The 56,452-nt window shown below is 72.0% G+C and carries 54 protein-coding genes, 6 tRNA genes and 1 riboswitch (2 of these 61 cut by a window edge); of the genes, 35 read left to right on the forward strand and 25 right to left on the reverse strand.

Translation table 11 applies throughout. The features are described from left to right. Positions 1-524, forward strand: partial view of a hypothetical protein gene (locus ACIPJY_RS08525; protein ID WP_400462915.1) — the final stretch only. Its footprint begins 655 nt before the window's first position; 524 of the gene's 1,179 nt are visible here — the last part of the coding sequence; its start codon lies beyond the left edge, outside the window; it ends in the stop codon at positions 522-524. A 62-nt stretch (positions 525-586) separates the two neighbouring features. Here the strand turns inward: ACIPJY_RS08525 and ACIPJY_RS08530 are convergent. The 3 genes from ACIPJY_RS08530 to ACIPJY_RS08540 all read right to left on the reverse strand — a co-directional run bounded on the left by ACIPJY_RS08530 (position 587) and on the right by ACIPJY_RS08540 (position 3,675). Further along, positions 587-659, reverse strand: a tRNA-Arg gene (locus ACIPJY_RS08530). Positions 660-673: 14 nt separating this feature from the next. Further along, complete coding sequence (locus tag ACIPJY_RS08535) at positions 674-1,186, reverse strand: AAA family ATPase (protein WP_400462917.1); 513 nt, start codon at positions 1,184-1,186, stop codon at positions 674-676. A 71-nt stretch (positions 1,187-1,257) separates the two neighbouring features. Then, positions 1,258-3,675: an ArnT family glycosyltransferase gene (locus ACIPJY_RS08540; RefSeq protein ID WP_400462919.1), complete on the reverse strand. Its 2,418-nt coding sequence runs from the start codon at positions 3,673-3,675 to the stop codon at positions 1,258-1,260. Positions 3,676-3,880: 205 nt separating this feature from the next. Here ACIPJY_RS08540 and ACIPJY_RS08545 point away from each other — a divergent pair, with 205 nt between their 5' ends. The 3 genes from ACIPJY_RS08545 to ACIPJY_RS08555 all read left to right on the forward strand — a co-directional run bounded on the left by ACIPJY_RS08545 (position 3,881) and on the right by ACIPJY_RS08555 (position 6,950). Next, positions 3,881-4,642 (forward strand): cytidylyltransferase domain-containing protein, encoded by a 762-nt coding sequence (locus ACIPJY_RS08545; RefSeq protein ID WP_400462922.1) that lies wholly within the window; start codon positions 3,881-3,883, stop codon positions 4,640-4,642. Continuing rightward, complete coding sequence (locus tag ACIPJY_RS08550) at positions 4,639-5,511, forward strand: N-acetylneuraminate synthase family protein (protein WP_400462924.1); 873 nt, start codon at positions 4,639-4,641, stop codon at positions 5,509-5,511. The genes ACIPJY_RS08545 and ACIPJY_RS08550 overlap by 4 nt, the downstream gene beginning before the upstream one ends. A gap of 77 nt (positions 5,512-5,588) precedes the next feature. After that, on the forward strand, positions 5,589-6,950 hold the full coding sequence (locus tag ACIPJY_RS08555) for a DUF6716 putative glycosyltransferase (RefSeq protein ID WP_400463834.1): 1,362 nt from the start codon (positions 5,589-5,591) through the stop codon (positions 6,948-6,950). On the opposite strand, the gene ACIPJY_RS08560 is transcribed toward ACIPJY_RS08555, so the two are convergent. Then, positions 6,906-7,169, reverse strand: a complete 264-nt coding sequence (locus ACIPJY_RS08560; RefSeq protein WP_400462926.1) for a thioredoxin — start codon at positions 7,167-7,169, stop codon at positions 6,906-6,908. The genes ACIPJY_RS08555 and ACIPJY_RS08560 overlap by 45 nt on opposite strands. 29 nt (positions 7,170-7,198) lie before the next feature. Then, positions 7,199-7,489 (reverse strand): oligoribonuclease, encoded by a 291-nt coding sequence (locus tag ACIPJY_RS08565; RefSeq protein ID WP_123702913.1) that lies wholly within the window; start codon positions 7,487-7,489, stop codon positions 7,199-7,201. 62 nt (positions 7,490-7,551) lie between these two features. Here ACIPJY_RS08565 and ACIPJY_RS08570 point away from each other — a divergent pair, with 62 nt between their 5' ends. From ACIPJY_RS08570 to ACIPJY_RS08590, 5 genes are all read left to right on the forward strand, one after another. Beyond that, positions 7,552-7,986: a MarR family winged helix-turn-helix transcriptional regulator gene (locus tag ACIPJY_RS08570; RefSeq protein ID WP_400462929.1), complete on the forward strand. Its 435-nt coding sequence runs from the start codon at positions 7,552-7,554 to the stop codon at positions 7,984-7,986. Continuing rightward, on the forward strand, positions 7,983-9,221 hold the full coding sequence (locus tag ACIPJY_RS08575; protein WP_400462932.1) for an MFS transporter: 1,239 nt from the start codon (positions 7,983-7,985) through the stop codon (positions 9,219-9,221). Before ACIPJY_RS08570 ends, ACIPJY_RS08575 begins: the two co-directional genes overlap by 4 nt. A 762-nt stretch (positions 9,222-9,983) precedes the next feature. After that, positions 9,984-10,676, forward strand: coding sequence for an oligoribonuclease (gene orn / locus ACIPJY_RS08580; RefSeq protein ID WP_400462935.1), 693 nt, complete (start codon positions 9,984-9,986; stop codon positions 10,674-10,676). A 64-nt stretch (positions 10,677-10,740) separates the two neighbouring features. Then, positions 10,741-10,816: transfer RNA gene (locus ACIPJY_RS08585), tRNA-His, on the forward strand. A gap of 80 nt (positions 10,817-10,896) precedes the next feature. Further along, the gene (locus ACIPJY_RS08590; RefSeq protein ID WP_400463837.1) at positions 10,897-11,241 is read left to right on the forward strand and encodes a metallopeptidase family protein; all 345 of its coding nucleotides are present in this window, start codon (positions 10,897-10,899) and stop codon (positions 11,239-11,241) included. 15 nt (positions 11,242-11,256) lie between these two features. On the opposite strand, the gene ACIPJY_RS08595 is transcribed toward ACIPJY_RS08590, so the two are convergent. The 5 genes from ACIPJY_RS08595 to ACIPJY_RS08615 all read right to left on the reverse strand — a co-directional run bounded on the left by ACIPJY_RS08595 (position 11,257) and on the right by ACIPJY_RS08615 (position 15,689). Then, entirely contained in the window at positions 11,257-11,910 is a 654-nt protein-coding gene (locus ACIPJY_RS08595) for an ATP-binding protein (protein WP_400462938.1), read from the reverse strand. A 73-nt stretch (positions 11,911-11,983) separates the two neighbouring features. Further along, complete coding sequence (locus ACIPJY_RS08600; protein WP_400462941.1) at positions 11,984-12,721, reverse strand: energy-coupling factor transporter transmembrane component T family protein; 738 nt, start codon at positions 12,719-12,721, stop codon at positions 11,984-11,986. A gap of 110 nt (positions 12,722-12,831) precedes the next feature. Further along, a complete protein-coding gene (locus tag ACIPJY_RS08605) occupies positions 12,832-14,574 on the reverse strand; it encodes an ABC transporter ATP-binding protein (RefSeq protein ID WP_400462944.1) in 1,743 nt (580 codons plus the stop codon). Next, entirely contained in the window at positions 14,571-15,224 is a 654-nt protein-coding gene (locus ACIPJY_RS08610) for an ECF transporter S component (protein ID WP_400462946.1), read from the reverse strand. The genes ACIPJY_RS08605 and ACIPJY_RS08610 overlap by 4 nt, the downstream gene beginning before the upstream one ends. Further along, positions 15,221-15,330: riboswitch (TPP riboswitch) on the reverse strand. (Overlaps the previous gene by 4 nt.) Before the next feature lie 35 nt (positions 15,331-15,365). After that, complete coding sequence (locus tag ACIPJY_RS08615; RefSeq protein WP_400462949.1) at positions 15,366-15,689, reverse strand: hypothetical protein; 324 nt, start codon at positions 15,687-15,689, stop codon at positions 15,366-15,368. 115 nt (positions 15,690-15,804) lie between these two features. Here ACIPJY_RS08615 and glgX point away from each other — a divergent pair, with 115 nt between their 5' ends. From glgX to treZ, 3 genes are read left to right on the forward strand one after another with little or no spacing between them, the layout of a single operon-like run. Next, positions 15,805-18,051 (forward strand): glycogen debranching protein GlgX, encoded by a 2,247-nt coding sequence (glgX, locus tag ACIPJY_RS08620; RefSeq protein WP_400462951.1) that lies wholly within the window; start codon positions 15,805-15,807, stop codon positions 18,049-18,051. Beyond that, positions 18,048-20,558, forward strand: a complete 2,511-nt coding sequence (gene treY, locus ACIPJY_RS08625) for a malto-oligosyltrehalose synthase (protein ID WP_400462954.1) — start codon at positions 18,048-18,050, stop codon at positions 20,556-20,558. Before glgX ends, treY begins: the two co-directional genes overlap by 4 nt. After that, entirely contained in the window at positions 20,555-22,309 is a 1,755-nt protein-coding gene (gene treZ, locus ACIPJY_RS08630; RefSeq protein ID WP_400462957.1) for a malto-oligosyltrehalose trehalohydrolase, read from the forward strand. Before treY ends, treZ begins: the two co-directional genes overlap by 4 nt. 228 nt (positions 22,310-22,537) lie before the next feature. On the opposite strand, the gene ACIPJY_RS08635 is transcribed toward treZ, so the two are convergent. From ACIPJY_RS08635 to ACIPJY_RS08675, 9 genes are all read right to left on the reverse strand, one after another. Further along, on the reverse strand, positions 22,538-23,332 hold the full coding sequence (locus ACIPJY_RS08635; protein WP_400462959.1) for a polyprenol monophosphomannose synthase: 795 nt from the start codon (positions 23,330-23,332) through the stop codon (positions 22,538-22,540). Between the two features lie 46 nt (positions 23,333-23,378). Beyond that, positions 23,379-24,128 carry a class F sortase gene (locus ACIPJY_RS08640; protein ID WP_400462962.1) on the reverse strand — a complete coding sequence of 250 codons (750 nt, stop codon included), beginning with the start codon at positions 24,126-24,128 and terminating at the stop codon, positions 23,379-23,381. Further along, positions 24,125-25,282: a glycosyl hydrolase family 8 gene (locus ACIPJY_RS08645; protein ID WP_400462965.1), complete on the reverse strand. Its 1,158-nt coding sequence runs from the start codon at positions 25,280-25,282 to the stop codon at positions 24,125-24,127. Before ACIPJY_RS08645 ends, ACIPJY_RS08640 begins: the two co-directional genes overlap by 4 nt. A gap of 133 nt (positions 25,283-25,415) precedes the next feature. Beyond that, complete coding sequence (locus ACIPJY_RS08650; protein WP_400462968.1) at positions 25,416-26,240, reverse strand: DUF4397 domain-containing protein; 825 nt, start codon at positions 26,238-26,240, stop codon at positions 25,416-25,418. Between the two features lie 214 nt (positions 26,241-26,454). Continuing rightward, positions 26,455-28,443: an ArnT family glycosyltransferase gene (locus ACIPJY_RS08655; RefSeq protein WP_400462970.1), complete on the reverse strand. Its 1,989-nt coding sequence runs from the start codon at positions 28,441-28,443 to the stop codon at positions 26,455-26,457. After that, a complete protein-coding gene (locus ACIPJY_RS08660; RefSeq protein ID WP_400462972.1) occupies positions 28,440-29,924 on the reverse strand; it encodes a glycosyltransferase in 1,485 nt (494 codons plus the stop codon). Before ACIPJY_RS08660 ends, ACIPJY_RS08655 begins: the two co-directional genes overlap by 4 nt. After that, positions 29,921-30,409, reverse strand: a complete 489-nt coding sequence (locus ACIPJY_RS08665; RefSeq protein WP_400462975.1) for a GtrA family protein — start codon at positions 30,407-30,409, stop codon at positions 29,921-29,923. Before ACIPJY_RS08665 ends, ACIPJY_RS08660 begins: the two co-directional genes overlap by 4 nt. Before the next feature lie 230 nt (positions 30,410-30,639). Continuing rightward, positions 30,640-31,644 carry an aldo/keto reductase family protein gene (locus ACIPJY_RS08670; RefSeq protein WP_400462978.1) on the reverse strand — a complete coding sequence of 335 codons (1,005 nt, stop codon included), beginning with the start codon at positions 31,642-31,644 and terminating at the stop codon, positions 30,640-30,642. 329 nt (positions 31,645-31,973) lie between these two features. Continuing rightward, a complete protein-coding gene (locus ACIPJY_RS08675; protein WP_400462042.1) occupies positions 31,974-32,966 on the reverse strand; it encodes an o-succinylbenzoate synthase in 993 nt (330 codons plus the stop codon). 332 nt (positions 32,967-33,298) lie between these two features. On the opposite strand from ACIPJY_RS08675, the gene ACIPJY_RS08680 reads away from it, so the two are divergent. The 4 genes from ACIPJY_RS08680 to ACIPJY_RS08695 are packed head-to-tail and all read left to right on the forward strand — an operon-like array spanning position 33,299 to position 36,792. After that, a complete protein-coding gene (locus ACIPJY_RS08680) occupies positions 33,299-33,646 on the forward strand; it encodes a hypothetical protein (protein ID WP_400462045.1) in 348 nt (115 codons plus the stop codon). Between the two features lie 32 nt (positions 33,647-33,678). Next, a complete protein-coding gene (locus ACIPJY_RS08685) occupies positions 33,679-34,608 on the forward strand; it encodes a 1,4-dihydroxy-2-naphthoyl-CoA synthase (RefSeq protein WP_400462048.1) in 930 nt (309 codons plus the stop codon). Further along, positions 34,608-35,750 carry an AMP-binding protein gene (locus ACIPJY_RS08690; RefSeq protein ID WP_400462051.1) on the forward strand — a complete coding sequence of 381 codons (1,143 nt, stop codon included), beginning with the start codon at positions 34,608-34,610 and terminating at the stop codon, positions 35,748-35,750. Before ACIPJY_RS08685 ends, ACIPJY_RS08690 begins: the two co-directional genes overlap by 1 nt. A 46-nt stretch (positions 35,751-35,796) precedes the next feature. Further along, a complete protein-coding gene (locus tag ACIPJY_RS08695; protein ID WP_400462054.1) occupies positions 35,797-36,792 on the forward strand; it encodes a 1,4-dihydroxy-2-naphthoate polyprenyltransferase in 996 nt (331 codons plus the stop codon). 25 nt (positions 36,793-36,817) lie between these two features. On the opposite strand, the gene ACIPJY_RS08700 is transcribed toward ACIPJY_RS08695, so the two are convergent. After that, complete coding sequence (locus ACIPJY_RS08700) at positions 36,818-37,144, reverse strand: DUF4229 domain-containing protein (RefSeq protein ID WP_400462057.1); 327 nt, start codon at positions 37,142-37,144, stop codon at positions 36,818-36,820. A gap of 64 nt (positions 37,145-37,208) precedes the next feature. On the opposite strand from ACIPJY_RS08700, the gene ACIPJY_RS08705 reads away from it, so the two are divergent. Both ACIPJY_RS08705 and menD read left to right on the forward strand, forming a co-directional pair. After that, a complete protein-coding gene (locus ACIPJY_RS08705) occupies positions 37,209-37,562 on the forward strand; it encodes a PLD nuclease N-terminal domain-containing protein (RefSeq protein WP_400462060.1) in 354 nt (117 codons plus the stop codon). A 55-nt stretch (positions 37,563-37,617) separates the two neighbouring features. Continuing rightward, positions 37,618-39,303, forward strand: coding sequence for a 2-succinyl-5-enolpyruvyl-6-hydroxy-3-cyclohexene-1-carboxylic-acid synthase (gene menD, locus ACIPJY_RS08710; RefSeq protein ID WP_400462350.1), 1,686 nt, complete (start codon positions 37,618-37,620; stop codon positions 39,301-39,303). 29 nt (positions 39,304-39,332) lie between these two features. On the opposite strand, the gene ACIPJY_RS08715 is transcribed toward menD, so the two are convergent. Beyond that, a complete protein-coding gene (locus ACIPJY_RS08715; RefSeq protein ID WP_400462063.1) occupies positions 39,333-40,592 on the reverse strand; it encodes an isochorismate synthase MenF in 1,260 nt (419 codons plus the stop codon). A gap of 68 nt (positions 40,593-40,660) precedes the next feature. On the opposite strand from ACIPJY_RS08715, the gene ACIPJY_RS08720 reads away from it, so the two are divergent. The 4 genes from ACIPJY_RS08720 (at position 40,661) to ACIPJY_RS08735 (ending at position 45,107) form a co-directional block, all read left to right on the forward strand. Beyond that, entirely contained in the window at positions 40,661-41,452 is a 792-nt protein-coding gene (locus tag ACIPJY_RS08720; RefSeq protein WP_400462066.1) for a demethylmenaquinone methyltransferase, read from the forward strand. Positions 41,453-41,498: 46 nt separating this feature from the next. Further along, positions 41,499-42,575, forward strand: coding sequence for a polyprenyl synthetase family protein (locus tag ACIPJY_RS08725; protein WP_400462069.1), 1,077 nt, complete (start codon positions 41,499-41,501; stop codon positions 42,573-42,575). 65 nt (positions 42,576-42,640) lie between these two features. Further along, positions 42,641-44,008, forward strand: a complete 1,368-nt coding sequence (locus tag ACIPJY_RS08730; protein ID WP_400462072.1) for an FAD-dependent oxidoreductase — start codon at positions 42,641-42,643, stop codon at positions 44,006-44,008. A gap of 4 nt (positions 44,009-44,012) precedes the next feature. Continuing rightward, positions 44,013-45,107: a heparan-alpha-glucosaminide N-acetyltransferase domain-containing protein gene (locus ACIPJY_RS08735; protein WP_400462075.1), complete on the forward strand. Its 1,095-nt coding sequence runs from the start codon at positions 44,013-44,015 to the stop codon at positions 45,105-45,107. A gap of 82 nt (positions 45,108-45,189) precedes the next feature. Here ACIPJY_RS08735 and cls read toward each other — a convergent pair whose 3' ends face one another. After that, positions 45,190-46,650: a cardiolipin synthase gene (gene cls / locus ACIPJY_RS08740; RefSeq protein ID WP_400462077.1), complete on the reverse strand. Its 1,461-nt coding sequence runs from the start codon at positions 46,648-46,650 to the stop codon at positions 45,190-45,192. 30 nt (positions 46,651-46,680) lie between these two features. Further along, positions 46,681-47,169: a YajQ family cyclic di-GMP-binding protein gene (locus tag ACIPJY_RS08745; RefSeq protein WP_400462080.1), complete on the reverse strand. Its 489-nt coding sequence runs from the start codon at positions 47,167-47,169 to the stop codon at positions 46,681-46,683. Between the two features lie 113 nt (positions 47,170-47,282). Here ACIPJY_RS08745 and ACIPJY_RS08750 point away from each other — a divergent pair. From ACIPJY_RS08750 to ACIPJY_RS08770, 5 genes are all read left to right on the forward strand, one after another. Then, positions 47,283-47,364: transfer RNA gene (locus ACIPJY_RS08750), tRNA-Tyr, on the forward strand. 202 nt (positions 47,365-47,566) lie between these two features. After that, entirely contained in the window at positions 47,567-48,388 is an 822-nt protein-coding gene (locus tag ACIPJY_RS08755) for an inositol monophosphatase family protein (protein WP_400462083.1), read from the forward strand. A gap of 143 nt (positions 48,389-48,531) precedes the next feature. Continuing rightward, positions 48,532-49,716 carry a M23 family metallopeptidase gene (locus tag ACIPJY_RS08760; RefSeq protein WP_400462085.1) on the forward strand — a complete coding sequence of 395 codons (1,185 nt, stop codon included), beginning with the start codon at positions 48,532-48,534 and terminating at the stop codon, positions 49,714-49,716. A 90-nt stretch (positions 49,717-49,806) separates the two neighbouring features. Beyond that, a tRNA-Thr gene (locus tag ACIPJY_RS08765) sits at positions 49,807-49,878 on the forward strand. Between the two features lie 32 nt (positions 49,879-49,910). Continuing rightward, positions 49,911-49,984 (forward strand) — tRNA-Met (locus ACIPJY_RS08770). A gap of 257 nt (positions 49,985-50,241) precedes the next feature. On the opposite strand, the gene ACIPJY_RS08775 is transcribed toward ACIPJY_RS08770, so the two are convergent. Then, positions 50,242-50,619 carry a hypothetical protein gene (locus ACIPJY_RS08775; RefSeq protein ID WP_400462088.1) on the reverse strand — a complete coding sequence of 126 codons (378 nt, stop codon included), beginning with the start codon at positions 50,617-50,619 and terminating at the stop codon, positions 50,242-50,244. A gap of 105 nt (positions 50,620-50,724) precedes the next feature. Between ACIPJY_RS08775 and ACIPJY_RS08780 the strand changes: the two genes are divergently transcribed. The 3 genes from ACIPJY_RS08780 to ACIPJY_RS08790 are packed head-to-tail and all read left to right on the forward strand — an operon-like array spanning position 50,725 to position 52,627. After that, entirely contained in the window at positions 50,725-51,174 is a 450-nt protein-coding gene (locus ACIPJY_RS08780) for a MaoC family dehydratase N-terminal domain-containing protein (RefSeq protein WP_400462091.1), read from the forward strand. Next, complete coding sequence (locus ACIPJY_RS08785) at positions 51,171-51,596, forward strand: MaoC/PaaZ C-terminal domain-containing protein (protein ID WP_400462094.1); 426 nt, start codon at positions 51,171-51,173, stop codon at positions 51,594-51,596. Before ACIPJY_RS08780 ends, ACIPJY_RS08785 begins: the two co-directional genes overlap by 4 nt. Continuing rightward, entirely contained in the window at positions 51,593-52,627 is a 1,035-nt protein-coding gene (locus tag ACIPJY_RS08790) for a UDP-N-acetylmuramate dehydrogenase (protein WP_400462353.1), read from the forward strand. The genes ACIPJY_RS08785 and ACIPJY_RS08790 overlap by 4 nt, the downstream gene beginning before the upstream one ends. A 36-nt stretch (positions 52,628-52,663) precedes the next feature. Here the strand turns inward: ACIPJY_RS08790 and ACIPJY_RS08795 are convergent, their stop codons facing one another. Beyond that, positions 52,664-53,845: a pyridoxal phosphate-dependent aminotransferase gene (locus ACIPJY_RS08795; RefSeq protein WP_400462356.1), complete on the reverse strand. Its 1,182-nt coding sequence runs from the start codon at positions 53,843-53,845 to the stop codon at positions 52,664-52,666. A 187-nt stretch (positions 53,846-54,032) separates the two neighbouring features. Between ACIPJY_RS08795 and ACIPJY_RS08800 the strand changes: the two genes are divergently transcribed. The 5 genes from ACIPJY_RS08800 to rplA all read left to right on the forward strand — a co-directional run. Beyond that, positions 54,033-54,105: transfer RNA gene (locus tag ACIPJY_RS08800), tRNA-Trp, on the forward strand. Positions 54,106-54,140: 35 nt separating this feature from the next. Beyond that, positions 54,141-54,404 (forward strand): preprotein translocase subunit SecE, encoded by a 264-nt coding sequence (secE, locus tag ACIPJY_RS08805; protein WP_400462359.1) that lies wholly within the window; start codon positions 54,141-54,143, stop codon positions 54,402-54,404. A 144-nt stretch (positions 54,405-54,548) separates the two neighbouring features. Continuing rightward, positions 54,549-55,601: a transcription termination/antitermination protein NusG gene (gene nusG, locus ACIPJY_RS08810; protein ID WP_400462097.1), complete on the forward strand. Its 1,053-nt coding sequence runs from the start codon at positions 54,549-54,551 to the stop codon at positions 55,599-55,601. A gap of 141 nt (positions 55,602-55,742) precedes the next feature. Next, entirely contained in the window at positions 55,743-56,174 is a 432-nt protein-coding gene (gene rplK / locus ACIPJY_RS08815; RefSeq protein WP_144763451.1) for a 50S ribosomal protein L11, read from the forward strand. Positions 56,175-56,262: 88 nt separating this feature from the next. Next, a protein-coding gene (gene rplA / locus ACIPJY_RS08820) for a 50S ribosomal protein L1 (RefSeq protein ID WP_400462101.1) crosses the window boundary here: on the forward strand, positions 56,263-56,452 show its start. It continues 500 nt past the right edge of the window; only the first 190 of its 690 coding nucleotides appear in the window; its start codon is at positions 56,263-56,265; its stop codon lies beyond the right edge, outside the window.

A 56,452-nucleotide genomic window follows, 5' to 3' on the forward strand; every position in this document is an offset into this window, starting at 1 on the left:
CCCCGCAGGGAACCCCCGCCGCGGCGTCGGCCAGCACCGCGGTCGCGCCCGCAGGGGCCGCTGCGTTCAGTGCGACCCGGAACGCCGGCACCCCGGTCGGCTCCGCGGACCCGAACGCCACGACCCCGATCTCGGACGGCCAGACGCGGTCGTACGCCGAGGGTGTGACCCGCCCGTACGCCGAAGGCGTCACCCGTCCGTACGGGGACGACCAGGTCAGCCCGGTCCGCCCCGCGCTCGGGTCCCCGCGGTCCCCGGCTCCGACCTCGAGCCAGTCCGACGAGGACAACGCCGACGTGGTGGACGACGCGCGACCGACCATCGACTCGCGGTCGGACGTACCGGGCAAGCTCACGGCCGGCCAGGTCGACGCCGCTGCCGGCACGACGAACACCACCTCGGTCCCCACGCGGATCGCGGACGCCCCCCTCGAGCCCGCCGATGCCGACGAGACGTCCGAGGCGACGCACACGCAGCCGATCAGCGCGAACGAGCTGCGTCGCCGCGCGGAGGACGACGAGTAGTCGATCCGCTCCAGCACGACACGAGGGCCGCCATCCGATCGGATGGCGGCCCTCGTCGTCGGTGCCCCCGGCAGGAATCGAACCCGCGGCACGGTGGGTAGAAACCACCTGCTCTATCCACTGAGCTACGGAGGCGGACGTCATCGATTCTATTCCGACGGGCGCGGCAGCCGATCGACCCACGCGTCGACGTCCGACTGGGACCGCAGTCGAACGACGCGGAGGTGCGGGGCGGCCTGTTCGGCGGCTGGCACCATCCGCCGCGACCCGCGCCGCCCACGGATGCCCCAGCGGATGATGTGGTCCCGGTTCGTGAAGAACGTCCAGAGCGGCGGCTCGACGTTGCCGTTCCAGAGCTCCGTCCGACGTAGCCGTCGTCGGACAGTGCGTCGGACCAGTCGCCAGAACACGATCGGGATCGGGAGGTCGAGCCAGACCAGGGTGTCGGCTCGTTCCGTGAGCATCGTGCGGACCTGCTGGTACTGCCACTCGGTGACCCACTCAGGCTCCGCCGTGTACGCCTCGACGTCGGCCTCGAAGGTCGGTCGTGGTTCCCAGTCCGGCCCGTGGAAGAGGCTGTCGATCTCGGTGTGCGGGATCCCGAGCGCACGGCCGATCCGACCGGCCGTCGTGGTCTTGCCGGCGCCGGTCGTGCCTGCCACGAGCACACGTCGGGGCGGCGGATCGAGGACGTCATCCCTTCCGAGCACCCGTCGACCCTACCGACCGGACGTCACCCGGTCGCGGTGAGGTCGTAGACGGTCACCCCACCGATCGTCTCCGCCGTGAAGTGGGACTCCACCCACGCGGTGATCTCCGTCGCGGCGTCGCTCCCGCCGTTCGACCGGCCGATGCCGTCGCCCGCGATGAAGTAGTGCACGTCGCCGTCTGCGACGTACTGTTCGAACTCGGCGAGGGTCGGTGACGGGTCGGAGCCGTTGAACCCACCGATCGGCATCACCGATTCGCCCGAGGCGAGCTGGTACGTGGCCGCGTTGTTCGAGCCGACCGTCGCAGCGGCCCACCGGTGATCAGCGGCGTCGGACTGCAGGGCCGTCACGAGCGCGGCGGCGACGTCCGTCGAACCACCGAGCAGGCCGCCGGCACCGCCTCCGTTCCGAGCAGTCGACCGCCCGCCGGGCTGCCCGGCTCCGTTCTGCCCGCCGGGGTTCTGCGCGCCCGTCTGGCCTCCCGGTCCGCCGGCTCCGGGCTGGCCACCGCCGAACCCTCCTCGTCCACCGAACCCTCCTCGCCCGCCGAACCCGGCGCCCGCGACGCTCGGACCCGCCGACGGCAGCGATCCCGTGTGCGCCGTCGTCACCGTCTGGACGGAGTACGCCGCGGGTCCGAGGAGCCCGGCCACCACCGCCCCGGTGACCACGAGCGCGCCGAGCGGCTTCGACCACCGCGCAGCGATCCCCGTCGAGGACCCGCCCGGGTGGTGGTCCCCCGCGACGCTCGGCACGTGCTCCCACCCTGCCGCCTGGTCGAGCGGGCGGAATACCGCAGTCCCCGCAGCGTCCGACCCGGGCATTTCGCCCGCTCGACCGGGCGGGCGGAGCCCCTCCCCAACGAGACCCGGCGGGCGGAGCCCTTCGTCCGCGCGGGCAGCCAGCGCGTCCCGCCCGTCCCGCTCGTCGAGCGGGCGGAATACCGTGGTCCCCCCGGCGTCCGACCCGGGCATTTCGCCCGTTCGACCCGCCGGGCGGAGCCCGTCGTCCACGAGACCGAGCGGGCGGAATACCGTGGTCCCCCCGGCGTCCGACCCGGGCATTTCGCCCGTTCGACCCGCCGGGCGGAGCCCCTCCCCCGCTCGACCCGCCGGGCGGAGCCCCTCGCCCGCGCGGCCCGGCACCAGGGCCGCCGCGGCAGCCAGGACGCCGGCCACCAGCACGACCCACTTGATCCACGGCTGCCACGTGCCGGCAGCCGTGAGCAGGTGCCACTGCCACACGACGGTGACGACGAGCACGAGCGCAGCGGCCCCGCGCCAGCACCAGCCACGGACGCCCGGCTCGGCACGGCGCGCCCACAGCACCCCGGCGCCGATGCCCACCAGGCCGCCGATGTACGGCGCGAGAGCGACCGTGTAGTACGGGTGGAAGATGCCGCCCATGAAGCTGAACACCAGTGCGGTGATCAGCAGCGACCCGCCGAGGACCAGCACGGTCGCCAGCTGCGGCGAGGTGCGCTCCCGGAAGCCGACCGCGACCAGCGCCACCACGAGCAGCAGCAGCGCCGCGGGGAGCAACCACGTGATCTGGCCGGCGAACTCGGACCCGAACAGCCGGGTGATGCCGGTCGAGCCCCACGAGCCCGCGCCGGCCGTCCCGCCACCGCCGGTCACGCTGCCGGTCTCGTCCCCGGTGACCCGGCCGAGACCGTTGTACCCGAACGTCAGCTCCAGGAACGAGTTCGTCTGGGACCCGCCGATGTACGGCCGCGCCGTGGCCGGCACGAGTGTCACGATCGCGACCCACCACCCCGCCGACACCACGATCGCGAGCGCGGCCCAGAGCAGGTGCACGACGCGCTTCCAGAACGGCAACGAGGAGCAGTACAGCACCACGCCGACGAGCACCGGCAGGATCAGGAACGCCTGCAGCTGCTTCGTGAGGAACGCGAAGCCGATGGCCACGCCTGCCAGCACCAGGAAGCGCACCCGACCGGTGTCGACCGCGCGCAGGACGAGCCAGATCGACGCGAGCATCAGCAGCGTCAGGAGTGCGTCCGGGTTGTTGAACCGGAACATCAGCGTCGCCACCGGGGTCGATGCGAGGACCGCGCCGGCGACGAGTGCGGACCCGGCCGAGAACCGCCGCCGGACGATGGCGTAGAGGAGCGCGACGGAGAGCACGCCCATGATCGCCTCGGGGACCAGGATCGCCCACGAGTTCATCCCGAACACCCGCACGGACAGCTCCATCACCCAGAGGAACGCGGGCGGCTTGTCGACCGTGATCGAGTTGCCCGCGTCCGAGGAGCCGTAGAAGAAGGCCTCCCACGAGGTGCTCCCGGCCTGCACGGCGGCGGAGTAGAACGCGTTCGCCCAGCCGTTCACCCCGAGGTTGACGACGTACACCACGGCGGTCGCCAGGAGCAGACCGAGGTGGGCGGGTCGTTCCCAGCGCGGGCGGGTGGTGCGACGCATGGCGGCGGTCACTTTCTCGAGGCGACCGCCGTCGGGCGGTCAGCGCGTGCAGGTGGTGACCCGAGCCTCCCGTCCGCCCCTTTCGGAACGCGATGGCGCCCATGTGAAGCAGCCGCGAGAACCGCACACCACGGCAACCCCCTGGACAGCAACGGGCCGGGCGGTGGCAACCTGCCGGTCACCCGGCGTCCCTAGCGTGCCCCGCATGAGCACTCTGCGCGTCGTGGCGGTCATCCCGGCGCGCGCCGGTTCGAAGGGCATCCCGGGGAAGAACCTGCGGCAGGTCGGCGGACGCTCGCTCGTGCGGCGCGCGGTCGAGTCCGCGCGCGCCGCCCGGCTCGTCGACGCCGTCGTCGTGTCGACCGACGAGGAACCGCGCGGCGACGCGATCGCGGCCGAGGCCACCGCTGCAGGCGCACGCGTGGTCCGCCGGCCGGCCGAGCTCGCGGGCGACGAGGCCAGCTCCGAGTCGGCGCTCCTGCACGCCCTCGACGCCCTCCGGGCGGCGGACGAGGAACCCGAGGTCCTGGTGTTCCTGCAGGCCACGTCGCCGTTCATCGACCCGGCGGACCTCGACGACGCCGTCGCGCGGGTCCGGGCCGGCGCCGACTCGGTGTTCGCCGCGACGCCCTCGCACGCGTTCCTCTGGCGGACCGACGGGTCGGGGCGAGCCGTCGCGGTCAACCACGACGCCGCGACCCGGCCGCGCCGGCAGGACCGCGAACCGGAGTACCGCGAGACGGGCGCGTTCACCGTCCTCCGCGTGGCGGGGTTCCGCGCGCACCGGCACCGGTTCTTCGGCCGGGTGGAGATCGCACTCGTCGACCAGCGGTTCGCGATCGACATCGACGAGCCCGCCGACCTGGCACTCGCGGACGCACTGGTCCCGGACGGCGACGCTCCGTCCCCGGCTCGACCGCACGACCCCCAACGCTGGCCCCTGGCCACGACGAACGGAGCACCATGACCGTCACCATCGGCACGTCCACCATCGGCGCGGGCCACCCCGCGTACCTGATCGGCGAGATCGGCCTGAACCACAACGGCGACGTGGACATCGCGAAGCGGCTGATCGACGTCGCCGCCGACGCGGGGCTGCAGGCGGTCAAGTTCCAGAAGCGCACGCCGGCGATCGCGACGCCGGAGCACATGAAGAACACCCCGCGGAGCACGCCGTGGGGCGACATGACGTACCTCGAGTACCGCTACCGGGTGGAGTTCGACCGTGAGCAGTACATCGAGATCGGTGACCACGCGACCTTGCGCGGCCTGGACTGGTTCGCGTCGCCGTGGGACGAGCCGTCGGTCGCCTTCCTCGAGTCGCTGAACGTCGTCGCGTACAAGATCGCCTCGGCCTCGGTCACGGACCTCGGACTGCTCGCCGAGGTCGCTGCGACCGGGAAGCCCGTCATCCTCTCCACCGGCATGTCGACGCTCGAGCAGATCGACCGGGCCGTCGAGGCGCTCGGCACCGAGCGCCTCGTCCTCATGCACGCGACGTCGACGTACCCGCTGCCGCCCGAGGAGGCCAACCTGCGCATGATCGACACCCTCGCCCGCCGGTACACGGGGGTCCCGGTCGGGTACTCCGGTCACGAGCCCGGGCTGCAGATCTCCATCGCAGCGGTCGCGCTCGGAGCCACGGCACTCGAGCGGCACATCACACTCGACCGGACGATGTGGGGGTCGGACCACGCCGCGTCGCTCGAGCCGCACGGGCTCGCGACGCTCGCCCGCGACGTCCGGATCATCGAGACGGCGCTCGGCGACGGGGTGAAGCGGGTCATGCCGGGCGAGGCGGCCCCGCTCGCGAAGCTCCGCCGCGTCGACGCGTGAGCGGTGACGACCGCACAGCGGCCGTCGGCCCGGTGGGCGGTGCTGCAGAACCGGCCTGGAGGCACGTGGTCGGGATCGTGGACACCGACTCGTTCGCGAAATGGGGAGCCCACCTCTTGTCAGCGGGACCCGAGACGTGGTCGCTCGAGCTCCTCGTGGTGGACACCCCGCGGACGGCGAGCCCCGCGCAGCTCCGGTCTGCCTTCCGCGGCGTCGACGCACGGCTCGCGCCCCTGACGAGCGCTCCTCCGGCCCCGCTCGACGTCGACGAGATCGTGGAGCGGATCCGGCGGGGCCCGCCGGACGCGGTCCTGGTGTCGACGATCGGGCCGGTCGCCGAGCTGATCGTGGACGAGGTGCACCGCACCGTGCCGGACCGCCCGGTCCTGGTGACGGGCCTGCCCGGCATCTCGTTCCCCGCCAAGTGGAAGGGCGTGTTCTCCCGCGCCCGCGCCGACCTGTTCGTGCTGCACAGCCACCGTGAGATCCGCGAGTACGAAGCGATGGCCCAGGAGTACGGGGTGGAGCCGTTCTTCGCGCTCGCGTCGCTGCCCTTCGCGACGGCTGCCGGCGCGCGGGCGGTCCCCGCGGCACGCGATCGGCGCCGCGACACCGTCGTCTTCGCCGCCCAGCCGAGCGTGCCGGAGTCCCGGGCGGAGCGTGCGCAGGTCGTCGCGTGGCTCGCCGAGACGGCCAGGCGGCACCCCTCGTGGCGTCTCGTCGTGAAGACCCGTGCGGTCGTCGGTGAGCAACAGACGCACCGCGAGACCTTCCCGTACGCCGACCTCGTGCCGTCCGACGCGCCGTCGAACCTGGTCGTCGAGACCGGCCCGATGGCGGCGCACCTGGACCGCGCCGTGGCCCTGGTCACGATCAGTTCGACGGCCGTGCTCGAGGCAGCCGCGCGGGACATCCCGGCGCTCACCCTGACCGACTTCGGGGTGTGCCGGCCGCTCATCAACGAGGTCTTCGTCGGCAGCGGGCTCGAGGGCGACGCCACCGACCTGCTCGCCGGGCGCTTCGGCACCGTCCACCCCGACTGGATGTCGGACAACTACTTCCACCCACGCGCCGACGACGACTGGGTCGCACGGACCGAGGAACTGATGCGTGCGCGGGACGCCCGCACGCTGCGGGACCGTCCGAGCGCGCGGCGGAGCCGTGGTGGGGCGCTCCGCCGGGCCTGGGAGCGGAAGAACGCCCTCGGCGCGGCAGACCGGAGCGCCCTCGGGTTCGTCGCGCTCGTCATCGGCGCGCCGATCCGGACGGTGAAGCGCCTGGTGCGGCAGGCGCTGGCCGGGCCGACCATGTCGGCGAGTCCTGCGACCCCGGTGAGCCGAGCCGAGCCTCCAGGCCGGTCCTTCGACGGCGCGCGCTCCGGTGACGGCGTGCGGTCAGTCGACCGCCTTGGCGACGGCGAGCAGCAGTTGGTCCCGTGACGGGACGCCCGGCGAACGGAAGACCTCGGCACCGTCCGCACGCCGCACGATGATCGTGGGGGTGGACCGGATGCCGAGGTCTTCAGCGTCGTCCGGGTGGGCCGCGACGTCACGCTCGACCACGTCGAGCCCGGGGACGATCCGTGCGGCGTCGGCTGCCACCCGGCGGGCGGCGGCGCACGGCGCGCAGAAGGCGGACGTCCAGAGGTCGAGCTGCATGTGATCGTGCAACGTCGGGCCGGGCCGGTCTACTCCCGGTCGAACTCGCCGCTGCGGTCGCCACGGTCCTGCAGGTCGTCGACGGGGTCGGACTCGCTCGGGACCCAGGTGTAGTCGACCGAGGTCTGGTCGAGGACCTGGCGGGTGTGCGTGGCCTTGTAGGTGAAGGCGGTCTGCAGGCCTTCGACGTCCGCGAACACCGTCACCTCGTCCTCGACCGCGTCGCCGGTGGCGGTGCGGGTGTCCGTCGTCCCGTCGAACGGGCCCTGGTGGAAGATGGCGGTGTACTCGTCGCCCTCGTGGATGGTGATGTCGCTCATGCCCTCCTGTCTACCAGGGGCGACCTGTTGCCTGATTCATAGCAACGCTATATAGTTCAGCTATGGAAACAACGCGTGAGCAGACGATCGAGACGCTCCTGGTCTCCGTGAACCGCCTGATCCGCGTCGCCGCCCAGGCCGCCGGCAGCACCACGTCGTCGGCCGTGTGGCGCACGCTCGGCATCCTCGAGTCCGACCAGCCGCTCCGGCTCGGCGAGCTCGCGAGGACGTCTCGCGTCTCCCAGCCCACGATGACCCGACTCGTCGCCGGCATGCTCGCCGACGGCCTGATCTCGCGGACCGTCGACCCCGACGACTCCCGCGGGCAGCTGATCGAGATCACCGAGGCCGGCGTCGCCCGGCTGACCCAGTGGCGCGCCACCCTGACCCGCACGGTCGGTCCCCTGTTCGCCGATCTCGACGACGACCAGTGGGACGTCCTGCACGAAGCATCGGCCCTCATCGCATCGAGGACCAGAACGGAGATCACCGCGTGAACGCGCACGCGCCGGCGTCGTCCGGCAGCATCCTCAAGCAGTCCAAGGCGGTGTGGGCGATCGCCTTCGCCTGTGTCGTCGCCTTCATGGGCATCGGCCTGGTGGACCCGATCCTGCCGGCGATCGCGGCGTCCCTCAAGGCCACGCCCGCCCAGACGGAACTGCTCTTCACGAGCTACCTGGCCGTCACCGGCGTCGCGATGTTCTTCACCAGCTGGGTGTCCAGCCGGATCGGCGCGAAGAAGACCCTGATGATCGGGCTCGCCCTCATCGTGGTGTTCTCCGTGCTCGCCGCCGTGTCGAACGACGTCTGGACGATCATCGACTTCCGCGCCGGATGGGGTCTCGGGAACGCGCTGTTCATCTCGACCGCGCTCGCGACGATCGTCGGTGCCGCGTCCGGTGGCACCGCGTCCGCGATCATCCTGTACGAGGCCGCCCTGGGCCTCGGCATCGCGATCGGCCCCCTCGTCGGCGGCCTGCTCGGGTCGATCAGCTGGCGCGGCCCGTTCGTCGGCGTGACGACCCTGATGGCGATCGCGTTCATCGCGGTGGCCGTGATGCTCAAGTCGTCCGGCCTCGACAAGCCCGTGCCGACCAAGCTCTCCGCACCGTTCCGTGCGCTCGGCCGTCCGGCACTGGCCGCGCTCGCCGCGACCGCGCTGTTCTACAACATCGGCTTCTTCGTGCTGCTCGCCTACACGCCGTTCCCGCTGGGGTTCGGGGCGCTCGGCATCGGGTTCACGTTCTTCGGCTGGGGTGTCGGGCTCGCGATCACCTCGGTGTGGGTCGCGCCGATGCTCACCGCCCGGCTCCGTCGGACGACCGTGCTGCGGATCGCGCTGCCGTTGCTCGCGCTCGACCTCTTCGCCGCGGCCGTGGTGGTCCGGTCCCAGGTCGGGCTCATCATCTGCGTGGTCATCGGCGGGCTCGTGCTCGGTGTCCTCAACACGGTGCTCACGGAGTGCGTGATGGAGGCGACGGACCTCCCGCGTGCCGTGGCGTCGAGCGCGTACTCGGCCGTCCGCTTCATCGGTGGCGCGATCGCCCCGCCGGTCGCGACGCTGCTCGCCGACGCGTACTCGCCCTCGGCGGCGTACGTCTTCGCGGGGGCCTCGGTGACCGTGGCGTTCGTGGTCACCCTGGTGACCGCTCGGGTGCTGCGGCGGGTCGACGACGGGGCCGAGGCGGAGCCCGTCGAGGCCGAGGCCATCGGGGCCGGGGAGATGGCGTAGGGGCGGTGCGCTCGGGGGCTGGGCCTCGGGTGCTCTGGCGGGCTGGGGCGGGGGGTGGGGGCTCGCGGTGCCGTGGGCGCTTCGGCGCCTGGGTGCTTCGGCGCCCTGGGTGCGTCGGCGCTCGTCGCCGGGTGCGCACGCGGCTTCGTCGAGCGGGCGAAATGCCTGGGTGCCACGTTCGGTGCACCCGGGTGTTTCGCCCGCTCGACGTTCGGGACCGCTCGCGCTCGAGTGAGGTCGGCCGCCGAGCACGAGCGCGGTCGGCGCCGAGCGCGAGCGGGCGAAATGCCCGGGTCGGCGTCGCCGGGGGCCGGGTATTTCGCCCGCTCGACTGTGGGGAGACGACGCGGGACGTCCGGGACAGATCGCGCACGAGCGGGACCGACCGCCGAGCGCGAGCGGGCGAAATACCCCGGCCGGCGTCTCCGGGGGCCGGGTATTTCGCCCGCTCGACTGTGGGCGACGACGCAGCCCGACCGAGCCGCGGGCCGACCGAGCGCGGCCGAGCGAGCACCGAGCTCCCGGGGACACCGCCCGGGCACGGGCAACGCCCGCGCACGAGCGGGCGAAACACCATGGTCGGCGCCGCCCCGCACGCGGGTATTTCGCCCGCTCGACTCGTGGGGCGGGGTGGGGCGGGGCGGGAGCGGACGGCGGACGCCCGGCGCTCGCATCCCAGCGCGCGAGGGCGGGTTGCGCAGCGGCGCCGGGTCTCCGGCGGGCGGGTCCGGGCAGCGCCCGCCCGGGAATAGGATCGATGCCATGGCAACCGCGAATGACCGCCTCGTCTGGATCGACTGCGAGATGACGGGCCTCGACATCGAGGTCGACGAACTCGTCGAGGTGGCCGTGGTCATCACCGACTTCGACCTGAACCCCGTGCACCCCGGGTTCGACATCGTGATCAAGCCCGACCAGTCGGCGCTCGACAACATGAACGAGTTCGTGACGAACATGCACGTGACGTCGGGCCTCATCGACGAGATCCCGAACGGCGTCTCCCTGGCGGACGCCGAGTACCAGGTGCTCGAGTACATCCTCGCCCACGTCCCCGCCGAGGGCTCCGCCCCTCTGGCCGGCAACACCATCGGCACCGACCGGGCGTTCCTGGCGAAGTACATGCCCCGCGTCGACGGACACCTGCACTACCGCAGCGTCGACGTGTCGAGCATCAAGGAGCTCTGCCGTCGCTGGTTCCCGCGCGTCTACTTCAACGCCCCCGAGAAACACGGCGGGCACCGGGCGCTGGCGGACATCCTCGAGTCGATCCGCGAGCTCGAGTACTACCGCCGCGCGGGGTTCGTGGCCGAACCCGGGCCGACCACCGACGACGTGCGGGCGATCTCGGTCGAGGTCGTCGAGGCATGGGCACCCCGCCTGGCACCACAGGAGACGGACACGTCCGCGCAGACGGTCGGCACGGCCAGCACGGCTACGGACGCGAACGCCGAGTAGTGTCCCGAGGACCCTCCCGCGTGTACTACTATTGAGTGGTTGCCCGGCACGCCGGGCGGACATGGTGGGTATAGCTCAGCTGGTAGAGCGCCTGGTTGTGGTCTAGGAGGTCGCGGGTTCGAGCCCCGTTACTCACCCCAGTGTTCAAGCGTTGAAGGCCCTCGTCGCGAGACGGGGGCCTTCGTCGTTCCCCAGGCGGGTGTGCCACGATCGTGCCGTGATGGAGATGTCCGCCGAGGCGTTCGAGGCCCTCGTGACCGATGAGCTCGACCTGCTCCCCGACGAGATGGTCGACGGCCTGGACAACGTGGTGTTCGTGGTCGAGGACGAACCCGAGGACGGCTCCGAGCTGTTCGGCATCTACGACGGCGTCGCCCAGACGGAGCGCGGGCAGTACGGCTTCGGCGAGCTGCCCGACCGGATCGTGGTGTTCCGGAAGCAGCACCTGGCGGAGTGCGACACCGAGGAGGAACTCCGCGACGAGGTGCACACGACCCTGGTCCACGAGATCGGCCACTGGTACGGCATCGACGACGAGCGCCTGCACGAACTCGGCTGGGCGTAGCGAGTACCCGAGCCGCTACGTCCCGACCACCACGTCCGCCAGGGCGCGCGGGTCCTCGGCCGCGATGAACGCGTCCTCCTGCCGTGCCCACCGGTCCCACTCGGCAGCGAACACGGCACCGTCGCGATCGAGCGCGCGCCGCTTCCGCAGCCCGGCGTCGGCGGTCATCCACACCCGCAGCGTGGCGAGCGGGGCCGATGCGCGGGACAGGGAGCCGCACCCTTCGACGACGAGCGGCGCGTCGGGGTCGAGCGACACCCAGCCGGCCGGCTCCGAGGCCGCCCAGTCCCACCGCCGGTACCCGGACGGGGCTCCGAGCACGTCGTGTACGACCGCCTCGGCCGCTGCCCCGAGACCGTCCCACCCCGGGTAGACGTCGTCCAGGTGCACCACCCGGCAGGCGAGCGCGTCGGCCAAGGCGTTGCCGAGCGTGGTCTTCCCGGTACCGGAGCGCCCGTCGACCAGGACGACGGACCGGCGGCCGGACGCCCGCGCAGCCGACCGTGCGCGAGCGGCGAGGGCCGTGACGGAGGCGGGCCCAGCCTCCAGGCCGACGGCCGCGGACCCCGGAACCGACAGCCCGACGCCCGACGATCCTGGAACCGACAGCCCGGCCCCCGCGAACCCTGGAACCGACAGCCCGACGCCCGACGACCCTGGAACCGACAACCCGGCCCCCGACGACCCTGGAACCGACAGCCCGGCCCTCGACGACCCGGCCCCGGACCCCGCCGTCGAGCGCTCAGGCACGCCACGTCCCAGCCGCCACCGACACCGCGATCGCCACCACGCCGATCCCCACCAGCACCGCGATCATCGCCCACCCCCGCGCGCCGAACCGGGCCGGCCTGGCCCACGTCCGCCGTCCTGGCGCACCGAACCCACGGGATTCCATCGCGACTGCCAGGGTGGTCGCCCTCCGGAGGGCGAGCACCAGCAACGCGAACGCCATCGACGCGCCGCGGCGCAGCCGCCCGGTGTCCGCGAGTCCTCGGGCTCTGCGCGCCATCGCGAGCTGCCGCCAGTCGTCGACCAGGAGCGTCATCATCCGGATCGCCGCGAGCGCCCCGAGCACGAAGCGCGCCGGCAGCCGCAGCACCTGCGCCAGCCCGTCCGCGAGGTCCGTCGGATCCACCCGCACGAACAGCGCGATGCTCGGCAGTCCCACCGCCAGGACGCGGAGCATCGTCGCGACCGCGAGCACCAGGGACCCGTCGGTGACGTGGACGAAGCCGAGGTCGAGCCACTCCCGTCCGGTGGCGCGTCCGTACAGCGCAATGCTCACGCCGGTCAGCGGGACCGCGAGGAGCACCGGCGACGTCCGGAGCAGCAGGGTCCGGACCGGGATCCGCAGGAGCGGCAGCAGGGCGAGCTCCAGTCCGAGGGCGATGGCCGCGGACACCACGTCGAGGCTCAGCACCAGGCACACGCCCAGGCCGAGCACGCCGAGGAGCGTGGCCACCGGTTGGACGGCGCGCACGCCGCGCACGTTCCTGGCGTCTGGGACGTTCCGGACGTCTGGGACGTTCCGGACGTTCCGGACTGGAGGCTCGGGTCGGCTCGACGGGGTCGCCCGCGTCGTCGGGCCGGTCACCGTGTCACCTCGGACGCGGGTCCGGCGGGTGCGGTCGCGCCGGTCGCGCTCAGGACGAGTTCGTCGGCGTCCAGGGCTCGGACGAGGTCGCGGTCGTGCGTCACGGCCACCACCGCGGTCCCGGCGTCGGCCAGGGCTCCGAGGCGGTCGACGACGGCCTGCCACGTGGCGCGGTCCTGCCCGGAGGTCGGCTCGTCGAGCACGATCACCGGCGGCTCCGTCGCGACGACGGTGCCGATCGCGAGGCGCCGGGCTTCGCCTCCCGACAGGGTGAAGGGGTTCGCGTCCGCGAGGTGCCGGAGCCCGAACGCGTCGAGGAGGTCGTCGACGCGTGCCTCGGTGTCCGGCAGGCCCAGGGCCCGCGGGCCGGCGGCGAGTTCCTCGCGGACGGTGCGGGCGACGAACTGGTGCTGGGGGTCCTGGAAGACCGTGCCGATGCGGGCCGCGAGCTCGCGGCTGGACCAGGCGTGCGGCGCGGTGCTGCTGGTGCTGCGCTGCCGTGGGCTGGGCTCGTGGGTGCTGCGCTCGTGGGTGCTGGACTCGTGGGTGCTGGGCTCGTGGGTGCTGCGCTCGTGGGTGCTGCTCTGGGTCAGGTGCTCCGTCGCTCGGAGGGTGCCCTCGGCGGGACGGAGGAGCCCGGCGAGCGTGAGCCCGAGAGTCGACTTGCCGACACCGTTCGGCCCGGTGACGGCGAGCACCCGACCGGCGCGGACGCGCAGGTCGATGCCGCTGCCCACACGCTGGCGCTTGCCCCTGGCCGTGCCGAGCCCCTCCGCGACGAGCAGTTCCGCGCCGGGCGCGGGCGCGGGCGCGCCGGGCGCGGGCGCGCCGGGCGCGGGCGCGCCGGGCGCGGGCGCTCGGTCGAGCGGGCGAAATGCCTGGGTGGGGGGCGCGGCGGACCCGGGCATTTCGCCCGCTCGACCCGCAGTGCGGAACCCCGTGCGGGCGGAACCCCGTGCGGGTTCGGCGCCGGGGACCCACACGCCGGCCGCGGTCAAGGCGTCCCCGTGGGCGGCGAGCACCTCGGCGGGCGGCCCGTCGGCGACGACGCCACCGCCCGGTTCGAGGAGCACGAGCCGATCGACCAGGTCGAGCCAGGTCCCGATGCGGTGCTCCACCACGAGCAGGGTCGCCCCGGTGTCGGCGAGCAGGGCCGCGACGGCGTCGTGCACCTGCTGCACGCCGTCCGGGTCGAGGTTCGCGCACGGCTCGTCGAGGACGAGGGCGCCCGGGCGCATCGCGAGCACCCCGGCGAGCGCCAGCCGTTGCCGCTGCCCGCCGGAGAGCATCGTCGTGGAGCGGCCGAGCGGCAGGTCGAGTCCGACGACGTCGAGCGCCGACCGGACCCGCTCCCACGTCTCACCGCGCGGGACGCCGGTGTTCTCGCACCCGAACGCCACGTCGTCGCCCACGCGGGACATCACGGTGTGCGCCTCGGGGTCCTGCATGACGAGCCCGACACGGCCGCGGACGGCCTGCGGCGCGGCGCCGTCGACGAGCACCGTGCCCCGGACCGCGGCGGCGGTGTCGTCGTCGGGGTCCGGTTCGTCCGGCAGCACCGCTGCGACGGCCCGGAGGAGCGTGGACTTCCCGGCGCCGGACGGCCCGACGACCGCGACCCGCTCCCCCGGCTCCACGACCAGGTCGACGCCGCGGACGGCCCAGGCGACACGGTCGGCGTACCGCCAGCCCCAGTCGTGGAACTCGATCCGGGCGGGGTGCACGCCCGGTGTGCTCACGCTGCCGAGGAGGTCGGACGGCGCCGGGTGTGCTCGCGACCGGCCGCGAACGAGGACAGCACCCCCGTGCGGGCGAGCGCCCGGACGATCAGCCACGAGCCGACGCCGGCGATCACGGCGCCGGAGATCGTGCCGCAGACGATGTAGACGCCCTTGAACGCAGCGTCGTAGCCCGCGTACCAGAGCACGGAGTCGTTGATGCCCATCGCGAGGCCGGCGGCGGCCCCGGCCAGGACGACGACCGGCAGCCGGTACACGCGGTACAGGAACAGGGCGAGGACGATCTCCGCGCCGAGCCCCTGCACGAGGCCGGCCTCGAGGGTGCTCCATCCCCACTGCGTCCCGAGCAGGGCCTCGACACTGGCCGCGACGATCTCGGCGAACAGCGCGGCACCCGGCTTCCGGACGACGAGCGCGACGATCGGTCCGGCGAGGAGCCAGACGCCGCCGAAGAGCGCCTGGGTGCCGGGCAGCAGCAGGGCGACCGCGGCGGCGAGCGGCTCGTAGCCGAACTCCCAGAGCTTGAAGACGACACCGACCGCGACGGCGAGCACGCTCGCGACGACGATGTCGACGACCCGCCAGCGGAGCGACCGCTTCGGCGCGGCGATCGTGGGGGTACGAACTGTGGACGGCATGCGCGTGGGCATCGTTCTGGACTCCTCCCTGCGCCGGCATGACCCGGATCAGGTTCGACGGTCGGAGCGCTGCTCGCTCCCTCTCAGCCCGGCGATCCCGGACTCCCGTGTGTGTCCTGGCAGTGTACCGCTGCCCTCGGCCCCGTGACGGGGCTACTTCTTGAGGACTCGGACGAGCTTCCGGAGCACCGTGCCGGTCACCCAGACGAGCGGGATGCTGACGGCGACGAGCGAGATGAGGTTCGGCTCGAACTCGAGGTCCTTGCCCGGGCGACGGATGTACGCCCCGATCGGCACGGAGACGCCGCCGCCACCGCCGCCGCCGTTGTCGTCCCCGTCCCCGCCGCCCCCGAAGCCGAACCAGCCGAGGGACACCGGGATGAGCGTCTGGTCGCCGACCTCGACCGGGTCCCCGTAGTTCGTGGAGACGTCGATGGGTCGGACCTTGTCTGCGATCTGCGTGACGATGTTGGCCATGGCGGCGACGCTACTCCGCTGTGGATGGATGCCGTTCGTCCACCGACATCAGCGCGCAGCGGACAGCACAGGGACCCGTCGATACCTTTGGCAAGACCCATCTCTGGAGGATCGTTTGCACACCTGGCCCGGCAACCCCTACCCGCTCGGCGCGACCTACGACGGCAGCGGCACCAACTTCGCGCTGTTCAGCGAGGTCGCTGAGCGCGTGGAGCTCTGTCTGTTCGACGAGGACGGCACCGAGGAACGCGTTCCCCTCGTCGAGGTCGACGCCTACGTCTGGCACGCCTACCTGCCGAACGTCGGCCCCGGGCAGCTCTACGGCTTCCGCGTCTCCGGCCCGTACGACCCGGAGACCGGCGCGCGGTGCAACCCGGAGAAGCTCCTCCTCGACCCCTACGCCAAGGCGACGAGCGGCGAGATCGACTGGGACCAGTCCCTGTTCTCGTACACGTTCGGCGACCCGGACTCCCGCAACGACGAGGACTCCGCGGCGCACATGGTCAAGGGCGTCGTGATCAACCCGTTCTTCGACTGGCAGGGCGACCGCGCACCGCGGACCCCGTACGGCGAGACCGTCATCTACGAAGCGCACGTGAAGGGCCTCACCGAGACGCACCCCGCCGTCCCGGAAGAACAGCGCGGCACCTACGCCGGCGTCTCGCACCCGGCGGTCATCGAGCACCTGCAGCGCCTCGGGATCACGACGCTCGAGCTGATGCCCGTGCACCAGTTCGTGAACGACTCGACGCTGCAGGACAAGGGCCTGTCGAACTACTGGGGCTACAACACCATCGGGTTCTTCGCCCCGCACTCGCACTACTCATCCTCGGGCGACCAGGGCCAGCAGGTGCAGGAGTTCAAGACGATGGTCCGCGAGCTCCACCGTGCGGGCATCGAGGTCGTCCTCGACGTGGTCTACAACCACACCGCCGAGGGCAACCACATGGGTCCGACGCTGTCCTTCCGCGGCATCGACAACGCCGCGTACTACCGCTTGATGGACGACGACAAGCGCTACTACATGGACTACACGGGCACCGGGAACTCGCTCAACGTGGGACACCCGCACTCGCTGCAGCTCATCATGGACTCGCTCCGCTACTGGGTGACCGAGATGCACGTCGACGGCTTCCGGTTCGACCTGGCGTCGGCCCTGGCCCGCGAGTTCTACGAGGTCGACCGGCTCTCGGCGTTCTTCGAACTCGTCCAGCAGGACCCGATCGTGTCGCAGGTGAAGCTCATCGCCGAGCCGTGGGACGTCGGCCCCGGCGGCTACCAGGTCGGCAACTTCCCCCCGCAGTGGTCGGAGTGGAACGGCAAGTACCGCGACACCGTCCGCGACTTCTGGCGGGGCGAGAGCTCGACGCTCGGCGAGTTCGCCTCCCGCATCTCCGGATCTGCGGACCTGTACGAGCACGACGGCCGCACGCCCAAGGCGAGCATCAACTTCATCACCGCGCACGACGGCTTCACGCTGTACGACCTCGTCGCCTACAACGAGAAGCACAACGAGGCCAACGGTGAGGACAACAACGACGGCGAGAGCCACAACCGGTCCTGGAACTCCGGGGTCGAGGGCCCGACCGACGACGAAGCGGTGAACGCCCTGCGGCTGCAGCGCCGCCGGAACTTCATCGCGACGCTGCTCCTCAGCCAGGGCGTCCCGATGATCGCCCACGGCGACGAGCTCGGTCGCTCGCAGTCCGGCAACAACAACGTCTACGCGCAGGACTCCGAGCTGAGCTGGATCGACTGGGACACCGCGGACGACGACCTCATCCAGTTCACGGCCGACGTCACGAAGCTCCGGCACGACCACCCGACGTTCCGTCGCACCCGGTACTTCAACGGGCGTCCGGTGCGCCGCGGACAGGACGAACCACTGCCGGACGTGGTGTGGCTGACGCCCTCCGGTGACGCCATGGAGCCCGAGGACTGGGACTCCGGCTTCGGCAAGAGCGTCGGCATGTACCTGAACGGCGAGGGCATCCGCGGGCGCGACTCCCGCGGCGACCGGGTGACCGACGTGGCGTTCATCACGTACTTCAACGCCCACGACGACGTCGTGACGTTCACCATCCCCCCGGAGGAGTACGCACCGGGCTGGACGGTCCGCATCGACACCGCCGATCCCGGCGCCCGCGACGAGGTCATCGACGCCGGCACGCCGCTGGACGTCCCCGCGCGCTCGATGATCGTGCTCCGCGCCGAGCCCGACCACGAGGTCACGGTCACCCCGGTCGAGACCCAGACCGCCGGCGCCCCGGCCCCCCGCGCCCCGCAGGACGCCGTGACCCCGGCGAACCCGGCCGGTTCGACGGCTCCGAGCGGCACCGCCCAGGGCGGGGCGACCCGATGACCAGACGCCTGCCGGTGTCGACGTACCGGCTGCAGATCTCGCCGGACTTCGACCTGGCCGCGGCGGCCGACGTCGTCGACTACGTGCGGGACCTCGGAGCCGACTGGCTGTACCTCTCCCCGGTACTGCAGGCGGAGCCCGGCTCGAACCACGGGTACGACGTCGTCGACCACACCCGGATCGACGCCGAGCGCGGCGGGGACGACGCCTTCCGTGCCCTGACCGAGGCCGCACACGCGGCGGGTCTCGGCGTGCTGGTGGACGTCGTCCCGAACCACGTGGGCGTCGCGACCCCCGAGGTGAACCCGTGGTGGTGGTCCCTGCTCGAACACGGTCAGGGCTCCCCCGTCGCCCAGGCGTTCGACGTCGACTGGCAGGCCGGCGACGGCCGGATCCGCATCCCGGTGCTCGACGACCGGCTGCTCGACGGAGTCACGCTCGACACGACGCGCGAACCCGCCGTACTGCTCGTCGGCACGACCGCGTACCCCACGGCTCCCGGCACGGTGCACGACGCCGACGGCACCGGCCCGGACGCCGTCGCCGCGGTGCACGCCCGGCAGCACTACGAGTTCGTGCACTGGAAGCGTGCGGATCACGACCTCAACTACCGGCGCTTCTTCGCGGTGAACACGCTCGCCGCGATCCGCGTCGAGGAGCCCGAGGTCTTCGCGGCCTCGCACGCCCTCGTCGGCCAGTGGTTCCGGGACGGCCTCGTGGACGGCCTGCGGATCGACCACCCGGACGGGCTGTACGACCCGGCCGGGTACCTCCAGGACCTGCACGGACTGACCGGCGGCGCCTACACGCTCGTCGAGAAGATCCTCGAGCCGGGCGAGGAACTCCCGGCGAGCTGGCCCGTCGACGGCACGACCGGTTACGACGCACTCGGTGTGGTCGACCGGCTGTTCGTCGACCCCCTCGGCGAGGAACCCCTCTGGGCCACGGTGGACGCCGAGCCCGCAGACTGGCAGGCGCTGACGCACGACACCCGGCGCGGCATCGCCGAGGGCATCCTCGGCAGCGAGGTCGAACGCCTCGCCCGGCTGCTCGAAGCAGACGGCACCGCTCGGGACCTCGACCACGCCCGTCTCGTCGACGCCCTCGCCGAGGTGATCGCGTCCTTCGACGTCTACCGCACCTACCTGCCCGAGGGCTCGCACCACCTCCTCACCGCGCTCGAGCTCGCCGCGGAGACCCGCCCGGACCTCGACGACGTCATCGACCGGATCGCCCCCGCGCTCGTCGACCCGTCGAACGCCGCCGCGGTCCGGCTCCAGCAGACGAGCGGCATGGTGATGGCGAAGGGCGTCGAGGACACGGCGTTCTACCGTGCCGCGAAGCTCAGCTCCCTGAGCGAGGTCGGCGGCGACCCGAGCATCTTCTCGGTCGGCCCGGACGAGTTCCACGCGGCACAGCGCGAGCGGCTCGCCAGCTGGCCGCACACGATGACGACGCTCACCACGCACGACACCAAGCGCAGCGAAGACACCCGCGCCCGCATCGCGGTCCTCGCCGAACTCGGCGACGAGTGGACCGAGACCTTCCAGCGCCTGCACGCCCTGGCGCCGCTCGAGGACGAGGTGTTCGCGAACCTCCTCTGGCAGGCGATCGTCGGTGCCAGGCCGGCCTCCCGCGAACGGCTCCACGCCTACGCCGAGAAGGCATCGCGCGAGGCCGGGAACAGCACGACGTGGACAGAACCGGACGAGGACTTCGAGGGCCGCATGCACGCGCTCGTGGACGCCGCCTTCGACGACCCCGCCGTGGTCGCGTTGCTCGACGACCTCGACGAGCGGATCGACGCTGCCGGGTGGTCGAACGGGCTCGGCGTGAAGCTCGTCCAGCTCACCGCGCCCGGCGTCCCCGACGTCTACCAGGGCACCGAGCTCTGGGACCGCTCGCTCGTCGACCCGGACAACCGCCGCCCGGTGGACTACGCCGAACGCCGGCACCTCCTCGCCGAGCTGGACGGCCCCGACGACGACGGCCCCGAGGTCCTGCCGTCGATCGGCATCGACGGCGCCGCGAAGCTGCTGGTCACCAGCCGTGCGCTCCGCCTCCGTCGCGACCGGCCCGAGCTGTTCACGCGGTACCTCCCGGTCGAGGCCACCGGCATCGCCGCCGACCACGTCGTCGCGTTCGACCGCGGCGGCGCCGTCACGGTCGCCACGCGGCTGCCGATCGGCCTGGCACGGGTCGGCGGGTGGGGTGACACGCTGATCCACCCGGCTCCCGTCGACCGCGTCGACCTCCTGACCGGGAGGCCCGTCCCGGCTTCCCGGGGCATCGCCCTGTCCGAGCTGCTCACCACCTACCCCGTGGCACTGCTGGTGCCGGCGGCGGACGTGGACGAGACCGGCCACGTCGCTGACGCGACGTCCGAGGCGGACACGGGCCCGGCCTCCCGACCGAGTGCGACCGCACCGACGCCGGACGCGAGCCGGACCGACGCGACCGAGACGCCTGAGCAGGCGGAGATCGACATCCTGGAGGGGCACGCATGACCGCACCCGACCGATACGCCGTGTGGGCGCCGGCCCCCGAGCGCGTGCGCCTGGTCGTCGACGGCACGGAGTACCCGCTGACCCGCGGTGCCGACGACTGGTGGCGCACCGACGAGATCGTCCCCGTCGTCGGTGCCCGGTACGGGTTCCGCATCGGAGACGACGACGCCGTGCGGCCCGACCCGCGCAGCCGGTACCAGCCGGACGGCGTGCACGGCCCGTCCGAGGTCGTGGACCCGGCCCGGTTCGCGTGGACCGACGAGTCCTGGACCGGCCGTCCGGCCCGCGGCGCCGTGATCTACGAGATGCACGTCGGGACGTTCACCCCGGAGGGCACGCTCGACGCCGCTGCCGAGCAGCTCGACCACCTGGTGGAGCTCGGCGTCGAGTTCGTCGAGCTCCTGCCGGTGAACGGCGTCAACGGCGAGTGGAACTGGGGCTACGACGGCGTCGCCTGGTATGCGGTGCACGCACCGTACGGCGGCCCGGACGCCTACGACCGCTTCGTCGACACGGCGCACGCGCTGGGGCTCGGCGTCATCCAGGACGTCGTCTACAACCACCTCGGACCGAGCGGCAACTACCTGCCGCTGTACGGGCCGTACCTGGTGCAGGGGCTGGCGAATACGTGGGGCGACTCGGTGAACGTCGAGCACCCGGAGGTCCGCCGGTACGTCCTCGACAACGTGCGGATGTGGTTCCGGGACCACCACGTCGACGGGCTCCGGCTCGACGCGGTGCACGCGATCCGGGACACCACCCGGCCGCACGTGCTGGCGGACATGGCCTCGGAGACGGACGCGTTCTCGGCGTTCGTCGGCAGGCCGCTGTCGCTCATCGCGGAGTCCGACCTCAACGACCCCGTCATGTTCCGCCCGCGGGAAGCCGCCGGCTACGGGCTCGCCGGGCAGTGGTCGGACGACTTCCACCACGCCGTGCACGTGGCGCTCACCGGCGAGACGAACGGCTACTACGCCGACTTCGCCCCGCTGTCGGCGCTCGCGAAGGTGCTGCGGGACGGCTTCTTCCACGACGGCACGTGGTCATCGTTCCGCGGCAAGCGGCACGGGCGGCCGATCGACCGCGGCACCTCCCCCGCGACGGCGCTGGTCGTCGCGAACCAGAACCACGACCAGATCGGCAACCGTGCCGCTGGCGATCGCCTGGCCGCCTCGCTGTCCGACGAAGGGCTGGTCATCGCGGCTGCGCTGACCCTGCTCGGCCCGTTCACGCCGATGCTCTTCATGGGTGAGGAGTTCGCCGCGACGACGCCGTGGCAGTTCTTCACGTCGCACCCGGAGCCGGAGCTCGGTAAGGCCACGGCAGAGGGCCGCATCAAGGAGTTCGCGGAGCACGGCTGGGACGAGTCCGCCGTGCCGGACCCGCAGGACCCGGCGACTTTCCAGAACTCGAAGCTCGACTGGGCGGACGTCTCCTCGGACCGCGGCACGGCGATCCTGCGGGCCTACCGGGTGCTCGTCGCGCTGCGGCGGACCGACGAGGCCTTCGTCGACGACCGCTACGAGGCGAACGCCGTCCGGTTCAGCGAGGACCGCCGGTGGCTCGTCCTGACCCGGGGGCTCCTCGGGCCGACCGTCGCGCCGGTGCACGTCGTGGTGAACTTCCTCGACGACTCGGCCGAGGTACCGGTGCCCGGCGCGACCGGTGAGGTGCTCTACGCGTTCGGCGATGCCTCGGTGGCGACGGACTGCGTCCGGTTCACCGGGCGCGGGGTGGTCGTGCTGCGGTAGCGGGTCTGTGGGTCTGCGGGTCTGCGGGTCTGCGGGTCTGCGGGTCTGCGGGTCTGCGACGAGGGTTGCGACACCGGACGGCACTCTGCGCGGCGCATCTCCCGGCGCGCTGTCGCTTTCCGGGCAGCGCCCCCGCACCCGCGCCCGCGCCCGCCCGCCCCCGCGCCCGCAGCGCCCCCGCGCCCGCCCCCGCGCCCGGGCCGCAGCGCCCGGGTCCGAGCACCGGCCTCAGTGGATCGGGTTCGGCACCGCGTGCGCGTTCCGCCGCACCGACGGCAGCGGCTTGCGCTGCATCGCGAGCGCCCGGGCCTCGCGGAGGCGCCGGTCGATGCCCCACTTCGTGACCAGGGTCAGGCTCTCCCGGACGATGTTCCCGCTCATCTTCGAGACGCCGAACTCCCGCTCGGTGAACGTGATCGGGGTCTCCACGACCTGCAGTCCGGCCTCGAGGGCACGCCAGCACAGGTCCACCTGGAAGCAGTACCCCTTCGAGGCGATGCCGTCCAGGTCGATCCGCCGAAGCGCGTCGGACGTGAACACCCGGAAGCCGCCCGTGGCGTCGCGGACCGCGATCCCGAGTGCCATGCGCGTGTAGAGGTTCCCGCCGCGGGACAGGAGCTCCCGGTACCACGGCCAGTTCTCGACCTCGCCGCCCTTGATCCAGCGGGACCCGAGCACCAGGTCGTTGGTGTCCGCGAGCTCGATCAACCAGGGCAGGTACTCCGGGTGGTGCGAGCCGTCCGCGTCCATCTCGACGAGCTTGTCGTAGCCGTGCTCGAGACCCCACGCGAAGCCGGACAGGTACGCGCCGCCGAGGCCGTCCTTGACGGTGCGGTGCAGGACGTGCACGCGGTCCGTCTCGGTCGCGATGGTGTCGGCGATGTCGCCGGTGCCGTCGGGCGAGTTGTCGTCGACGACGAGCACGTGGACGGTGTTGTCGGTCGCGGCAAGCGTGCGCGACACGATCGGGCGGATGTTGTCCGCCTCGTCGTAGGTCGGGATGATGACCAGGGTCTCGCTCATGGTGCTCCTCGAAGTTCCGTGTCGAAGGTATCGGTCGGGTGCTGGATCAGCGGTCTGACAGCGATGCGAAGACGATCAGGTTGTCCGTGTAGTGCCCGGTGGCGGTGTCGAACGTGCCGTCGCAGGTGATCAGCCGGAGTTGCGGGGTGGGGGTGGTGCCGTAGACGTCGCTCGTCGGGAACGCGGACTTCGAGGCACGCTCGGTGTCCTGGACGGTGAAGGTCCTGGTGCTGCCGTCGGACATCGCCACGTGGATCTCGTCGCCGGCCACGAGTTCGTCGAGGCGGAAGAACACCGCGGCGCTCGTCGGGCTGTCGACGTGCCCGGCGATGACGGCGGGTCCGACCTCGCCCGGGACGATCCCGTCGCTGAACCAGCCGGCGTTGTCCCAGCCCTTCGGCGGGTCGAGCTCACCGGCGGAGCCGCGGTGCAGGTCCTCGAGCGAGGCGTCCACACCGATCGCGGGGATCGACACCCGGGTGGGCGTGGCGTCCGACTCCGCTGCGGGCGCGGCGGGGTCCTGGAACCCGGTGGTGTCCCGGTCCCCCGCGGCATCGGAGGACGACCCGGCGGACGACGAACCCGATCCAGATACCGATCCCGCCTCGGACCCCGGCGAAGCAGACGACGACGCGGAAGCGACCGGTGCGGAGCCCGACCCGGAGGCGACCGCGACCCCGGTCACGACGGCTCCCGCCACGACGACCGCGGCAGCAGCAGCCGCGACGGCCACCCAGCGACGCCGGAGCCCGGCAGTCGCAGACCCGGTCGCACGCGCGGACCGCCGCCCGGTCACGACGCGCCTCCGGCCGAGGTCGCGCAGCCGCCGAGCACGTCGGACGTGAGCATCGTCGCCCCGAGGGCCGCCCACGCGTCGCCGTAGTACGTCGGCGTCGTCGCGGCCGTGCGGTCGGCCCGGTCGATGTCCTTCGACGCCGCCGCCGTGGACCCCGCGGCCTGCTCGGCAGCGGCACGGGCGACGTACGCCAGCGCGCTCTTGTCCCCGGTGACGGCCGTGCCGCCGAGGTCGAGCTGCGCCGCGAGCTGCGTCGTCCGCCGGAGGGTCGGCGCGATCGACGCCGCCAGGGAACGGTCGGCGCCCGTGCACGCCTCGGCGTACCGGAGCGGCATCCGCATCGCGTCGTAGCCGTACAGCACGCGAGCGTCGTTCCCGGTGGCGGGCATCGGGTCGACGCTGCCGTCTGCGTGGACCTGCGACCAGTCGCTCGGCAGGTCGGACTTCTCGAGCACGGCCTTCGTCACCGCCCGGGAGCCGGCCTCGAGCTCCGCCCAGCGGTCGTCCCCGGTGGCCGATGCGAGCACCCGGTAGGCGGCCGGCGACGCGTACGAGGCGTCGTACCGGTACGGCTCCGAGTCCGCCCACGGCCCGGGCAGCAGGATCCGCCCGAGGTCGGTCGTCGCGGTCTCGTGGTCGAGCACGGCCGCGGCGACGCGCTTGCCGGCCTTCGTGTAGCGCTCGTCACCCCACGCAGACCCCGCGAGCACGAGTGCCCTGGCGGCGTCGAGGTCGGCGTCGCTCGCGGACTGCCCGTCGGCGATGCCGCCGTCGGTGGTCCACCGCCAGGCGAGCAGGTCATCGTCGGTGAGCATGTGTTCTCGGGTCCACGTCCAGATGTCGTCGAAGCGCTCGCGGTCACCCGCGGCGTACGCGATGAGCAGGCCGTACGCCTGGCCCTCGCTGACGGTGTCGTCGCCCTGGTCGATCCGCACGATGCGGCCGTTCCGCTCGTACCGGTCCAGGAACGCGGTGCGCAGCTCGGCGGCGGACCGCGTGCCGTCCGGCGCCGTGGTCGAGGTCGGGGTCGATGCGCCACCGGCATCCGGTGCCGGGTCCGACCAGGGTCGGACCGCCGCGACGGCGATGCCGCCGGCGACGAGGACCGCGGCGACGCCGACGGCGGTGACGGTGATCCAGTTCCTGCGGGTCATGCTGGCTCGCTCTCTGCTGGGTGGCGGGGGTCGCGCGACGGGTGACGTGGGCGACGGGCTGGGTGGGCTTCGGGACGGGAGGACCGGATCGCGTGAGCGGATCGGCGGCGGCGAGCCGGGCCTCCAGTCCGGATCAGTGGAACAGTCCGCGGAAGACGCGCACCACCGCGTGCAGGAAGCCCGTGGCCGGGGCGTCGGCGGCGGTGCCGCCGCCGCCGGTCTGGACCCCGCCCTTCGGCGTCGCGGCCGTGGCCGCCGCGTCGGTGACGGGCACGATCGTCAGGTCGCCGGCGCTGTTGTCGAGCACGAACAGGGTGGAGACGGTGTTGCCCTTGAGGTCGACGTCCGCGGTGCCGGTCTGGCCGCTGCCGGCGATGTCGAGGTCCCACTTGCCGGCGTCGACCGTGGCGTACTCGGTCGCGGTGCCGAAGGCGGCGTTCGTGGCGACGTCCGTGCCGTCCGCGGTGACGTCGACCTTCTTGGCCGTGGTCGCGGCCTGGACGAGCCGGAGCTTCGCCTTGCCGTCGCCGGGCTGCTGGAGGTCGTCGGAGAACGCGGCCGTCTTCAGCGACTTGTTCTTGCCGTACGCGACGACGGTGCTCGCGTTGCCGCCCTGCACCGTGACGTCGGTGGAGATGACCGGGGTGGAGTCCGGGGCGTCCGAGGCGCGCATCGAGAGCACGTAGGTGCCGGCGGCGAGCTCCTGGTAGGGGCTGACCTGACCGTACGTGACGTCGTCGAGCTCGAACACCTTCTTGCCGCCGGACAGGCTCGACAGTTCGACGTCGACGCCCTTCGTGTCCGGGGAGAGGTGGCCGACGCGGAGCCAGCCCTCGTCGGCGGGCGCTGCGCTGGCGGCCTGCGGTGCGGCGAGGCCGACGGTCGCGGCGACGAGGGTGGCGGCCAGGGCGCCGACGACGGCGACGCGGCGACGGGGAGTGCGTGCGGTGACGTTCATGGTGGTGCTCCTTCGGGTCGGGTGGTGCTGGTCGTTCCGGATCAGGGCCGCGGCCCCGGGCAGGCCGGGTGCGGGGGTTCGTGCGTGTGCGGGTGCTCGTGCGGGCCGGCCGTGCCGAGCGGGCGAAATGCCCGGGTGGTCGCGGCGACGACCACGGTGTTTCGCCCGCTCACGGTCCCGCGCGGTCGCGCGCCCGCTCACGTCCCCGCGCGGCTCACGAGGTGCTGACCGCGGTGCTCGTCGGGTCGGTCGTCGGGAACACGATCGTCAGGGTGTCGCCGTCCCGCTCGACCGAGGTCGGCCGGAAGGCGCTGGACATGGCCTCGAGGGTCTGCTCGGTCCGGGAAGCCGCCTGGTCGCTCGACGCGTGCAGGACCACGCGGCGGAACGACTGGCCGGTCTCGCCGGTCATCGGCGTGAAGCGGTCGATCCGCACCGAGCGGTCGGCGAGCACCTGGCCGAGGGCGATCATCGCCCGGGAGTCGACCTGGCCGGCGCGGAACTGCGACTTCGTCCCGGCGTCGGCCTCGAGTGCCGGGTTCTGGGCGAGCTGCGTCCCGAGGGTCTTCCGCTGGTCGGTCGCCTTCGTGATCTCCTGCTTCGCGGTCGACTCGCCCTGCGGGTGGATCTGCCGGACGTCGACCGCCTGGTTGCCGGTCCCGAAGGTCGCGACGCTCGTGGAGTTCGCGATCGCCTGACGGACGTCGGACGACGAGTTCCCGCCGGTCCGCATGGAGTCGGTCGTGACGACGTAGTCCGAGTCCTTCCAGCCGTTCGGCGACTGCTTCTCGACGGCTCCGTCGGTGTCGAGCTTGTAGTACCAGACCACGTTGTTCCGCGCGAAGCCGTCGTTCACCAGGTCGACCCACATCGCGTCGTCGACGAGCATCCGGGAGCGCTTGTCGACGTTGTCGCCGATCCAGTTCTCCGCCTGCGCCATCGGCTTGTCGAGGTCGGTGACGAGGAACCCGCGGAGCTGCGAGCCCCAGAGCGGCACGGCGGCCACGAGTGCGGCGACCGTGACGATCGCCCAGGTCCCGCCGAGCACCCGGCGCGAGACCCCGCGGAAGCGGTTCCTCCCCCGGAAGGCGGTGATGCCGGCCACGGCGAGCACGGCCCGCTCGGCGACGTACGCCACGAGGAGCGCCCCGAACGGCACGAGCATGATCACGTACGGCACGGGCAGGTACCCGTTCGGGCGGAACATCATCGCGAGCAGGAACACGAGCATCGCGGCGATCGGACGGACGCGGCGCAGGAACAGGCCCACGACCGCGGCGGCCGAGCCGAGCACGATGAACACCGGGTCGAGCGCCCACCACTGGGACGCCGCCTCGTTCGCCAGGCTGCCGCTGGTGAAGAGCGATCCGCTCGCCTCCCGGCTGCCCAGCTGGTACGTGACGCCCTCGAGCAGGCTGACCTTGCCGGCGCTCGGCAGGAGTTCGCCCTTCACGGCGGCGAGCAGGACGTACCCGCCACCGATCACCGCCAGCACGGCACCGGCGACGCTGAGCGTGTACCGGCGGGTGCTCGGGTCGGCACGGCGGAACGCCATCCAGACCAGGAAGGGCAGCGCCAGCAGGTAGGTCTCCTTGCTGAGCACCGCGATGCCGAGGCACGCCGCGGCACCGACGAAGCCGGCGAGCTGCTGCCGGCGGCTGAGCACGAGCACGAACGCGGCGAGGAGCCACGGGGTCGCGACGTTGTCGATGTAGACCGTGCGGTGGTACTGCAGCGCGAGCGGCGAGAGCCCGAACACGAGCACCGCGATCGCGGCCGTCGGCCGGGCGGTGCCGAGGCGTCGGGCCAGCACGAACACCAGGACCGCGGAGACCGCGGCGAAGAACACCATCGCCTCCCGAGCGGCCTCGACGGCGAACGGGTAGCGGGCGAACGCGCCGGTCAGCGACGTGTACCCGGCGATCTGGATCCAGCCGAGCGGCGGGTGGTCGTACCAGTACGTGTAGTGCGTGAGCTCGCCGAGGTGGGTGATCGCCCACGCCTGGGCGGTGTACGTGCCCTCGTCGTCGATGCGCTGCGGGATGCCGCCCATGTTCCAGGCCTGCACGACCGCGGCGATCGCCACGACGGGGAGGAGCCACGCGAGGCTCCTGGCGTGCACCTGGAACCAGAGGCGCACACCGGTGGCGGTGGACGTCCCGCGGACCGGGATGCCGGTCGTGTGGGTGATGCTCGCGGTCATCGTTCACCTCCTGCGGATGCACCGGCGAACGCCGGCTCGGGGTTGGTCACGGCCGAGGGGAAGCCGACGACCTCGGGCTGCTGCGCCGCGGTGCGGTGCTGCCCGGTGTGCTCCGTCTTCTCCCAGCCGTTCTGGCCGCGGGCGTGCCGGACCACGGCACGGACGGCCGCCGCGGCGAGGAACACCTGGTACGGGATCAGGCCGAGGACGAGCTTCACGTAGTCGCGGATCCGGACCTTCTCCTTGTAGAGCCGGCCGAACTCGCCGAGCCCGGCGATCTCCACCGCCAGGAGCATCAGCGTCGGTGCGAGCGGGATGAAGGAGACCAGGGCGATCGCCGTCGGGACCTTCACGAACGCGATCATGACCACGCTGAGCGGGATGAGCAGACCGGTGGCCGCCTGGATGAACGGCATCGTGAGCAGGTACCGGGCGAAGAAGCGCTGCTTCAGCGTCGGGAGCTTCTTCCACTCCCCCTTCTCCAGGACCTGCAGGAAGCCCTGGTTCCAGCGGGTGCGCTGCTTCAGCAGGGAGGCGAAGGTCGGCGGGGTCTCCTCGCGGGTGACCGCCTCGGGGCTGTACGCCACGACGACCTTGGCGCCGTCGGCGGAGAGCCGGACCCCGAGCTCGCAGTCCTCGGCGAGGCAGTGCGCGTCCCAGCCGTTCGACCAGTCCAGGCGCTCCTTCGTCACGAAGACGGTGTTGCCGCCGAGCGGGATGAACTTCGACTCGGCGTGGAAGTGCAGGCGCGAGCGGAACCAGAAGTAGTACTCGAGCACGTTCCGGAGCGACCACCAGCTCGACTTGAAGTTCATCAGCTGCACGCCGCCCTGCACGACGTCGGCGCCGGTCTCCTGGAAGCGCGAGTCGACCAGGGTGAGCAGGTGCGGGTACACCTCGTCCTCGGCGTCGAACACGCCCACGACGTCACCGGTGGCGTACTGCAGCGCCAGGTTCATCGCCTTCGGCTTGTTCTTCGGCAGCGTGTCGTCGACCACGACCTTGATCAGGCCGGGGTGGCGGGCCGCGGCCTCACGGACGACCCGGTCGGTGCCGGGGTCGTCCTCGCCGACGATCGCGATGATCTCGAAGTCGGGGTGGTCCTGCGTGGCGAGCATGTCGAGCGTCTGCCCCATCACGTCCTCCTCGTGCCGGCCGGGCACCAGGAGGGTGAAGCGGTGCGCCGCGGGACGCGGCGTCTGGCTGAAGCTCGTCGCGCGGAGCGCGGAGCGCGAGCGCCAGGCGTGCAGCATCCACCACAGGGTGGACAGCGCGACCAGCGTGAGCAGCACGGAGATGGCGATGAGGGCGCTGTAGCCGACCCACTCGCCGACCGACCAGGCGGCGTGCGGGAGTTGACCCGAGCCTCCTGTCGGGACGTCCGTGGTGCCCCGGTTCGGGACGTTCCCCGACGTGCCGGACTGGTCCTTCGGCTGCAGCAGCGGGCCGGCGGCCGCGGCCAGCGTCGTGATGACGGTCATTCGACGATCTCCTTCGTGCGACGTGCGTCGTGGGAACGGAAGACGAGGGCCTTGTACGCGGCGAACCGGAACGCGGTGCCGAGGACCAGGCCGACCCCGTTGCCGGCGACGTTGTCGGCGAGGGTGGAGGTGAATCCGAGGAGGTAGTGCGAGACGTACAGGCAGGCCGCGGCGATGCCGAGGCCGATCAGGTTCGTGAGTGCGAAGAGCAGCCCCTCGCGGATCGTCTCGCGACGCCCGGTGGTGCGCTCGGCGCGGAACGTGATGAAGCGGTTCAGGACGTAGGCGACCGCCGTCGAGACGACCGCGGACGCCACCTTCGCGCCGATGGGCTTGTCGTCGAGCACCGTGGCGCGCAGCAGGTTGTAGACGCCGAGGTCGACGAGGAAGCAGAACGCGCCGATGGCGCCGAAGGACACGAGCTGCCGGGCCGTCGCGACGAGACGGCTCAGCCGTGCTGTCGGTGTCACCTGTTCAGGTGGCACCACAACGAGGGTGTCGGTCGAGGTCATGCCCCCGATTCGGGGGGCTCCTCGATGGGGTTTGGGCGGGGTACGGACTTACCCAGGGGTCTACCAGGAACGCGACACGCGTTGTTCATCCGGGGTACGCGCGGTGCGGTGTGCAACGTCGCGTCGCGCGCTTCTCCTGGGACGACGGACGGGAGGCCCGGTGCCAGCTGGCACCGGGCCTCCCGTCGGATGGGTGGTCGCGTCTACGCGGGGCGCGACGTCGGGCTGACGCTCTTCGAGGAGTCGCGTTCCGGGATGTCGCCGAGCGCCTCGTCGATGGCGCGGAGCGCGTCGGCGTCGAGGGTGACGCCAGCAGCCTTGACGTTGTCGGTGACCTGCGACGGACGGGAGGCCCCGACGATCGCGCTGGCCACGTTCTCGTTCTGCAGCGTCCACGCGATGGCGAGCTGGGCGAGGGTCAGGCCGGCCTGGTCGGCGACGGGCTGCAGGCGCTGGACGGCCTCGAGGACCTCGTCGCGCATGAACCGCTTGATCATGTCCGCGCCGCCCTTCTCGTCCGTGGCGCGCGAGCCCTCGGGCAGGGGCTGGCCGGGCTTGTACTTGCCCGTCAGGACGCCCTGCGCGATCGGGGACCAGACGATCTGCGAGAGGCCGAGCTCCTTCGAGGTGGGGACGACCTCGCCCTCGATGACCCGCCAGAGCATGGAGTACTGCGGCTGGTTCGAGATGAGCTGGAAGCCGAGCTCCTTCGCCAGCGCGGCGCCGGCGCGGATCTGCTCCGCCGTCCACTCGGAGACGCCGATGTAGAGCGCCTTGCCCTGCCGGACCACGTCGGCGAAGGCCTGCATGGTCTCCTCGAGCGGGGTCTCGTAGTCGTACCGGTGGGCCTGGTAGAGGTCGACGTAGTCCGTCTGGAGGCGGGTCAGCGAACCGTTGATCGACTCCATGATGTGCTTCCGGCTGAGCCCGACGTCGTTGTGCTGCTTCGGGCCGGTGGGCCAGTAGACCTTCGTGAAGACCTCGAGGCCGGCACGACGCTCCCCCTTGAGCGCTTCGCCGAGGACCGTCTCCGCCGCGGTGTTGGCGTACGTGTCCGCGGTGTCGAACGTGGTGATGCCGGCGTCGAGCGCTGCCCGCACGCACTGGGTGGCGACGTCGTTCTCGACCTGCGAGCCGTGGGTCAGCCAGTTGCCGTACGTGATCTCGGAGATCTTGAGTCCGGAGTTGCCGAGGTACCTGAATTCCATGCTCCGACGCTACCGCGCGCGGCCGCCGCGGCGGGAGGCCCCGGCGGGGCCTGCCGCGCGCGGCCGCGGCCGCGGCGCGTGCCGCCTGGCCGCGGCGAGTGGGGGGGGGGGGGGGGGGCCCCCGGGGGGGGGGGGGGGGGGGGGGCCCCCCCCCCCCCCCCGCCTCCGTCGTGTCCCGGTCTAGCCCCCCGGGGCGCGCCCCCGCCCGGTCTCGCGCCTGGTTTCCCCCCGGTGAGATCGCACTTCGTGTCGGCTCGGCAGCGCCGGACCGACACGAAGTGCGATCTCAGCGGCCGCCCGCGCCCGCGCCCGCGCCCGTGCGCGCGGCGCTACGCGCCCGCGCCCGCGGCGCGCAGCGCCGCGTGCACGCGCGCGACGCGCGCGCGCCACCACGCGTCCCGCTCCGGCGGAGCGGCGAAGCGGGCGAGCAACGCGGGTGAGACCTCGACGCGGCGGACCCCGATCCTGCCGTCGGCGGGCAGCAGCGGCTCGGCCGTGACGTCCCCCTCGAACATCACGGCGGTCCCCAGGCCCGCCGCGTACCCCGGGGTCATCGCCTCCGCCGCGAGGAACGCCCCCATCCCCAGCCCGACCGACGTGTCCAGCGCGCTGGACACCACGCACGGCAACCCCGCCGCCGCGATGACCGCCCGCGCCGCGGTGATCCCGCCGAGGGGCTGCGCCTTGACGACGAGGACGTCGGCGGCGCCGGCCCGCGCGACGGCGAGCGGGTCGGTGGCCTTGCGGACGCTCTCGTCCGCCGCGATCGGCACGCCGAGCCCCGCGATCCGGGCCCGCAGCGCAGCGAGCTCGGGCACCGTGCGGCACGGCTGCTCGGCGTACTGCAGGTCGAACGGCGCGAGCTGCTCCAGCGCCGCGGTCGCCTGGTCGACGCTCCACAGCCCGTTCGCGTCGACCCGCACGGCCGCGGCGGGCCCCATCACCCGGCGCACCTCGGCGACCCGGGCGACGTCGTCCGCGACGGAGGTGCCCGGTTCGGCGACCTTGACCTTCGCGGTCGTGCAGCCGGGGTACCGCGCGAGGAGGTCCGCGACGGCACCGGGCTCGATCGCCGGCACCGTGGCGTTCACCGGGACGGACGCGGCTGCCGGAACGTGTTCGGTCCAGCCGAAGTCGACGGTGCCACGGAGCCACGCGGCGGCCTCGGCGTCGTCGTACTCGACGAACGGGGAGAACTCCGTCCAGCCGGCGGGCCCGCGGAGCACCACGGCCTCTCTCGTGGTGATGCCGCGGAACCGGACCCGCATCGGCAGGGCCACGACGTGGGCGTCGGCGAGGAGTTCGGCGAGGTCGGGGAGCACGGTCCCATCCTCGCAGCGGACCCCACGCTTCCTCGGAGCCGACCGCCAGGGCAGGGCATTAGCATGCATCGGTCGGCCCAGGTCGACGGCCGACACGACGACCAGAGGCAGAGGGAGGCTCCGTGGCGACTGATCCGCAACAGCGGTCGTCAGGCGCATCCGGAGCCGGTCCGTCGGGCGCACGCTCACCCGGAGCCCGAGCAGCGGCACCCGGTGCCGGCGCGCCCCGAGCGGGCACCCCTCGAGCAGGCACCCCGCGATCGGGTACCCCCAAGGCCGGCACCCCGAAGGCCGGCACCCCCAGAGCCGGCACCGACGAGTTCGCCCGGCTCATGCAGTCGAACACCGTCGACGTCCGGCGGCAGGGACGCACCCGTCGCCGGCGCAACCCCATCGTCGGCAAGATCGCGTTCGGCCTGGCGATCGTCTCCGCCGCGGTGGACGCCAGCGCGTTCGCGGTGTTCATGGGCGGCGACACGAAGTTCGCCTTCGGGATCTGCTTCGTCGTGGTCTTCCTGACGCTCATCGCGGCCGTCCTCGGGTTCATCGCCGCCGTCGGCGGGTTCGGCCGCTGGTACGGTGCGATCGGCGTCGTCGTGGCGTTCTTCGCGAACCCGGTGATCCTGATCATCCTCGTCGTGATGGTGGCCCCCGAGCTCCTCACCGACATGGGCGCGTAGCTCCGCCGCCCCGGGTCGGTAGGTTGGGTGACATGCCCGACACCGTGTCCGACCTGTTCGATCCCGACGTCTGGACGACCGCCCCCGCGGCGGCGTCCTTCACCGACATCACGTACCACAAGCACGTGTCGCAGGGGATCGTCCGCATCGCGTTCGACCGCCCCGAGGTCCGCAACGCGTTCCGCCCCCGCACCGTCGACGAGCTCTACCGCGCCCTCGACGACGCCCGCCAGGACCCGCGCGTCGGTGTCGTCCTGCTCACCGGCAACGGCCCGAGCCCGAAGGACGGCGGCTGGGCGTTCTGCTCCGGCGGTGACCAGCGCATCCGCGGCCGCAGCGGCTACCAGTACGTGGGCGACGAGGGGGCGCCGCCCGAGGGTGTCGACCCCGCAGCGGCACAGGCGTCGATGGGGCGGCTGCACATCCTCGAGGTCCAGCGCCTCATCCGGATGATGCCGAAGGTCGTCATCGCGGTGGTCCCGGGGTGGGCGGCGGGCGGCGGGCACTCGCTGCACGCCATCTGCGACCTGACGATCGCCAGCGCCGAACACGGCAGGTTCAAGCAGACCGACGCCGACGTGGGCTCGTTCGACGGCGGGTACGGCAGCGCCTACTACGCCAAGCAGATCGGGCAGAAGCTCGCGCGCGAGGTCTTCTTCCTCGCCGAGGAGTACTCCGCGCAGCGCGCGTACGAGATGGGCGCAGTCAACCGGGTCGTCCCGCACCAGGACCTCGAGCGCGAGGCCATCCGGATGGGCGAGACCATCCTCGGCAAGTCCCCGACGGCGATCCGGATGCTCAAGTACGCGTTCAACGCGGTGGACGACGGCATGGTCGGCCAGCAGGTCTTCGCGGGCGAGGCCACGCGGCTGGCCTACGGCACCGACGAAGCCGTCGAAGGTCGCGACTCCTTCCTCGAGAAGCGCAAGCCCGAGTGGACGTCCTTCCCCTGGCACTACTGATGGTCCGCCCGCTGGTCGCGCTGGGCACGTCGGACCCGTCGGCGGTGCTCCACGGCCTGGAGGCTGCCCTCGCCGGCGGCCCGGCACTGCTCCCCGTCGCCGAGGGTGCACCGGCGCTGCCGACGCGGGCTCCGGCCGACGTCCCGCAGCGGGTCGCCCTGGTGGTCGAGACGAGTGGGTCCACCGGCACCGGGAAGCGTGTGGCACTGTCCTCGGAGGCGCTGCTCGCCGGCGCCGCTGCCGCGGACGCCGCGCTCGGCGGGCCAGGCGGGTGGGTCCTGGCGCTGCCGACGCACTACATCGCCGGTCTGAACGTGCTGACGCGCTCGATCGCGGCGGGGACGACCCCGTCGATCGTCGCACCTGGCCACTTCGACGCGGGTGCGTTCGCGGACGCCGCCGACCGGCTCGTCACCGGGCCGGCCGCCCCGCGCCGGTACACGTCCCTCGTCCCCGTGCAGCTCGCCCGAGTGCTCGACGACGAGCGTGCGACGGCAGCCCTCGCCGGGTTCGACGCGGTGCTCGTCGGTGGCCAGGCGACCCCGCTCACGCTCCGGCAGCGGGCCGTCGACGCGGGCGTGCACGTCGTCACGACCTACGGCGCGAGCGAGACGAGCGGCGGTTGCGTCTACGACGGCGTCCCGTTCGGCACGGTCGGCACCGACCTCGTCGACGGCGAGCTCTGGCTCCGCGGGCCGATGCTCGCCGAGGGGTACCTCGGGGACGACGACCGCACCGCGGCGACGTTCGTGGAGCGGGACGGCCACCGGTGGTACCGCACCGGGGACGCCGCGACGATCGAGGACGGCGCCGTGCGGGTGCTCGGCCGTCTCGACGACGTGGTCATCTCCGGCGGCGAGAAGGTCCCGCTCGGGCTGGTCGAGCGCCTGGTCCGCGAGCTGCCCGGACAGGAGTCCGCCGTGGTGACCCGCCGGGCGTCGGGGGAGTGGGGCGAGGTGCCCGTCGTCGTCACGTCCGTCCCGCTCGACCTCGAACGCGTCCGTGACCACGTCGGCGCGGCACTCGGGCGGGCCGCGCGACCGGCCGACGTGATCGTGCTGGACGCGGTGCCGATGCTCGCATCGGGCAAGCCGGACCGCCGTGCGATCCGCACCCTCGCCGATCCGTCAGCGGCTTCATAGCGGCGCGGGGCGTCGACGTGCCGCGGCCCGAATAGGATTGACGGTCGTGGCACGATCGAAGAACGAGACCCAGAAGCAGGGCCGCTCCGGCAACCCGGCGAAGGCAGCGGCCCCGGCACGCACGAAGCGACGGGCGACCGCCAGCGACTGGATCGGCGGCGCACGACTCCGCACGCTCACGCTCGGCGTCGTCCCGGTCGTCCTCGGGACCGCCGTGGCGTTCGTGGACAGCGGCACGACCGGTGACTTCGGCGACTACATCGGCACGGACGGGCACCTGGCGATCGCCCTGCTCGCCCTCGCGGTGGCCCTGTTCCTGCAGATCGGCGTGAACTACAGCAACGACTACTCCGACGGTGTCCGCGGCACGGACGAGTTCCGCGTCGGACCCGCTCGGCTCACCGGCGCCGGGCTCGCGAAGCCCCGGACCGTGCTGACCGTCGCACTGACGTTCTTCGGCCTCGCCGCCGTCGCCGGCATCGTCATCGTGGTGCTCACACAGCTGTGGTGGCTGCTCCTCGTCGGTGCCGCCGCGATCGTCGCCGCGTGGTTCTACACCGGCGGCAAGAAGCCCTACGGGTACAACGCGCTCGGCGAGGTCTTCGTCTTCGTGTTCTTCGGGCTCGTCGCGGTCCTCGGCACCCAGTACGTGCAGATCCGCGAGATCACGCACAGCGGCTGGGCGGCGGCGATCGCGGCCGGCTTCTTCGCCTGCGCGGTCCTGATGGTGAACAACATCCGCGACATCGACGAGGACCGTCTCGCCGGCAAGCGGACCCTGGCGGTCGTGGTCGGCCGACCGGTCGCCCGCGTGCTCTACGGGCTCTTCCTGATGCTGCCGTACGTCGCGCTGCTCTGGTTCGTGCTGCTGTACTTCCGGACCGGCTTCACGTACTTCTCGCTGCTGCTGGCGCTGCCGGCGCTCGCGATCGGGGTGTCGTCCCGGAAGCCGCGCGAGCTCATCACCGCGCTCCAGCTGTCCTCGTTCGCGTCGCTCGTCTTCGGACTCGTGCTCGGCGTCACGCTGGCCGTGCAGCCGTAGATCCGCGCGCTCCCGGCGGCCGGCGTCAGTCGGTGGTGGGGTGGTCCCGGCGCTCCGCGTGCCGGTCGGCGTCCGAGACCGGGCGCACCGTCGGGGCGTCGGTGTCCTCGGCGTCGACGAAGTCGTCCTCGAAGTCCGAGTCGGCGTCGCGCTCCGGGCGGCCCCGCCGGTTCGCGAGGTTCGTGGTGACCTCGCCGCGCAACCGGGGCAGCGCGATGTAGGACACGAGCAGCCCGATCAGCGCCGCGCCGATCGTGGCCCAGTACCAGGGCAGCCCGATCACGAACAGGACGACGAGCGCCGCCGCGAAGATGCCGAGACGGGCGAGGGTGTAGACGAGCCACGCTTTCACGCGGCAAGTCTACGGACGCCCGACCGTGAGGTCGGTCACAGCCTGGCGACCTACACTGCACGGCATGATCCGCTTGTGGCTCGTCGTCGTCGTCGCCGCCGTGGCGTTCACGGTGTACGCGCTCATCGACTGCGCGACGATGCCGAAGCAGCGCATCCGGTCGCTCCGTCGTGGTCTCTGGCTCCTGCTCATCGTGATCCTGCCCGTCGTCGGCAGCCTGCTGTGGTTCGTCCTCGGCCGAGCGCCCGCCGCTCCGGAGCGCGTTGCCCGGTACCGTGGTCCCGAAGACGACCCGGACTTCCTCGGCGAGCAGACTCCCGAGCGGCCCCGCACGGACAAGGACCAGGACGACGCGACCCTCCGAAACCTCGAAGAACAGTTCCACGACACGGACGACGACGGCCGCACCGATCGCTGACGGCGACGGTCACCCCGCGTCGGGCAGCCCGGCGTCGGACTTCGCGCTCGCGCTCCTGCAGGAGTTCGCCCGCGCCGGCGTGACCGAGGTCGTCGTCAGCCCGGGGTCCCGGTCCCAGGCGCTGGCCCTCGCAGCCGTCGCTCTCGAGCGCGCGGGCGGCATCACCGTGCACGTCCGCCTCGACGAGCGGACGGCCGGGTTCTTCGCACTCGGCCTCGCGATCGAGACCGGGCGGCCCGCGCTCGTCGTCACGACGTCCGGCACCGCGGTCGCGAACCTGCACCCGGCCGTGCTCGAGGCACACCACTCCGGCGTGCCGATGATCGTCGTGTCCGCGGACCGTCCTGCTGAGCTCCGGGGGATCGGCAGCAACCAGACCACCGTGCAGCCGGGCATCTTCGCCGACGCGGTGTCGTTCGTCCGAGAGGTCGAGGCGCCGACGGCGCACGGCGTCGACGACGGCACGCGGGACGTCGTCCGGGGCATCGCCCGCGAGACCGTCGCGGCCGCGTCCGGGCACACCGGCCAGCCCGGCCCGGCCCAGGTGAACGTGGCGTTCCGCGAACCCCTGTCGGCCACGCTGCACGACGTCGCCGGCGTCCCGGACGACCAGGTCGACACGGCGTTCGCCACCCGACGCGTGCACACCGGCCTGCCCGTCGCGGAGCTGACGCCGGACGACGAGCCGGCGACCGTCGTGATCGCCGGCCACGACGCCGGGGAGGACGCCGAGCGGATCGCGTGGGAGCTCGGCGCACCGCTGCTCGCCGAGGTGTCGAGCGGCGCGCGCTACGGGCGCAACCTCGCCGTCAGCTACCGCGAACTGCTCCGCGACCCGGACTTCGGCGGACGGGTGCGGCGGGCCGTCGTGCTCGGGCACCCGACGCTCAGCCGCGAGGTCCCGGCGCTCCTGCAGCGTGACGACGTCACGGTGGTGACCGTCCGTGGGGCGGGGGCCGACGCGTACGAGCCGAGCCGGGCCTCCCACCCGGACGCGGCGACCACGCTCGTGTCCGACGTCCGCGTGACGGGCCGGACCCGTCCGGAACACCGTGCGTGGGTGGGACGCTGGGTCGCTGCCAGCCGCGCCGCCCTCGGCGACGGCGACGCCGGGCCGGACCTCGACGCGAAGCGGTCCGAGGACCGCGCCGAGCGGAACCGGTTCCTCAAGGACGAGGTGGCGTTGCGCCGCCGTCCCGTCGACCGCGCCATGCTCGCCGACGCGGTGTGGGGCGTGACCTGGCCGCACGACCGCCTGGTGCTCGGGGCGTCGCAGATCATCCGCGTCGCGGACGGCCGCGTCGCCGGCAAGAAGATCCGGGTGCACGCCAACCGCGGGCTCGCCGGGATCGACGGCACGATCTCGACGGCACTCGGCATCGCGGCCGCACTCGAGTCGACCCAGGCAGCCGGCGGGACCACGCGGGTGCTGCTCGGCGACCTGACCCTGCTGCACGACGTCGGCGCCCTGGTCACGGGGACCGAGGAACGGACCCAGCGGGTGCAGGTGGTCGTCGGCAACGACGCGGGCGGCGCGATCTTCCGCGGGCTCGAGGTGGCGGAGACCACACCGCCCGAGGACATGCGCCGGATGATGACCACGCCGCAGCACGTCGACGTCGAGCGCGTCGTCACCGGCCTCGGGTGGGAGTACCGCCGGGCCGCGACGTGGGGCGACCTCGAACGCGTGCTCACCGACCCCGCCGAACGGGTCGTCATCGAGGTGCCGCTGGCCGACTGAGCGCCGCCCCCCTCGTCGGGGCCGTCGCCTCAGGCCAGGGCGTCCCGGATCGGGCGGAACTTCAACGCGGTCTCGGCGACCTCGCGGGCCGGGTCGGACCCGCCCACGATGCCCGCGCCGGCCCACGCCGTGATGGTGCCGTCGTCGTCGATCTGGGCACTGCGGAGCGCGAGCATCCACTCGCCGTCCCCGGACGCGCCGAGCCAGCCGACCGGCCCGGCGTAGCGCCCGCGGTCGATGCCCTCGAGCTCCGCGACGAGCCGCACGGCGACGTCCGTCGGGGTCCCGGCGACCGCGGCCGTCGGGTGCAGGGCGTCGGCGACGTCGAGCGACGTCGTGCCGACCGGCAGGGTGGCCTGCACGTCGCTCGCGAGGTGCCAGAGGTTCGGCAGCTGGAGCCGGAACGGCTCGGGGTCGACGCGGAGGTCGGCGGCGAGCGGTCGGAGCGCGTCGACCAGTGAGGCGATCGCGAACGTGTGCTCTTCGACGTCCTTCGCGCTCGACGCCAGGGCCTCGGCGGCGGCCCGGTCCGAGACGGCGTCGCTCCCGCGGGCCGCGCTGCCGGCGAGCACCCGCGCGGTGAGCCGCGTGCCGTCGGTGCGGGCGAGGGTCTCCGGGGTCGCCCCGACGAGCCCGTCGACCGCGAACGTCACGCACTGCGGGTACGTCGCGGCGAGGTCGAGGAGCAGCGCACGTCGATCCGCACCCGTGGGCAGGCTGCCGACCAGGTCACGAGCGAGCACGACCTTGCGGGCGTAACCGGCGGAGATGCGCCGCACGGCCTCGGCGACGGAGGCCGCGTAGGCGTCCTCGTCGATCCGGCCGGGTGCGAGGGCCACGGACAGGTGCGGGCCGACGTGCGGCACCGGCACCGACGTGCGGGTGAAGGCGAGGGGAGCGGGGTCCGGTGTCGTGTCGATCGCGGTCAGCCACGCCTTGCCCCGGCGGCGCCCGACGACCACGCGGGGCACGATGAGGACGCTCGTCGCGGCGGAGTCGTCGGCGAACGCGAAGGTGCCGAAGGCCACGAGCCCGGAGCCGCGGAGCTGCACGGGGTCGTCGACCAGCGCACGCGCGACGATGTCGCGCCAGACCGCGGCGGCGTCGCGCATCCGGGACGGGCCGGAGAACTCGAAGCGCAGCGCCTCGCCGATCCCGACGATGCCGTCGCCGTTGCGCACGAAGGCGAGCGGCTGGTCGGGGAGGGTGTGTCGGAGCACGGCGCCCGGGTCGTCGAGGATCCGGGTCGAGACCGTGAGCGGCGGAGCCGCCGTGGCGGTACGGGTCACGGACCGATCGTACGCGGGCTCGCCGGGTGTACCGGCAACGCACGGGACGGACCTCTAGGATTGGTCGGGTGAGTAGAGCGGACATGCACAAGCGGCCGGACGAGGTGGCGGCCATGTTCGACGACGTCGCGGAGAAGTACGACCTCACCAACGACATCCTCTCCGCCGGCAACGCCCCGCTGTGGCGCGTCGCCACCGTGCGCGCCGTCGACCCCCAGCCCGGCGAGCGCGTGCTCGACATCGCGGCGGGCACCGGCACGAGCGCAGCGGCGCTGGCCAAGAAGGGCGCCGAGGTGAGCGCGCTCGACCTCTCCGCGGGCATGATCGCCGTCGGCCGAGAGCGCCACCCCGAGATCACCTTCGTCGAGGGCGACGCCGAGCACCTGCCGTTCGAGGACGACACCTTCGACGCCGTCACGATCTCGTTCGGCCTCCGCAACGTGAACGACCCGATGCAGGCCCTCGGCGAGATGCTCCGTGTCCTGAAGCCCGGTGGCCGTGTCGTCATCTGCGAGTTCTCCACCCCGCCGCTCGCCGCACTCCGGTTCGGCTACGGCACGTACCTCAAGCGCGTCCTGCCGGGCATCGCGCGGCTGTCGAGCAGCAACCCGGCTGCGTACCGCTACCTCGCCGAGTCGATCGAGGCCTGGCCGGAGCAGCAGGTGCTCAGCCAGTGGCTCCGCGGTGTCGGCTTCACGATGGTCGCCTACCGCAACCTGACCGCCGGCATCGTCGCACTCCACCGCGGCCGCAAGCCGGTCGCGGGCACGGTCCGCGAGTCCGTGGCGCGTCGTGCGAAGGCCCGGCGCGAGCACCAGGCCACCGGCGAGCAGCCGCGCGTCGAGCCGACCGACGGCTGACCTGCACCTCCATCCGCACACGGACCCCCGAACCACGGAGCAGCACTTGAACCCGAGCGTCCCGGTCGCACGTCGCGCACCGAGTCTCCGAGCGTCGCTCGGCATCGGCGAGCGGTTGTTCGCCAGCCCTGCGGAGCGTCGGTTCATCACCGCCGTGGACGACGGGCTCGAGCTCGTCGAACAGGGACTCGACGACGCGATGCGCTCGGCAGACACCCTGGCCGACACGACCAGCCGGTACCTGCTCTCCGCTGGCGGCAAGCGCATCCGACCGACGCTGACACTGCTCATCGCGCAGCTCGGCAACGGCGTCACCGACCACGTCGTGAAGGCAGCGGTGAGCGTCGAGACGACCCACCTCGCCTCGCTCTACCACGACGACGTCATGGACGAGGCACCCGTGCGGCGCGGGGTCCCGGCGGCGCACGTGACGTACGGCAACAACGTCGCGATCCTCACCGGAGACCTGCTCTTCGCCCGTGCCAGCCTGATCACCGCGGACCTCGGACCAGAGGGCATCCGGATGCAGGCCGAGACCTTCCAGCGCCTCTGCATGGGCCAGCTCCACGAGACCACCGGACCGCAGCCGGACGACGACCCCGTCGAGCACTACATCCAGGTGCTCAGCGACAAGACCGGGTCGCTCATCGCCACCGCGGCGCGCGCCGGTGTCCTGTTCTCCGGTGCCGACCGCGCCTACCTCGAGGCCGTCGGCACCTTCGGTGAGAAGGTCGGCGTCGCCTTCCAGCTCGTCGACGACGTCATCGACCTGGCTCCGGCCAAGGACAAGACGGGCAAGATCGCCGGCAACGACCTCCGCGCCGGGGTCGACACCCTCCCGCTGCTCCAGCTCCGTCGCCGCGCGGCGACCGAGCCCGGCGCGGCGGAACTCGTGGCGCGCATCGAGCGGGACGTCACCGGCGCCCCGGACGAAGCCGTGACCACGGACACGTACCTGTCCGCCGTCGCCGCGCTCCGCGAGCACGAGGCCACCGCAGCCACCCGGGCGCTCGCCGCGCAGTGGGCGACGGAGGCCGTGGTCGCGCTCGCACCGCTGCCGGACGGCGTCGTGAAGCGGGCACTCACCCGGTTCGCGGAGTCCGTCGTCGACCGCAGCCGCTGACGCCGCACCCGACAGACCAGCACAGCCACCGGGAGCACCCCACCCGAACGAACTGGAGACGATCAGTGCCCACCCTCCGCCTCGCCATCGTCGGCGCCGGCCCCGCCGGCATCTACGCCGCGGACATCCTCCTGCGGGAAGCGCACGCGTACGACGTGTCGATCGACCTCTTCGAGCAGCTCCCGGCCCCCTACGGCCTGGTCCGCTACGGCGTCGCACCGGACCACCCGCGCATCAAGGGCATCATCAACGCCCTCCGCGACGTGCTCGACCGCGGGGACATCCGGATCTTCGGGAACGTCGAGTTCGGCAAGGACATCACCCTCGACGACCTCAAGAAGCACTACAACGCGGTCGTCTTCTCCACCGGTGCGATCAAGGACGCGGACCTCGACATCCCGGGTGTCGAGCTCGAGGGTTCGTACGGCGCCGCGGACTTCGTGAGCTGGTTCGACGGCCACCCCGACGTCCCGCGCACCTGGCCGCTCACCGCGGAGAGCGTCGCGGTCATCGGCAACGGCAACGTCGCGCTGGACGTCTCGCGGATCCTCGCGAAGCACGCCGACGACCTGCTCCCGACCGAGGTGCCGGACAACGTGTACCAGGGCCTCAAGGCGTCCCCGGTCACCGACGTGCACGTCTTCGGCCGCCGCGGCCCGGCGCAGGTGAAGTTCACCCCGCTCGAACTCCGTGAGCTCGGCGAGGTCCGCGACGTCGACATGGTCGTCTACGACGAGGACTTCGACCACGACGAGGCCTCGCGCACCGCGATCCAGACCAACAAGCAGGTCATGGTGATCAACCGCGTGCTCGAGCAGTGGCGCACCCGCGAGGTCGGGCAGGCCAGCCGCCGCCTGCACCTGCACTTCTACGCGAAGCCGCTCGAGTTCGTCGGCGAGGACGGCAAGCTCACCGCCATCCGGTACGAGCGCACGCGCCCGAACGGCCAGGGCGGTGTCGAGGGCACCGGCGAGATCCGCGAGATCCCGATCCAGGCCGCGTACCGCGCCGTCGGGTACTTCGGCTCGGCGCTCCCGGGCGTCCCGTTCGACGAGCGACACGGCGTCATCCCGAACCACGAGGGCAAGGTCCTCGACGACGACAACCGTCAGATCCCGGGCATCTACGCCACCGGCTGGATCAAGCGCGGTCCCGTCGGCCTCATCGGGCACACCAAGTCCGACGCCATGGAGACGGTGCAGCACATCGTCAACGACCAGGCGAGCTGGTGGACCCCGGAGGACCCCTCCGACGAGGCGATCCCGGCGCTCCTGGCCGCGCGCGGCGTCGAGTACACCGACCTCGAGGGCTGGCACCGCCTCGACGCGCACGAGGTCGCACTCGGCGAGCCGCACGGCCGCGCCCGCATCAAGGTCGTCCCGCGGGACGAGATGATCGACGCGTCGCTCGGACGCACCACCGAGCAGGTCTGATCCCGTGACCACCGTGCGCCCCGCCCTCGCCACCGAGGTGCGGGGCGCGCGTCTGACCGGGGTCGACGTCGCGCGGGCGATCGCCCTGCTCGGGATGATGGTCGCCCACGTCGGTGGCGCCGCCGACCAGCTCGACTGGTCCGATCCGACGGCGTGGGACGCCGTCGTCAACGGTCGTTCCTCGACGCTGTTCGCCGTGCTCGCGGGCGTGTCCGTCGGCCTCGTGAGCGGCCGGACGTCGCCGCCCGGTCCGCCCGAGATCACCCGGATCCGGGTGCGCCTGGCGCTCCGCGCCGTGGTCGTCGTCGTCATCGGCATCCTGCTGATGGCGCTCGGCACGGACGTCTACGTGATCCTGCCGACCTACGGCGCGCTCTTCCTCCTGGTGGTCCCGGTGCTGCGGTGGCGTCGGCGTGCGCTGCTCGTCGCGGCCGGGCTCTGCGCGCTGCTGTCGGCCCCGGTCGCGCTCGCGATCGTCCCGCTCTACGCGGGTGGCGGGGTGTTCGAGGCGCAGCTCGGCCTGGTCTACCCCGTGGTCACGTTCCTGTCGTACGTCCTGGTCGGTCTCGCGGTCGCCAGGTCCGGTCTGGAGGCTCGGATCACCCAGGTCGCGCTGCTCGCGTCCGGCGCGCTGGTCGCCACCGCCGCGTACGTGCTCGGGGTGCTCGCGGCACCGGTCCCGCCGGACGCCGCGAGTGCGTTCCCCGGCGTGCCGTTCGTGCCCCTCGGTTCATCGACCGAGCAGGCCCTCGCGCAGGTGTTCCTGTCGCCGCGGGACCACTCGTCCTCGATCGTCGACGTCGTCGGCACCGCCGGGATCGCCGTCGCGGTGATCGGGCTGTGCTCGCTGGTCTTCGACGGTCGCGGACGCCTGGTGGAGCGGATCGCCTTCCCGCTGGCCGCGGTCGGGTCGATGCCGCTGACGATCTACTCGCTGCACCTCGTGGTGCTCGCGGTCCTGCCGCCGCTGCCCGACTCCGCGAGGACGTGGTGGTGGTTCGCGATCGGCACGGTCCTCTTCGCGATGCTGTGGCGCCGCTTCCTCGGCCGGGGTCCGGCCGAGCGGCTCGTGACCCGCCTGACGACGCTCACGCGCTGACCGCAGCGTGCGAGCTTCCGTACACCGTGGGAGCCCTGCGGACTCGCACCGTGTACGGGGCGCCGCACACTGCGGGCCGGGGCTACTGCAGGGCGGCGGTGAGCCGCGCGACGTTGTCGAGCACCTGCGACCGACGCGTCCGGGCGAGCCACGCCTCGAGGTCGAGCAGCGTGCTCTCCTGGCGGTACGAGCTCTGCACGCCGCGGAGCGCGTTCACGAACCGCTCGCCGCGGACCATCACCGAGATCTCGAGGTTCAGGCTGAACGAGCGCATGTCCATGTTGCTCGAGCCGATGACCGCGACGTCGTCGTCGATCGTGAAGTGCTTGGCGTGCAGGATCGTCGGCGCCTTGTACAGCCAGATCTTCACGCCGGCGCGGAGCAGTCCCTCGTAGTAGGAGCGCTGGGCGTGCCACGTCATCGCGTGGTCGCCGATCTCGCCGACGAAGAGCTCGACCTCGACCCCGCGCTGCGCCGTCGTGGTGATCGCGTACAGCATCGAGTCGTCCGGCACGAAGTACGGCGACGTGATCGACACCTTCTTCTGCGCCGAGTAGAGCAGCGCGTTGAACAGACGCAGGTTGTTCTCGCCGTCGAAGCCGGGGCCGGACGGGACCACCTGGCAATCCAGGGCGTCGCCGCGGTCCGCACGCTGGACGGGGTCGCTCTCGCGGAGCAGCAGCTCGTCGGTCTCGCTGTACCAGTCCGTCACGAAGAGCGCGTTGATCCCGGCGACGACCGGACCCTCGAAGCGCGCGAAGAGGTCCTTGTACGCCAGACCCTTCTCGATGTGCGCCTTGAGGTCGTACGACTTGTCGATCAGGTTCTGCGACCCGGTGAACGCCACCGAACCGTCGATCACCATGATCTTCCGGTGGTTGCGCAGGTCGGGGCGCTGGAACTTCCCCTGCAGCGGCTGCAGGGGGAGCATCAGGTGCCACTCGATCCCGGCGCGGTCGAGGAACGCCAGGGTGTCCTTGTACCCGGGGTAGCCACGGCTCGCCCAGTGGTCCATGAGGAACCGGACCGTCACGCCGCGGGCCTGCGCACGCGCGAGCGCGTCGAAGAAGTCCTGCGTCGTCGCGTCCATCGTGGCGATGTAGAACTCGACGTGCACGAAGCGGCGGGAGTCGTCGATCGCGCGGGTCATCTCGGCGATGGACTCGTCGTAGTCCGGGTAGAGCTCCGCGGAGTTGCCACCGACGAGGGGCATCGCACCGAGCCTGCGGTTCAGCTCCGTGATGCTCTCGAACCACGGCGGGCGGGGGTGGTCCCGCCGGACACGCTCGATGCCCTCGGTCTGCTCGAGGATGTACGCGTTGATCTCGGTCTGCTTCTCACGCCGGGCCTTCGGCAGCTTCGTCGACCCGATCACCAGGAAGACGATGAACCCGATGTACGGGATCAGGAAGATCGCGAGCAACCAGCCCGTCGCCGTCTGCGGCTTCCGGTTGATCGGCACGTAGATGATCGAGAAGGCGCGGATCGCCAGGTCGAGCAGGACGAGCAGGACGGACAGGGTGACGGTGAGCCAGTGCTCCACGGGGATGTCGAGTCGTCGGTGCTGCGCGGGTCAGCGGAAGTTGATGAACTGGAGCGGGACGTCGAACTCTTCGCCCTTGAGCAGCTGGATGGTGTTCTGCAGGTCGTCGCGGCTCTTCGAGGAGACCCGGAGCTCGTCGCCCTGGATCTGGCTCTTCACGCTCTTCGCGGCGTTCGCCCGGAGGAACGCGCCGATCTTCTTCGCGACGTCCTGCTCGATGCCGTTCTTGAACTTCACCTCGATGCGGAACTCCTTGCCGGAGGCGTACGGCTCGCCGGCGTCGAGGCTCTTGAGGCTGATGCCGCGCTTGATCGCCTTGGACTCGAACACGTCGAGGACCGCGGTGGCGCGCTCGGAGGTGTTCGCCTTGATCAGGACGTCGTCACCGCTGAAGGCGATCGACGCGCCGACACCCTTGAAGTCGTAGCGCTGCTCGATCTCCTTGGCGGCCTGGTTGAGGGCGTTGTCCGCCTCCATCTTGTCGACCTTGCTGACCACGTCAAAGGAGCTGTCTGCCATGCCCGACAGCCTATCCGGCAGCGCCGATGTCGGTTGGTCACGAGCACGTTCGACCATCCGGTATGCTGTTCTGGCGCCTCCGGTTGGTGACTACACGGGCTGGGTGCGCACATGGCGAGTTACCCAAGCGGCCAAAGGGATCTGACTGTAAATCAGCCGGCGTAGCCTTCGGGGGTTCGAATCCCTCACTCGCCACGTGTCCATGTGCTGAAGAACTCTCTGCGCATGGTGACGAGATACAGCAGGGCCCCGTTTCGTACGGGGCCCTGCTTTTTTTGGTGGGTCGCTGCCAGAACTCTCTGGGAGTGGCTCGGAACTCGAGCAGGGCCCCGTTTCGTACGGGCCCCTTCTCATTGGTCCCGTGCGAGGCGCCGGGCCATCCTGGGAAGATCGGGGCATGACTGCTGCGCCGACCCCGACCGAACTCGCCGACCTCGCCGAAGCCATCGCGACCGAGGCCGCGACGCTGGCCGCACGCCGCCGCGCCGAGGGCGTCGAGGTGGCCGAGCGGAAGTCGAGCATCGTCGACGTGGTCACCGCCGCGGACCAGGAGGTCGAGGCGCTCGTCCGGACCCGGCTCGCCGAGGCGCGCCCGGAGGACGGCTTCTTCGGCGAGGAGACCGGAGCGAGCACCGGCACCTCCGGCATCACGTGGGTGGTCGACCCGATCGACGGCACCGTCAACTACCTCTACGGCAGCCCGCAGTACGCGGTCAGCATCGGCGTCGTGCGCGGCGAACCGGACCCGGCGGTGTGGGAGCCCGTGGCCGGCGTGGTCGTCGCACCGGCCACCGGTGACGTGTACCGCGCCGTCGCCGGGGGACCGGCGCTGCTGAACGGTGCACCGGTGACCGTCGCACAGCCCGCGTCGCTGGCGGAGACCCTCGTGGCCACCGGCTTCGGCTACACGGCCGACCGCCGTCGGGAGCAGGTCGCCGTCCTGTCCGGGCTCCTCGGCGAGGTGCGGGACATCCGCCGCGGGGGATCGGCGGCGCTCGACTGCTGCGCCGTCGGGGCCGGGGTCGTCGACGCCTACTACGAGCGCGGGATCAACCCGTGGGACATGGCCGCCGGGTCGATCGTCGCCGCCGCGGCCGGTGCGGTCGTCCGGACGTGGGACGCCGGTGGGACGCGGTCGTTCCTCTTCGCGTCGCCGGCGATCGCGGACCAGCTCGAGGCGCTGGTCCGTGCGGCGGAGACCGAAGCGCTCGGCGGCTGACCCCCCCCCCCGCTCTGGGGCGCCTGTGTGGTCATGACCACGACTGGCGTCACGCTACGACCCCTGGTACCGTCGCTCGGGTCCCGTTATCTGCTCGTTACACACGAGCATGTCTGCACCGATCAGGATCCCCACCGAAACGCATGCCCCACGCTTCCACGTCGCCCCTGTTGACCGACCGCTCCGGCACCGATGCCCCGGCCCCGGCCGTCCATCTGACCCGACGGGCACGGATCGAGGCGGAACGCGCGGCAGCGAAGCAGGACGTGCAGCGGGTCGATCAGCTCGGCGGCACCCCGGTCCCGACACCGCCGGTCGGTGACCAGGTCGTCGCGGACCAGGCGGCGATGCCCGTGACCCCGCCGGCACCGGCGTCCCCGGTCCTGCCGGCGTCGACGCTCGCTTCCGAGACCCCGCCGGCGCCCAGCTCGCCGGACGCGGCACCGGCCGCCGCACGCCCCGCTGTCCGTCCGGAAGCCGCGCGCCCGGTCGCCGCACCCGTCCGTCCCGCCGCTGCCCGGTCCACCCCGCGGGGTGTCCGGCCCGAGGCGGCGCGTGTCGACCGGGCCACCCGGCACCTCGGCGCCGGACGCGCCACGAGCCGCCCGGCCGCCACCGCCCCGGCGCGCGGTTCCGCGTTCCGCCGGAACGCCTCCCGCGTCACGGCGCTCGGCGCACTCCTGTTCGTCGCGGGCCTGGTCGTCTCGACCTCGCTGCCCGCCCAGGCCCTCTACACGCCCGAGCCCGGATCGACCTCGAACCAGGGCACGACGGTCGCGGGGGAGACCCAGTCGCTGCGTGTCGGCGATGCCGCCGAGGCCGAGACGAACCGCGACGCATACACGGTCTCCGACGCCACGCAGTACAAGAACGTCGACTCGTCGTCCTTCACGAACGACCCGACCGGCACGATCCAGTGGCCGTTCCTGACGGGGGTGCCGATCACCTCCGGGTTCGGCGGCCGTCAGGTCGAGGGCTGCTCGTTCTGCTCGACGAACCACCAGGGCGTCGACTTCGCCCCGGGCGAGGGCACCCCGATCCGTGTCATCGCAGCCGGCACCGTCACCAAGGTGCAGGCGGACGACGGTGGCTTCGGCAACGACGTCTGGGTCGAGCACGACGTCGACGGCAAGCAGTTCACCAGCGTGTACGGCCACATGGAGGACAACTCCTTCAAGGTCGTCGAGGGCCAACACGTCGAGGTCGGGGACGAGCTCGGCCTGGTGGGCTCCACGGGCAACTCGACGGGCCCGCACCTGCACCTCGAGGTCCACGTCGACGGCGTCCCGGTGGACCCGCTGGCGTGGCTCAAGGCCAACGCGAACTAGCCTCGCGGGACGGCACGCCCGGGCGTCGCGGTCGGTTCCAGACCACCGTCCGGGTTCTGCTATCCTCGTGTGGTGCCGCTCGCGGTACACGCCCCGATAGCTCAGTGGTAGAGCACTTCCATGGTAAGGAAGGGGTCGTCAGTTCAATCCTGACTCGGGGCTCCGACCCGGCGAGAACTCATCGCCGGATCTGTGGCGGGGTAGCTCAGTTGGTTAGAGCACACGACTCATAATCGTGGGGTCGCGGGTTCAAGTCCCGCCCTCGCTACCGCAAGCCCGGCGTCCGCGCCGGGCTTTCGTCGTTCCGTGCTCGTGTCGTTCCTGGGCGTGCGCACTGCGCGGCCCCAGCTGGTGCCTTTCGGCGGAGCACGACCGATGACGATCCGAACCACGTCCTTCCGTGGTTCGGGCCGGTTTCCGTTGTGCGTCGCCGCCCCGAACCGGCGGGAGGCTCGGTGCGGGTCCGCCACGCGACACCGGGACGCCCGGTGCGGGTCCGCCGCGCGCCCCCGGCGCCCGCCCGCGCTACCGCGGCGGAGCGACGAGCACGCCGGCGGCGCGGAGCGCCCCCTCGACGACCCCGGTGACGTGCTGCCACCGCGCACGACGCCGCGTGGCGCCGATCGACCCGCCCGCGACCGCAGCACCGTGCGCCGCGTGCCGCATCGTCACCGTGGAACGACCGCCGAACGTGGACACGACGAGCTCGTACCGGCGGTACTCCCGCGACGGGTGCACGAGCGCCCCGAGCAGCGCGGTCAGCAGGCGGTTCCCGGACTCCGCGACGATCGTCCCCGGCGTCGCGTCCACCCGGTGCCCGGCGGAGCGGAGCGCGGCCCCGGCAAGCTCCATGGCCGTGCAGCGATCGCCGGTGTGCACCGCGAACTCGATCGTGCTGTCCACTGCATCCCCCTCGAAGGCGTGCGCCCCCCGGCGCTGGGAGAACAGCATAGCCGATGCATACTCATGAACCGCAAGGGTCGATCTGGCGTCGGTAGACTGCCCGTCGTGTCAGTGAACCCCGAGCTCGTCGGCAGGACGTTCCCGCCGGCCCCGCCGTACCTGGTCGGTCGTGAGAAGGTGCGCGAGTTCGCCCGCGCCACGTTCGCGACGAACCCCATCCACCACGAGGCCGACGCCGCCCGTGCCGCCGGCTACGACGACGTCGTCGCACCGGCGACCTTCGCGGTCGTCGTGCAGGAGGCCACGCTCGCACAGCTCCTGGCCGAGCCGGACGCCGGCATCGACTTCTCCCGCGTGGTGCACGGCGAGCAGAAGTTCACCTACGACCGTCCGATCGTCGCGGGCGACGAGCTCACGGCGACCCTGACGGTCACGAGCGTCAAGACCCTCGGCGGCAACGCGATGGTCACCGCCGAGTCCGCCGTCGTGGACGCGCAGGGCGAGCACGTCGTCACCGCCACGTCCACGCTCGTCGTCCGAGGAGATGACGCATGACCGCCCAGACCGCCCCCGTGACCGAGGTCGGCACGGTCGTCGCCGAGCGCGACGTGCACATCACCCGTGACTCGCTCGTCCGGTACGCCGGTGCCTCGGGTGACTTCAACCCGATCCACTACCGCGACGACGTCGCCGCCTCCGTCGGCCTGCCCGGTGTGCTGGCACACGGCATGCTGACGATGGGCATCGCGGTCCAGCCGGTCTCCGAGTGGCTCGGCGACCGCGGCTGGGTGACCTCGTACGGCGTCCGCTTCACCCGTCCCGTCGTGGTCGACCCGGAACAGGGCGCGACCGTGGGCGTCGTGGCCAAGGTCGGCACCGTCGACGACCAGGGCCGTCCGCAGCGCATCGACCTCACCGTGACCGCCGCCGGGCAGACCGTGCTCGGCAAGGCGCAGGTCACGGTGGCGTTCCGCTGACCGTGGCACCGACTGCGCTCGCGGACCTCACGACGCTCGGGGTCGGCGGGGCGGCCGCGCGCCTGCTCGTGGCCGACACCACGGACGAGCTCGTCGCGCACGTCCAGGACGCCTGGTCCGACGACGACTGGCTCGTCGTCGGCGGCGGCAGCAACCTCCTGGTCGCGGACGCCGGCTTCGCCGGCACGGTGGTCCTGGTCCGGACGCGCGGCGTCGAGCACGAGGCCACCGCCGACGGCGTCACCGTCCGGGTCGCCGCGGGCGAACCCTGGGACGCGTTCGTCGCCTCGACCGTCGCACACGGTTGGACCGGCCTGGAGGCCCTGAGCGGCATCCCGGGCACCATCGGTGCGTCCCCCGTGCAGAACATCGGCGCCTACGGGGTCGAGCTCTCCGACGTGCTCACCCGGGTCGAGTTCCTCGATGCGGCGTCGGGGGAGCGCGCGTGGGTCCCGGCATCCGAGCTGGCGCTCGGCTACCGCACCTCGACGCTGAAGCACGGGCGTCGCGGGGTCGTCCTCACCGTGGAGTTCGCGCTGGGCACCGACACCGACGGGGGAGTCCCGGTGCGCTACGCCCAGCTCGCCGGGTCGCTCGGGGTCGAGCTCGGTGCCCGTGTGGCCCCAGCGGACATCCGCGCGACGGTGCTGGCCCTCCGTGCCGCGAAGGGCATGGTCCTGGACCCCGGTGACGCCGACACCCGGAGCGCCGGCTCCTTCTTCACGAACCCGATCGTGTCAGCGGCCTTCGCGGAGTCCCTTCCCGCCGACGCACCACGCTGGCCCGCGGGCGCGGACGTCAAGCTCAGCGCCGCCTGGCTCATCGAACACGCCGGGGTGCACCGCGGGTACGCGCTCGCCGGCTCCCACGCGGGGATCTCGTCGAAGCACACGCTCGCCCTGACGAACCGGGGCGGCGCGACCGCGGCCGAGGTCGCGGAGCTCGCCCGGTTCGTCCAGGTGAGCGTCCTCAACCGGTTCGGCGTGACGCTCGTGCCGGAACCCGTCCTGGTCGGCGACCTGCTCGCCTGACCCGCACCGGGCCTCCCGGCCGCGGCGCACGCGCCCCTACGCGAAGAACCGGGCCAGCCTGGCGACGCCCTCGGCGATGTCGTCGTCGCCGAGGGCGTACGACAGGCGGAGGTAGCCGGAGGGGCCGAAGGCCTCGCCGGGGACGACCGCGACCTCGGCGTGCTCCAGGATCAGGTCGGCGAGCTCGAGCGTCGTGGTGGGGGTGGAACCGGCCCACTCGCGGCCGAGGAGCGCGGTGACGTCGGGGTAGACGTAGAAGGCGCCCTCCGGCGTCGGCGTCACGAAGCCCGGGATCGCGTTGAGCCCGGCGACGATGGCCTTGCGACGGCGGTCGAAGGCCTCGCGCATGGCGGTGACGGGCTCCTGCGGACCGGTGAGCGCGGCGATGGCGGCGCGCTGCGACACGTTGGAGACGTTCGACGACAGGTGCGACTGCAGGTTCGACGCTGCCTTGACGGCGTCGGCCGGGCCGATGAACCACCCGACCCGCCAGCCGGTCATCGCGTAGGTCTTCGCGACGCCGTTCACCAGGATCGTGGTGTCGGCCAGCGCGGGGACGGCGTCGAGGATGCCGGTGAACGCGATGCCGTCGTAGACCAGGTCCTGGTAGATCTCGTCGCTGATCACCCAGATGCCGTGCTCGAGCGCCCACTCGCCGATGGCGCGGGTCTGTTCGGCGGAGTACACGGCGCCGGTCGGGTTCGAGGGGGAGCAGAACAGCAGCGCCTTGGTCTTCGGGGTGCGCGCTGCCTCGAGCTGCTCGACCGTGACGAGGTAGTCCTGGTCGCTGCCGGCGAAGACCTCGACGGGCTCGCCGCCGGCCAGGCGGATCGCCTCGGGGTAGGTGGTCCAGTAGGGGGCGGGGAGGATGACCTCGTCGCCGGCGTCGACGATCGTCTGGAACGCCTGGTAGACGGCCTGCTTCCCGCCGTTCGTGATGATGACCTGCGACGGGTCGACGGTGATGCCGGACTCGCGGGCGGTCTTCTCCGCGACGGCCTGCTTCAGCTCGGGGAGGCCCGTCGCCGGCGTGTAGCGGTGGTTCTTCGGGTCCTGGGCGGCGGCGACCGCGGCTTCCACGACATGCCCGGGCGTCGCGAAGTCCGGCTCACCGGCGGCGAAGGAGATCACCGGGCGTCCGGCGGCCTTCAGTGCTTTCGCCTTGGCATCGACCTTGAGCGTCGCGGACTCCGCGATCGCGGCGATGCGGGACGCGATCCGGGGACGCTGGGCGGTGGTGGACTCGGGGCCTTCGGCTGCGGTGCTCACGGGCCAAGCCTATCGGCGCGGCACGCCGGAGCACCCCTCAAGTGGACACCGTGTGACGCACTCCCGTACACTCGTCTGCGGTGGTCACGGCCCGCTGGTAGCGGAACCGTGCCACACGGAAGGTCTCTCCTTCCGAAGGGCGGTGGCTCAATTGGTAGAGCAGCGGTCTCCAAAACCGCAGGTTGCAGGTTCGAGTCCTGTCCGCCCTGCAACTCTGGAAGGGTAGAAGTTGGCGAGCAAAGACATGGAGACGACGGCGGATGACGTCGTCGCCAAGGCGAAGCAGGACCGGGCCGGGCGCCGCGGTCCCTTCGCTGCCATCGCCCTGTTCATCCGCCAGGTGATCGGCGAACTGCGCAAGGTCGTGACGCCGACCCGCAAGGAGCTCTTCAGCTACACCGGCGTCGTCCTGGTGTTCGTCGTCGTGATGATGATCCTCGTGTCGGTGCTCGACTTCGTGTTCGGCCTCGGCGTCGGCTACGTCTTCGGCAACGGCCCGACCGCCTGATCGGGTCAGCCACCCGACCACCACTGGCAGGCCGCCCGGTTCACCTCCGGCGCAGATCGAAGATCCCGCCGACGGACCGTGCACGTACAGTCACCAGGGCCGAACGCCAACCCGATCCGCACCACCGAACGGAAAGAACCGACAGTGTCTGACAACTCCCGCGACGACATCGACCTCGCGACCGCTGCAGAGCAGTCCTCCGAGGTGGAAGAGAACCAGGAAGGCGACGTCGAGACGGGCGAGCTCCGTTCGGCCGAGTCCGCTGAAGAGCGTGCGATCGAGATCGAGGACGAGGACGACGAGTCCCTCGGCCTGAGCGCCGAGCCGGACGACGGTGACGTCGACGGCATCGACGAGACGCTGACCGCCCTCGCCGAGTCCCGTGACGCCGAAGCCGACGCCGTCGTCGACGACGCCCTCGAGATCGACACCGCCGACGAGGCCGAGGCCGCCGTCGAGGCCGTCGAGGACGAAGAAGAGTCCGAGCTCGAAGACGAGACCGCCGCCGAGGCGAACGCCACGATCGCCGCCGACGAGGCAGCGGACGCGCTCGAGGACGACGCCGAGGCCGAAGAGGCCGAGGTGGACCCGTACGAGGCCTTCAAGGCCGAGCTGCGGATGAAGCCGGGCAAGTGGTACGTCATCCACTCCTACGCCGGCTTCGAGCGCCGCGTGAAGTCGAACATCGAGAACCGCATGGTCTCGATGTCGATGGAGGACTACATCTACCAGGTCGAGGTCCCGATGGAGGACGTCGTCGAGATCAAGAACGGTCAGCGCAAGCTCGTGACGCGCGTCCGGATCCCCGGCTACGTGCTCGTCCGCCTCGACCTCAACGAGGACTCGTGGTCCGTCGTCCGGCACACCCCGGGTGTCACCGGCTTCGTCGGCAACGCGCACAACCCCACGCCGCTCCGCTTCGACGAGGCGTTCGGCATGCTGAAGTCCCTCGTCCAGGTCGCCGAGGCAGCCCCCACGAAGGGCGGCAAGTCCGGTGGCCAGACGCAGGCCCAGCCCGCCGCCGAGGTCGACTTCGAGGTCGGCGAGACGATCACCATCAAGGAGGGCTCGTTCGCGGGTCTGCCTGGTTCGATCTCCGAGATCAAGCCCGAGAGCGGCAAGCTCACGGTCCTCGTCTCGCTCTTCGAGCGCGAGACCCCGGTCGAGCTCAGCTTCGACCAGGTCACCAAGCTGTAGCGCTCCGGAGAGATCGACTACACTTATCGAGTTTGGGTCCGAACGCCTCGTGCGTCGGGCTCGTCACCGCGAGTCGGATCCGCCGGCCACGCGGGAGAGTGCACGGGTCCCCGTGCGTTCGACACCAGGAGGAAACACAACATGGCACCGAAGAAGAAGGTCACGGGCCTGATCAAGCTGCAGATCAACGCGGGAGCCGCCAACCCGGCCCCGCCGATCGGTCCGGCGCTCGGTCAGCACGGCGTGAACATCATGGAGTTCTGCAAGGCGTACAACGCCGCGACCGAGTCGCAGCGCGGCAACGTCGTCCCGGTGGAGATCACCGTCTACGAGGACCGTTCGTTCACGTTCGTCCTCAAGACCCCGCCGGCCGCTGAGCTCATCAAGAAGGCTGCGGGTGTGCAGAAGGGGTCCTCGACCCCGCACACGGTCAAGGTCGCGAAGATCTCGATGGACCAGGTCCGTCAGATCGCCGAGACCAAGCAGGCCGACCTGAACGCCAACGACATCGACCAGGCCGCGAAGATCATCGCCGGCACTGCTCGTTCGATGGGCATCACGGTCGAGGCGTAGGCCTCACCCCGTTCAGGTACACACCCCAAACCCTTCCGTGGGAGAGCCTCGCCGGCTCGCCAACCACGTATCTCGCAAGGAGACCACCATGGCGAAGAAGTCCAAGGCCTACCAGGCCGCGGCCGCGAAGATCGAGGCCGACAAGTTCTACACCCCGACCGAGGCCGTCGCCCTGGCCAAGGAGACCGGCTCTGCGAAGACCGACTCCACGGTCGAGGTCGCGCTGAAGCTCGGCGTCGACCCCCGCAAGGCGGACCAGATGGTCCGTGGCACCGTCA

Origin of the sequence: Curtobacterium sp. NPDC090223 (genome assembly GCF_044746585.1) — a bacterium.
GTDB lineage: Bacteria > Actinomycetota > Actinomycetes > Actinomycetales > Microbacteriaceae > Curtobacterium.

Excerpts from the sequence above, each read along its gene's own strand:
- orn (WP_400462935.1), top strand. The coding sequence starts at position 9,984 with ATGGCAACCGCGAATGACCGCCTCGTCTGGATCGACTGCGAGATGACG.
- ACIPJY_RS08680 (WP_400462045.1), top strand. The coding sequence starts at position 33,299 with ATGCAGTCGAACACCGTCGACGTCCGGCGGCAGGGACGCACCCGTCGC.
- ACIPJY_RS08645 (WP_400462965.1), bottom strand. The coding sequence starts at position 25,282 with ATGACCCGCAGGAACTGGATCACCGTCACCGCCGTCGGCGTCGCCGCG.
- ACIPJY_RS08570 (WP_400462929.1), top strand. The coding sequence starts at position 7,552 with ATGGAAACAACGCGTGAGCAGACGATCGAGACGCTCCTGGTCTCCGTG.
- ACIPJY_RS08565 (WP_123702913.1), bottom strand. The coding sequence starts at position 7,489 with ATGAGCGACATCACCATCCACGAGGGCGACGAGTACACCGCCATCTTC.
- secE (WP_400462359.1), top strand. The coding sequence starts at position 54,141 with ATGGAGACGACGGCGGATGACGTCGTCGCCAAGGCGAAGCAGGACCGG.
- ACIPJY_RS08540 (WP_400462919.1), bottom strand. The coding sequence starts at position 3,675 with ATGCGTCGCACCACCCGCCCGCGCTGGGAACGACCCGCCCACCTCGGT.
- ACIPJY_RS08550 (WP_400462924.1), top strand. The coding sequence starts at position 4,639 with ATGACCGTCACCATCGGCACGTCCACCATCGGCGCGGGCCACCCCGCG.
- rplK (WP_144763451.1), top strand. The coding sequence starts at position 55,743 with ATGGCACCGAAGAAGAAGGTCACGGGCCTGATCAAGCTGCAGATCAAC.
- ACIPJY_RS08560 (WP_400462926.1), bottom strand. The coding sequence starts at position 7,169 with ATGCAGCTCGACCTCTGGACGTCCGCCTTCTGCGCGCCGTGCGCCGCC.
- ACIPJY_RS08755 (WP_400462083.1), top strand. The coding sequence starts at position 47,567 with ATGACTGCTGCGCCGACCCCGACCGAACTCGCCGACCTCGCCGAAGCC.
- ACIPJY_RS08760 (WP_400462085.1), top strand. The coding sequence starts at position 48,532 with ATGCCCCACGCTTCCACGTCGCCCCTGTTGACCGACCGCTCCGGCACC.
- ACIPJY_RS08650 (WP_400462968.1), bottom strand. The coding sequence starts at position 26,240 with ATGAACGTCACCGCACGCACTCCCCGTCGCCGCGTCGCCGTCGTCGGC.
- treY (WP_400462954.1), top strand. The coding sequence starts at position 18,048 with ATGACCAGACGCCTGCCGGTGTCGACGTACCGGCTGCAGATCTCGCCG.
- ACIPJY_RS08635 (WP_400462959.1), bottom strand. The coding sequence starts at position 23,332 with ATGAGCGAGACCCTGGTCATCATCCCGACCTACGACGAGGCGGACAAC.
- ACIPJY_RS08745 (WP_400462080.1), bottom strand. The coding sequence starts at position 47,169 with ATGGCAGACAGCTCCTTTGACGTGGTCAGCAAGGTCGACAAGATGGAG.
- ACIPJY_RS08610 (WP_400462946.1), bottom strand. The coding sequence starts at position 15,224 with ATGCCCACGCGCATGCCGTCCACAGTTCGTACCCCCACGATCGCCGCG.
- ACIPJY_RS08690 (WP_400462051.1), top strand. The coding sequence starts at position 34,608 with ATGGTCCGCCCGCTGGTCGCGCTGGGCACGTCGGACCCGTCGGCGGTG.
- ACIPJY_RS08670 (WP_400462978.1), bottom strand. The coding sequence starts at position 31,644 with ATGGAATTCAGGTACCTCGGCAACTCCGGACTCAAGATCTCCGAGATC.
- ACIPJY_RS08590 (WP_400463837.1), top strand. The coding sequence starts at position 10,897 with ATGGAGATGTCCGCCGAGGCGTTCGAGGCCCTCGTGACCGATGAGCTC.
- ACIPJY_RS08785 (WP_400462094.1), top strand. The coding sequence starts at position 51,171 with ATGACCGCCCAGACCGCCCCCGTGACCGAGGTCGGCACGGTCGTCGCC.
- treZ (WP_400462957.1), top strand. The coding sequence starts at position 20,555 with ATGACCGCACCCGACCGATACGCCGTGTGGGCGCCGGCCCCCGAGCGC.
- ACIPJY_RS08685 (WP_400462048.1), top strand. The coding sequence starts at position 33,679 with ATGCCCGACACCGTGTCCGACCTGTTCGATCCCGACGTCTGGACGACC.
- ACIPJY_RS08660 (WP_400462972.1), bottom strand. The coding sequence starts at position 29,924 with ATGACCGTCATCACGACGCTGGCCGCGGCCGCCGGCCCGCTGCTGCAG.
- ACIPJY_RS08705 (WP_400462060.1), top strand. The coding sequence starts at position 37,209 with ATGATCCGCTTGTGGCTCGTCGTCGTCGTCGCCGCCGTGGCGTTCACG.
- ACIPJY_RS08615 (WP_400462949.1), bottom strand. The coding sequence starts at position 15,689 with ATGGCCAACATCGTCACGCAGATCGCAGACAAGGTCCGACCCATCGAC.
- ACIPJY_RS08655 (WP_400462970.1), bottom strand. The coding sequence starts at position 28,443 with ATGACCGCGAGCATCACCCACACGACCGGCATCCCGGTCCGCGGGACG.
- ACIPJY_RS08545 (WP_400462922.1), top strand. The coding sequence starts at position 3,881 with ATGAGCACTCTGCGCGTCGTGGCGGTCATCCCGGCGCGCGCCGGTTCG.